This is a genomic window from Mycobacterium sp. UM_11, from assembly GCF_001414075.1.
In the GTDB taxonomy this organism is placed as follows: domain Bacteria; phylum Actinomycetota; class Actinomycetes; order Mycobacteriales; family Mycobacteriaceae; genus Mycobacterium.
In genome coordinates this window covers 1-57,671 of sequence record NZ_LATC01000004.1, presented here as the reverse complement: position 1 = coordinate 57,671, position 57,671 = coordinate 1, and the positions used below count along the sequence as shown (strand labels likewise).

Here is a 57,671-nt window from a genome sequence, read left to right as displayed (position 1 = left end):
CGGTGTCGACGACCGCGTCCGCATTGAAGAGGGCTCGTTCTTCGATTTCGCGCCGAAGGGCGGCGACGCGTATGTGCTCAAGAACGTGATCCACGACTGGCCCGAGGACGACGCGGTTCGCATCCTGAAGAACGTCCGCAGCGCGGCCCGCGACGGCGCGCGACTGTTGCTCTGCGAGTTCGTCATTCCCCAGCACGACCGGGACTTCCACGGCAAGTGGGTGGACATCGAGATGTTGGTCGTCGCCGGCGCGCGCGAACGTACCGCGGACGAATATCGCCGACTGGTCGGCAAGGCCGGTTTCCGGTTGAACCGCGTCGTCGAGACCGTGTCGCCGCTCAGCATCCTCGAGGCGACGGCGGTGTAGCGGCAGCCGCTTCGAGATCGGCGTCGTCACCGCACATTTCGGCGCCGTCTTGGGGTTTGCGATGCCGCGTTCAGCCCCAGCTCCTCGGCGGGTGCGGTCAGGAACCGATGCACCGTCGGCCCGACGAGGCCGACCACCTCGTCGACGCCGAGCGACGACAGGGGCGGCACCCGCATGATGTATCGCAACATCGCGGTGCCGACGAGGCTGGTCGCGGCCAGCATCGCGCGCAGTCGCGCTTCGTCGCCACCGCCCAACGCGCCGGACACCGCGGTGAACAGGTAATCGTGCAGGAAACCGCGAAACGCATCGTTGGCATCGCGGTTGGACGTTGCCGACTGCACCATCGAGGCCATGCTCGCGGACGTTTCGGGCTGCTCCCAGAGACCAAGGTAGGCCCGTACGACGCGGCAGCCCAAATCGGCGTCCGTCTCGGCGATCTCGGCCGTCAGCAGGTCCGACGGCAGCACCAACTTCATCGACTCGCGAAACAACGCCGCCTTGGAGCCGAAGAGGTAGAGGACCATCGATGGATCGACTCGCGCATCGTCGGCAATCGCCCGCAGCGTCGTCTTGTCATAGCCATGCTTGGCGAACTGCCGCTTTGCCGCGCGCAGAACCGCGTCGCGCGACACCGGTCGACCCTGACGTCTACCGCGCCGCTTCGTTGTCCCAGGTGACGACACCTGCGAACGATAGCATTTCAACCCCTATAGAAAAGGCTGTCCCGCTCTGCGTTTCTCCAGCAACCCCGCGACACGCACCGCGGCTGGCGCTGTTGCAGCACCGCGGCAGGCACTATTCTATCGCCATTGAAAAGTTATTCAATGAATGTTGAAATAGTGATCGCCGTTCGCGAAAGGGGCTGCCGACATGGACTTTGCGTCGCTACCCCCGGAGGTCAACTCCGGATTGATGTATGCCGGCCCGGGTTCCGGGCCGATGCTCGCGGCGGCGGCGGGCTGGGAGTCGCTGGCGGTTCAGCTGGAGTCCACCGCCAGCGGCTACGCAACGGAGCTAGCGGGGCTGACCGGGCAGGCGTGGTCGGGGCCCTCTTCGCTACTGATGTCGGCCGCGGCCACCCCGTATGTGGGGTGGTTGGCTGCCGCCGCCGCGCAGGCGGCGCAGACCAGTGGCCAGGCATACGCGGCGGCGGCGGCTTACGAGGCCGCGTTCGCGATGACGGTGCCCCCGCCGGTGATCGCGGCCAACCGGGCGCAGCTGTTGGCGCTGATCGCAACCAATTTCTTCGGACAAAACGCCCCGGCGATCGCCGCGACCGAGGCTCAGTACATGCAGATGTGGATTCAAGATGCGACGGCGATGTATGAATATGCCGCCGCGTGTCAGACCGCCAGCACATTGGCCCCGTTCGACGAGCCGCCGCGGACCACCAACCCGGTAGGCCAGGGTGCTCAGGCCCAGACGGTGGCGCAGGCCGCCGGTCAGAACGCGACCAGCGCCACGCAGCAGTTGGCCTCCACCAATGCCACGATGCACGCCCTGGGCTCCACCACCGTCGACGCCGCCGGGCCGGTCGCTCCGGGCCAGACGGTGACCGCCGCACCGGGTAGCACCATCACCATCGGTACCGGCACGGGGATGTACGTCAACAGCGGCTCGATCACGATTGCGGGTCCCGGGACCAACCTCATCAGTTTCGGAACCGTCATCGTCAACTCCGGCAGCACAATTCACACCCTCATCGACTGTTCGGAGGGCGGTGTTTTGATCCCCGGGGGAGTTGACGTCACTGCCGGCTCGACCCCCCTTGTGCTCACACCAGGATCGTTCCAGGAGGTCCTGGTCACCCTCGTCAACGGCACCGCCACACTCCCCGTCGTCGGCGGCGAACAGGTCGCCATCCAGACCTTCGGCAATACCGCCACCGCCATCGTCGGCCCCGCCGGCGCATCCATCACCAACGTCTTCGGCAGCATCACTGTCGCGGCGGCTACGCCCAGCTCATCCGGCGCATTGGGGGCTTCGGCGCTAGGCGGGCTGACACCCGGCCTGGCGGGCACCGCGGGAATTCAGCCTCAGCTCGATGTGGATGGGCTGTTGAAATGGGCTCAAATCCCCTCGGCGGCAGGCGATTAGTGGCGGGCCGGGCACATGGCGAGCGCTGAGTACCGGGCGGTGTGGCCGTTCCATCCCTCGTGCGCCGTCGGTGCGCCGTCCGCAGGGGTGGGCGAGGCTGTCCCGCTCGGCCCATTGTCGGTGCCCCCGGCCTGGACGACGAGCGTCTCGGCGGTCACATCGGCGGCGCCTTTGATCGTCGAGGCCGCCGTTCCGGAGAAGTTGCCGGGACGTACCTTTCAGCGGGCGCTGATGACGGCGATGACCGGACGGGATGCTTCGCCTTCATGCATCCCGACACTCGGCCGAGAACAGGACGGGGGGCGCTAGGGAAGCGGGATTGTTGCTACGCAACCACCGCGGATCGTCAGCCACCATCCGTCTTGGGCTCAGGTGCGATTATCTGGCCGCTTCGGATCAGGGCGTCGGTCGCCTTTTGCCACCTGTCCAGCTGCGCCGGACTGGTGAAGGGATCGGGGAGGTGCCGGTCCAGATGCGAACGAACGATAAAGATGCCCAACACCAACACCATCGGGTTGAGCGCTACCCAATCGGGATCGAGGCCGGGCCGCACCAATCCTTGTTCTGCGAGCTGATCCCAATGTCCCCGACCGATGTCGACCAGGCCGTCAAAGATCCGCACGCCCATCGGCGTGCAGTCGACCACAGCGCGACACATGTAGTCGATGACGGGCGCGTGGTTGGAGACTAGGTCGGTCACCCGGTGTGCGACCGCCGAGACCGGGTCCGTCGGGGCCCCCGGCAAAGGGCCCGCCAACGACTGGCCCAGCACCGCCATCACGTACTCGTCCACCGCCGTGATGAGGTTGCCCTTCGTCTTGAAGTGATGTTGAACCAATCCAATTGACACGCCGGCAGATTCGGCGATCATCCGTAGCGAGGTCGCTTCCGTGCCGTGCACGGCGAAAGTCTTGAGCGCAACGTCGCGAATGCGGTCCACGCTGGACTGCTCGCCCCGCGCGGGCGGACCGGCAGGCACCACTTCGCGAAACATTGCTCCAACCATAGACACAGGGCCGAAGCCGTGCCACAATATGATCGCATTGTTGCACAATAAATACATATTGTATACCTTATCTGATGCGTTTCATCGGGGCCGATCCGCCCCTGCGGGGAGGGCGGTCCACCAATGGACTTCGTCCTAGAGTGCTAGGCACTTCTCACGACGACATCATCACAAACTAAAACCAAAAAACAGGGATCGGAGACCACCTCTATGGCGACCATCAATGCACCCGAAATGAGCGGCGATATAGCGCCCGATGGACGGGATGCACGCCCCCCGAATCGTGGTGTCAGTAGAGCGGTGGTGGCGTTGCGATACCTCTTGTTTCTGACCATCGCGCCCGGGTTGAAGGTGGTCAACTTGATGGTTCCGCGGAGATTCTCACTGGTCGAGACGACGCCGTTCATCGATCCCACCCAGTTCGAATGGCACCAGCATGTCACTTCCGAGCTGAGCAAGGTGCAGGCCGAACTCGAGGCCCTGCTATCGGTTCCGGAGACGATTCCGAACCATCAAGAAATCGTCGAGACGATAGCGGCAATATCGAACGACGACAAATGGCTCAGCTACTTCTTCTACATTTACGGCCGGCGTTTTGATAAGCAATGCGAAGAATGTCCGTACACCGCACGCTTGCTGCACGACATACCGGGCATGAAAACCGCCTTCTTCTCCATTCTGTCCCCCGGGAAGAAGATTCCTCCGCACCGCGGTCCCTACCAGGGCGTCATGCGCTATCACCTGCCGCTCGTGGTACCTCGGGATGGCGAATGTGCAATCCGCGTCGGCGACGAGACCGCCTCTTTTCAGGAGGGCGTGGCGTTGATGTTCGATGACACCTACGAACACGAGGTGTGGAACAACACCGAGGAAACGCGTGTTGTGCTGTTCCTCGACATCGTGAGACCGATGCAGTTTCCCTTCAATATCTTCAACTCGGTGATGATCACGCTGATGGGTTGGTCGCCGGTCGTGCGTCGAATGAAGAAGAATCAAGCCGCATTCGATCGCGCGCTTGCAGAGACTGCTTGACATCCGCGGGGAATCGCGCCGGCCGCGCCTTGGCGGTTGAGGGACTTACTGCAGCGAACCCACCGGGATGACCGGGCTGACGAGCCGGAAGACGAACCCGCCGCGTTCCATGAACCGGCGTTCGAACGTGCCCGTGATCTGCCTGCCGTCCAACTGGCCCGTCAGCACCAGATGGTCCTTGTCGGGTTGGGTCGCGTGCAGCACGACCTCGGCCGAATCCGATTCGCGCTTGCGCAATTTGAGCCGATCCCCGTCGACCTCGAGCTGCCAGATGGTGGTGTAGCCCGCCGGCGCCTGGCTGACAAACTTGACCACGCCGAATTGCGGCACCTTGTTGCGGTCGGCGATCGCGACATTCGTCCAGGGTTGCGGGTTCGTCTGGTTGAGCGTCGCCTCGCGCCCGTCGACGGTGAAGGACGTTGCGCGCCAAACGCCGTCGAGCGTCGAGGTGGGGGTGTTGTATACGCTGAACAACATGGCGTCCCACATTGCGCTGAACACCAGCAACGCCCCAGCGATGCCGAACTTCGCAACCACGCCGGTTAGTCGCAGCCAGCGCTTATCCGCACCAAGTGGCAACCAGTGCTGAACGGGGCGAGTCTCCCCGCGATTGAACGCCACGCGAGCCAAATTCGGCCAGTACGGCGACGCGATACCGATTGCTATCAAGAACAATTCGCCAACGGCCAGCTTGACCGGCACATCGTAGGTCACGTTGAGCAATAGCACCTGCGCCATGGCCATCGCCGATCCGAGCGCACCGAGCAGCTGCGTACGGTTCCACAGCAGCAGCAGTCCCGACACCAGCTCAACCAACCCGCTAACCACCGAGTACGCCGGGGAGGCGCCCATGAAGCCCCACAACGTCGCGAACAGGCTGGTGTCGCCCGTCAGCTGCAACTGGTGATGGGGAAGCGTCATGAACCCCATCTGGACGGGAATCACCTTGCCCAGGCCGTAGATGATCATCACCGCGGCCAGCCCGAACCGCGCGAACACGATCAACGACGCGGCCAGGCGTCGGTAGTCGGAACGCCCCCGATCCATGACTGTCCACGCCGCGGTGACCAGCACGGCCAGCACCAGCCAACCAAGATGTAAACACCACAACCACAACACGTCCGAGCCGGCCGACTTGGCGATCTCGACACCACGACCTCGGGTCAGGTAGCTGCCGACCTGCGCGATTAGCCAGACCATCGGTTCGAGCGGGTGCCGGCCGACGCTGTCTTTCACGACGCTTCCGCCGACAACGCCGAAAAGCATCCCTAGACCAATGGTGAAAAGCAGCCGGAAACCTATTTTCTGGAGCGGCGTCCACGGCGGAGCGCCTTCAAGGGAATCAGATGTTCCGGCGGCCGGAACCGGCGATTGCGCCGTGGTAGTCACGGCAGCAATCATAGGGCGATCGCCTCCGAATCCGTTGATATATGAGCGATTCGGGCGATGTCGTCATGGGGGCCATGCGGAAGCGCGCGTCGGTCAGCCGCAGCTTTCGTCACGCGTGGGGGCAGAAGATGCCCAGTATCTGTTGGCAGTTGTCCTTATTGATGAGCCCCGGCGGCGGCGGGGGCGGGGGAGGCGGCGGGTTGTCGCCGTCCCAAATGTTCTGGGCGACGTTGCCCTGCCCGAAGTACACGTAGTAGTACGTGTGGCAGATGTTGTTGTCCCAAATGACCGGATTGGTGACGTGGTTGCCGGTCGGGGGCAGTGGCTCTCCGGGGCACCAGCGGTGCGGGCCACCATCGGCGTTGGCGGTTCCGGCGGCGAGCCCGAGACCCGCGACACCCAAACCGCCGGCAACCAAGGCGGTGGTCGCCAACCGCACGATTCGTCGCATCATGATCGTCCAATTCTGTCGGGTGGTGCCCCACTGCGGGCCGCTTTCGACTTGAAGTGGACAACGCGCTTGCCACTACCGATCCCAACTTGGGGCAGTAGCCGTGGCCGGCACGTCGTTTGACGTCGCCGGTCAGGACGCGACAAACGCGAGCAGGTCCGGGTTGAGGACATCCGCGTGCGTGGTCAGCATCCCGTGCGGGTAGCCGGCATAGGTTTTCAAGGCGCCGTTCTGCAGTAGGTTGACCGCCCGAGGGACCGAGCTCGCAAACGGCACGATCTGATCGTCGTCGCCGTGCATCACCAGGACGGGAACGGTGATCGCGCGCAGATCCTCGGAGTAGTCCTGCAGCCAGGAAGACACGGTCTCATAGTGCGCGTGGGCGCTGCCGGACATGCCCTGTCGCCACCAGTTCGCGATGACCGCCTCGGAGGGTTCCACCCCCGGTCGGTTGAATCCGTAGAACGGACCCTCGGGCACCGCGCGGTAGAACTCCGATCGATTTCCCAAGACACCCGCCCGCACCGCGTCGAACCACTCCTGGGGTTGCCCGCCCGGATTGTCCTCGGCCTGCGCCATGTTCGGGGTCGGGGAGGACACCAGTATCGCCTTGGCGACCCGCTCCTGGTGGCGCGCCACGTAGCGAGCCACCTCGGCGCCGCCGGTGGAGTGCCCGATATGGACGGCCTCGCGCAGGTCGAGCTGTTCGGTCAACGCGGCCAGGTCGGCCACCCAGTGGTCGATGTCATTGCCGGTCCCGGTCTGCTCGGATCGGCCATGCCCGCGCCGGTCGTGAGCGATCACCCGATAGCCCTCGTGCAGAAAGAACATCATCTGCGCGTCCCAGTCGTCGGCCGTCAGCGGCCAGCCATGACTGAAAACGATCGGCTGGCCAGAGCCCCAATCCTTGTAGAAGATCTCGACACCGTCCGACGTGGTGATGGTAGGCATGGTCGTCCTCTCGCAGTCACGGGCACACCCCGCGCTCGAGTAGAAGTCAACCGCATATCACCAGTTTTTTCTTGCGGGCTTTCAACAAATTGATGCCGGCGAGCTAGCGGGTGTCTTGCGTTGCGCCAAGGACGATCTGGGCTCCGTCGCCAGTGGTGGGTACGCCTACGAGCACGCGCTGAACGTGGCCGCTACCGAAGGGACGGTATTCGATGACGCCGAGCGCGCCACGACCCGGCTGGTTCGGTTTTAGAGTGGACAAACCTGTTTGATCCAGCCTTCGATGGCGCCGTTGTACTTGTCATATTGGGGGTCGTCGAACTGCGCACCGCGCGTGCCGACAAAATGCTCGACCGCTTCCTTGACCGACCCGGGTAGGTCGTACTTTTCGAAGGCGTCGCCGGCCTTGCGGGCGGCGTCGGCATTGGTCGCCGTCGCCAGGTCGAGGTTTGCCTGCGTGATTTCGACGCAGGCGCTCGGGTCTAGCCGGTCGGCGGCGGCCGCCTGGGACGAGCCGGCTTGCGGCGACGGGGCCGCCGCAGAGGAACTCGGCTTGGAAGCGGGGGGTTGTACGACGGTCGACTTCGTCGTCGAGCATGCCGCCACGGTCACGGCGGCCGTTGTGATCGCCACCGCCATCCATCGATACATACGGTCCTCCCAGGTATTGCTCGCGTCATGGCGAGCGCGCCCGATCGGCGCTGAGCCAAGCTAGCAACGTGGGGTTGGAATCCGATTGGAATTGTCCGACTCGACGACTGGCAAGTCAGATCAACAGTGTGGCCAGCGCAAGCACTACCCCGACCGCACCGCCGGCGATGAGCGCATAGCCGATACGCGATGTATTCGTGTGCAGGTAGGCGACGTGCGGCGCGCTGGGATCGTAATGGACCTCGACTTCGTCGTGCACCGCCGCGAGTTCCTGTTCGGCCTCGCTGCGCTTAAGTCCTTGGGTGGCATAGCCCCACCGGTCCGAGGTGTACGCGACGCCGTCGACCACGTACGTGTACGTCACTTTCGGCTGGTACCCGCCGCCTTTACCCCAGCGGCCCTCGCGGCCGGCTACAGCGGGCACCGCAGTCACTTCGCGGCCCACCACCGTGCCGCGTGTCGTCGCGAAGGAGGACATGCGCCGCGCCATGCGCACAGACCCCCACCCGGCCGCGATGGCCGCGCAGGAAATGATCAATACAAGGATCTCGGCGGCCACCCGAAGACCTTAATCCCCGGCCCTACTGGGCGATCGAGAGTTCGGTGATGCGGCACGCCAGCCGCTCGTCCCACACGCGTTCGCCGGTTGATCTGGCGACAGCTTGTGCGCGAACAAGGAGTTCGTGTGCGCGATCGCTTCTGCCGTGGTGGTCTTCGATGTCGGCAAGGAGGGTGAGGAAGAACGGCGTCATGACGGTGCTGCCGTCGCTGGTGTAAAGGTCGAAGGCCTCAAATGCACTGTCCGGATTGACATTTTCGTCGCTGAGGGTTCTGGCCCAGACGGCCACCATGGCGGCGCACGCCGCCCATTGTTGAGCGCCAGCGGCATTCATCTCTGCGCACACGCGTTCCGCAGTGGCCGCAGTGCCCTCGATGATGCCTAGGACTGCGTCGATCTCGACCATCACCAGTTTGGCCGAGAGCACGTTGAAATGGTCGCGACGGCTTTGCGCCAGTTCGAGGCCGGCCTGGCAATACTCGACGGCCGTGGCCCTGTTGCCGCGCACCGCCTCGGCGAGGGCCAGCCAACAGTAAACGCGGGGATGGAAGAAGTGCAGCGGATCGACAACCTCGTCCGGCGGGGGAAACAGCGTCAGCATCTTGTGGGCCGCGGCCGCTTGCGCATCCAGATTTCCGCCCAGGCCTTGGACCATGACTTCGATGAAATGGCTTGCCACTCCGATGTCGGGATCATGGCTGGCGGCATATTGGCCGTTCAGGCCGTTAGCCAGAGTCCGCGCCTCGTCGATTCGTCCTTGCCCGCAAAGGATTAGGCACTGCATCGCAACGGTGCCGTAAAAGTTGCGACCCTTCGCCCGTTCGCCGATCTCGAAGGCGCGTTGCAGTGCTTCGCTGGCGGTGGCGCTGCTTTGGCCGTCCAGGATCGACCTCATACATGCCAGGTGTAGCCATAATGTTGCCTGATGCTCGAGTGATTCGGGCTTGGGCGGCATCCGCCGGGAGACATCCAGCGCATGCGAGGCGAGGATTGCCACATCGTTGTACGCCGAACGATTGAGGGCCCGCCGGATAACCGAGTCGTGAATGTCAAGTGCCAGATCGGCATCGAGTTCCGGGCCGGCGCGCCAGGCATGGTCGGCGGCCGCGATGACGTCCTCGTACGCACCGGTGTCAACCATCGCAGCCTGACTCGTCGCGGCGGCGGCATGTAGATAGGCACGTTCGGCCGGTGGCACCTGCGTCAGGACCGCATCCCGGAGAAGACCGTGGCTGAACCGGTACGCCCCCGGCCAACCGGGAACCTCGTCGATCAGTCCGGCCTCGTAAGCGGGCTCCAGCTGACTATGAACCGTCACGGTGGACAGGTGGGCGATGTCGGCCAGCATCGTGACGTCGAATTGGGGACCGATTACCGCCGCCGCCTCCATGATGCGGCGACAGGGGCGGTCAAGCGCCGTCAGCCGTCGACTCACCACTCCGGCGACAACCTCGGATACGTTTTCCTCCGCTGATTCCGGGATGCTCTGAAGGTCGTTGGCGGTGGCGATCATCCGGACAAGCTCTTTGATGTAGAACGGATTACCCGCCGCATGTGTCCGGACGAACTGGAGCACGGGCGCCGGGGCGGGCCCGCCCGCGAGCGCCTCGACCAGATCGTCCGCCGCATCACGCTGGAGTCCGCTCAAATGCAGGGTTTTGACGCCACTTGACCTGATCAGTCGCTCGAACGATGGCCGATTCGCCGGCCGGTCTCGGCCGAGGAACGTCCAGTTGCCGATGACTTCAATTGGATACCGGGGGAGATGCTCCGTCAGGAGGACGAGCACGTCGCACGACGCGGAATCCGAGACATGTAGATCGTCTAGGACAATCAATAGCGGTCTCACCGAAGAGAGTCTGCACACCGCCGTGACGACACCCTCGATCAACTCGAAGCCAGTCGCGGGGGCGCGCACCGACGTGGCATCACGGCTCTCGTTCCACTCCGGGACCAGGGCGTCGATGACTCCCGGGACCGTTCTGCGCAGCGTCTCTCGGCCGGGTTCGCCAAGATCGTCTCCGAGCTGTCGCAAGATCTGGATCCATGTCCACATAAGCGGCAGCTGGATGTCGCTGGGATGCGCGGCCCACGCGACGGCCATGTCCACTGCCCCCGGATCGCGGCAAATAGCCCGCGCGAGTGTCGATTTGCCGATACCACTGTCTCCGGTCACCAGAGCCAGTTCACCGCATCCGGCGCGCGCTCGCGCCAGCGATTGGGCCATCGCATTCAGTTCCACGTCGCGTCCGACTAGCTGTTCTCGCTCGGACACCGGGCCGTCTGAAAGGCGGATCCGCCGCGGGCCCTGCCCGTCGAGTCGGAGTTCAGGGGAGCCATCGTTGATCTTTTGGTAGAGAACTCGCAGGCGTTCGCCGGGTTGCGTGCCGATCTCACGGTCCAGTACTGCGCAGGCGCGGTCGTACGCGCGCACCGCTTCCGCCGGACGGTCGGTTCGGTACAGCGCCAGCATCAGATGTCCCCACAGCCGCTCCTGCAGGGGATCTTGTGCGACGGCAGCTTCGATTTCTGGAATGAGGTCGCGCCCGTCGCCGAGTCGCAGCGCGGCGTCGAATCGTGTCGTGATCGCCGTGTTGCGCAACTCGACATAACGCAACGCGTCGCTGTGCGCGAAGTCGCGGTGGGTGAACTCCCCGAATGGATCGCCCCGCCACAAGGTCAACGCGTGGGTGAGCACATCGGATGCCTTCCCTGCATCACCCTGGCCCAGCGCGCTGTAGCCGGTCTTGACCAAACTCTCGAACTCGTGCAAATCGACGGAGTCGCCGTCGACGAGATTCAGCTGATAGCCGGAATTCCGCGCCTCCAGCCGAGATACGTTGCTGGCGGCAGCCGGCGAAGTGGAAGCCAGGCTCCTGCGGAGATTTGCGAGATAAGAGCGAATGGAGGTCAATGCTTTGGCCGGCGGTTCGTCTTCCCACACCGAGTCGATGAGCCGGTCCACGCTGACAACTGTGCCGTGACTGGCGAGGAGTACCGCGAGCACGCATCGCTGCTTCGGCCCCCCAAGCGGCGCGACCGCACCGTCGACGCGGGCTTCGACCGCACCGGAAAGCAAATACGCGACCATCACACCTGACCAGGAACAGCATCTGATTGTGGGGAGACAATACCTGGTCGCCAGCAAACATATCGCACAACTCTTTCGGTGCCGCTTGCCGCGGTGGGACGTACGGCGACGAGATTGGGGCTGGTTTGTGGAGCTCAGTGCCCGTCGTTGCGCCGGACGCGAGGTAAGGCACCAACAAACCCGCCCCGAGCCAATCGTCGCTGCGACGAATAGGCCTGGGGCGGTGAAGTTTTGACCGGACGTGCGCGGCCGCGGTCTGGGCGATCCCTCAGTTGCTGGGCACGCAGATGGTCTTGATCATCTTGTCGGCGATCGTCTGCCGCTTGGCATCCCACAACGGGAACAAGTAGCCGACGTAGCAGATCGCGCCGTCGACAAGGTGCGCGAGCTGACGCACGACTGACATGCCGAAACCGATCGGCTGGCCGGTCTGCTCGCTGACCACCTTGAACTTCAGCACCGACTTCCCGATGCTCGACCCGGTAGTGCCCTGCTTGTAACCGTAGTTCCAGACCAGATAGGCCAATCCAACGAGTATCGACAAACAGAACGCGGCCACCCCGATCGGGGAGTTCCCGGTGGCGCAGAACTGGCCCAAGTTGTACCCCGAGGTGTCGGTGACGCAAGCCGTCTCCTGCGTCGCCGCCTCGATGCCGTACCCGACACCGACGATGATCGCGTAGGGGATGAAATCAACGACGCACGCCAGCACGCGAGTCAACCACGCCGTATATGCCTGTTGGGGCATTGCCCCGCTCTGCGACGGTGCCGGGTAGTGGGCCGGCGGCACTGGCGGTTGTTCGGTCATTTGAACACCTTTCTCTCGAGGGTCAAGCCGCGGCCGGTTCCGCCTGCGCGCAGCCCTTTCGACTGCGTCGCCGCAACGTAGCAGTGACCGTTTGGAATTCGATTGGAAAGGGCGACGGCGGCCGCCAATTCAGCTCCGCACCCATTGCGCCGTCACCGCGAGGCAAGAGCGCGGTCAGCCGAGCACGACTCCGTGCTGTGACCCGATCGTTTCCGCAATCGTGATTTTCGCGCTCGTATCATTGGATTCACGGGAAAATCGGAAGCTTTGACCTGAACAACGCCGATCGGCGTCCGCAAGCTCGGGGGGCTGATATGACAACCGCAATTGCCGCGCACGAGCCAATCCGGGAGAGCGCTTCCCACGCGGCCGACGACGTCACTTCGGCGGTCGCGAGACTCAACGCCGTCGACTGGCGACGGGACACGGTCCGCGCCGAAATGAAGCCGGGCTGGCGACCCACGGAAGAAGAGATCGTCCGCGCGGCGATCACGGTGATCTTCGTAGCTCTCATGGCGGTGATCGGCGTCGCCGCGGGCGCCATCTTGACCATGGGCTAGTAGCGGGTACAGCGGCGTCCGAGCGTTTGGGTAGTGGTCGCCGAGCGCTTGAAGCGGCTTCGCATTTGGTGACGATTCAACAGTTAGGCGGCTAACAGGACCGATGCGAGGAACCAGGGGAGCGAGCGGGCCGGCAGGCAGGTATGCGCTCGCGCTTCTGGCGCTGTCCGCTCTGGCAGCCGGGTGCACGGTGAACGTCGACGGAAAAGTGGTAGCCGCTCCGACGATGGGCCATGCGCCTCAACCGCTTCCAACCAGTGCGCTGTCCGGATTGCTGCTCAGCCCAACCGAAATCGGCTCCATCATGGCCGCCCACATGGAGGTGGCCGAATCGGGCGACACCATGTACACCAATCGGCCCCTCGCCGATGGATGCTTGGTCTGGGCCGAGGCACAGGATTACTCCTACCAAGGCAGCGGCTGGACGGCCGTGCGCGTACAGCAACTGAAGGACCGTCGCGATAACGCGGATCACATTGCCTACCAGGCGGTGGTGGCGTTCCCGGGGGCTCTAGCCGCAAATGACTTCTACTCCGGCCAGGTAGCGGGCTGGGCGAATTGTGACAACCGGCGTGTCGATCTCCATGACCCGGGCGACCCCGCACCCCACTACTGGACGCTCAGTAAGGCCCGCGTGGAGGACAGCGTTTTGACGATAACGCGGGTGCAAGAAGAAAGCGGGGGACTTTGGGCGTGCCAACGGGCGTTGACGGCCTCCAACAACATCGTCATCGATGTGAGCGCCTGCGCCGAGGATGTCGGCGACCGGGGTGCTCAGATTGCCCACCAAATCGCGAAGAAGATCTCTTGAGCGTTGTCGACTCGCGCCTCCGCTCTTAGCTGCCAGCCGGCCGTTGCGGGAGTTTCCCCAAACCGCGTCAGTTGTGGACTATGGTGTTGCTGATTGCTGCCATCGGGAGGTTTCCATGGAAGGGACCCCGTTCGGCCGGTACCGATTAATCAACTTGCTCGGCCGAGGTGGCATGGGCGAGGTCTGGCGAGCCTATGACACCGTCACCGATCGGATAGTCGCGTTGAAAGTTCTCCCGGCGCATTTTGCTGCGGACAAGACGTTTCAACAGCGATTCCGCCGCGAGGCCCATTCAGCGGCACGGTTGAACAACCCTCACGTGGTGCCGATTCACACCTACGGCGAGATCGACGGGCGGCTATTCGTCGACATGCGCCTGATCGAAGGGCGCGACCTGGCAACCGTGCTGGCCTCCTCCGGTTCAATGCCTCCCTCACGCGCGGTGCACATCGTCGAGCAGGTGGCACACGCCGTATATGCCGCGCACAAGATCGGATTGGTGCATCGGGATATCAAGCCCTCCAACATCTTGCTCGATGAAAATGACTTTGCGTATCTGATCGATTTCGGGATCGCACGTGTCCTAGGCGAGACCGGTCTGACCGGCACCGACGCGGTGGTCGGCACGCTGCGCTACATGGCACCCGAGCGCTTCAAAGTCGGTGAGGCCGATGCACGCTCGGACATCTACGCGCTGGCCTGCGTGCTCTACGAGTGCTTGACGGGAGGCGCCCCATTTCCGGGTGACAGCATCGAGCAACAACTGGCAGGGCATCTGTCGGCGCCGCCGCCGCGCCCCTCTGACTCCGGCGCGCCCCCGGCATTCGATGCGGTCATCGCCACCGGCATGGCCAAAGACCCGGCCCAGCGCTACGCCACCTCTGTGGATATGGCACGCGCCGCGCGCGACGCGATCACGGTGCCGCTGCATGCGCGGGGCCCAAATGTACCGTCGGACAACGTCACTGCCCCCACTCGAGTGGCCTCATGGCCGAGTGAGCAAACGCAGCAGGCGCAGAAGCAGGTAGCCGGAAATCGTAAGCGCGTCAAGCGATCTTGGGCGATTGCCGCCGCGGTGATTGGCGGGGTCCTGGTGTTGGGCGGCGCGAGCCTATACCTGATGCGCGCACACACCTCAACGGCTGGATCTACGCAGGCGACGCGACCGGCGACGGCCGCCCCGCCGCCGTCGGCGCCCAGCGGGGGAGGCACGCCCACTTCGGGAGTCACCGCCGTGCCAAGCGGTCCACCTACGATCGCTGCCTCAGTACGGGTAGGCAATGGGGCCTTCGGTGTCGCGGTCGACTCGGCCGGCCACACCGCCTACGTCGCGAACACCGGCTCCAACTCCGTGTCGCTGGTCGATACCGGCAGCCGTACGGTCACAGCCACCATCGCGGTAGGACGCCACCCGGTGGGTGTTGCCGTGGATCCATCGACCCGGACCGTCTACGTCACCAACTACGACGACTCCTCGGTGTCGGTCATCGACACCACCAATGGCACGGTCGTCGCCAGAATCGGTGTCGGCAGCCATCCGGGCGGGGTAGTGGTCGACCCGGATGCCCGGATCGCCTATGTCACCAACGGTGATAGCGCATCGGTATCGGTGATCGACGTGACGACGCATTCCGTGACAGGGACGGTGCCCACCGGAAAAGGCCCAAGCCGCGTAGCCATCGATCGAGACGCGCACCGCTTGTTTGTCACCACTGCCGATCCAACAGTGACCGTCATCGATACCACGAACCGAACTGTCGTCGGTTCCGTCGCGCTTCGCGTCCACCCGGCCGGGATCGCCATCGACACCGCGTCGCACACGGCCTATATCGCCAGCGGCGACGATGCATCGGTGTCGTTCGTCGACACCATCAGCCTCGGCGTCACCGCTAGTGTGCCTGTCGGGCAACGCCCCGCGGGGGTGGCAGTGGACCCGCCGACGAACACCGCTTACGTGGCCAACTACAGCGGTGGGTCGGTGTCGGTGGTCGACACCACCAAACGCATCGTCACCGGAATCCTTGCGGTCGGAAACAATCCACTCGCCATCGCCGTCGACCCAGTCACGCACTTCGCCTACGTCAGCAGCGACCTCAACCATGGCTCGTTGACAGTGATCGAGCGCTGACGCCGGGGCACTTGCCGCTGGATGTCGTGGCGCACCGGTGGATCTTCACTCGGTGCTCTGGCTTGCCGTCTAAGACCGCGTTGTAAGTTCGTTCGGGCGATCGCCTGCGCATCAAGTGATTCGGTTTGAAGTCCCGTCCGGGCGAAAGGTCAGCCGCAACTTGACCCGCCACAGCAAGACGCGAGAGGAAGCCAATGAGAACGATCGCAAACCGCCACACGGCAATCGTCGGCCTGGCCGCCGTCGCGCTGATCGCTGCGGGCTGCAGCAATGGCAATAGCGTCGACACGTCGGCGCCGTCTCAGGTCGGGGTGAGCGCCACGTCCACGTCAAAAGCCCCGGCGCCGCCCACCGAGGTGAAGCTCATAGGTGAGCGCGACGTCGAGGTGACTCTGACCGGCCCGATCGCGGTCAAGTACTCGTCGGCAACGGAGGATCAGAAGAAGGCACTCGGCAAGCCGCTGACGGGTGACCGCAACGCGGGGACGCGGGACAGCGGCGCGGTGTTCCAGCAATTCCAGGGCGGCGCGATCATAGCCAGGAACGGCGCGGCCGACACACCGGCGTACATCATCGTGGGCAAGATCCGGGAGGCCTGGAATGTCCCACGTGGCCCGGACGGCACGCCCGCGGTCACCGGCACTAACGGTTCGGCAGGGCCGCTGGGCTTGCCCACCAGTGACGTGAACGCCATCGGCGACCTGCAGGTGTCGACCTTCGAGCACGGCAAGATCGAGTACAACCCGGCGACCGGCCAGGTCGCGGTGACGGTAAACGACAAGGTCGTCCCATCCGGGCTCTAGCTCGAATTGCGCACGGCGCCCTCGCCGCTACCGCACATCGCCACTTGGATTGGCTCGCATCAAGACTCCACCGGCTGGCCGACTCATCCCACAATCGCCCGCGCGGCGCGCTCTGCGATGAGCATGACCGGCGCGTTGGTGTTGCCGGAGATGATGGTGGGTATGGCCGAGGCGTCGACCACCCGAAGGCCGGCGACGCCGTACACGCGGCAGTCCGTGTCGAGCACCGTGGCGGCCGAATGCGGCCGCCCGCGAGCGTCAAAGGCTCCCATCGCGCAGGTGCCCACCGGGTGGAAAATAGTCGTACCGAGTTCGCCGGCCGCCTTCTGCAGCGCTTCATCGCTCACCACCTGCGGCCCCGGAAGCAACTCCTGCGGGCGGTAGCGGGCGAGGGCCGACGCCGCCATGATCTGCCGGGTCATCCGAAGGCCCCGCACGGCGATTTGACGATCGGCGTCGGTCGACAGGTAGTTGCAGAAAATTTTCGGGTAGGTGAGGGGATCTGCACTGGCCATGCGCACATGGCCTCGCGAGGTGGGTCGCAGATTGCAGACCGAGGGAGTGATCGCGCCGAAGGGGTGCAGGGGTTCGCCGAACTTCGGCAACGACAAGGGCTGCACATGCCACTCCAGGTCGGCACTTCCCAGCGCGGGGTCGCTCTTGGCAAAAGCCCCCAGGGTGGAAGGCGGCATCGTCATGGGCCCCGATCGCAACAGCAGGTACTGAAGTCCCATGCCCGCGCGGGTGATCCAGTTCCGGTACAGGGTGTTGACGGTCGGCGCGCCCCGGACCCGGTAGATCGTTCGAATCTGTAAGTGATCCTGGAGGTTTTCGCCCACTCCTGGCAGATCGACGGCCACCGGCACTTGATGCTGGGCGAGCAGGCCGGCTGGGCCGAGACCCGAGACCTGCATCAGATGCGGCGACCCAATCGCTCCGGCGCTCAGGATCACCTCCTGGCGCGCCCGGATTTCGACGATTTGGCCGCCTTTGAGCAGGCGCACACCGGCGATGCGGCGCCGGGCCGTGGTCCAGGCGCCCCGGCGCTGAGCCTCGTGGACGTGGTCATCCATCAAAAGCCGCAACGCCTGAGTGTGCGTGTAGACGGTGAGATTCGGCCGGTGGGCGATCGGATGCAAGAAGGCATCGGCCATCGACCAGCGCCGGCCGCGCCGTTGGTTGACGTGAAAGTACGCACAGCCGGCGTTGTCGCCCTGGTTGAATTCATCGATCGGGGAGATGCCCACCTGGGCGGCAGCGGCCTGCCAGGCGTCCAGGATCTTCCAGCGCACCCGCGGTAGCTCGACGCGGATCTCACCACCGGCGCCGTGCCAGTCGTCGGCTCCGCCGTAGTAGTTCTCCAACTCTTTGTAGATCGCCAGTGTCTCGCCGGGACTGTCCGTCCCACCCCACAGCCAGCGCTCGTCGCCGGTGGCCTCCGCCCACAGCGCGTAGTCACTGGCCTGTCCGCGCATGTGGATCATGGCGTTGATCGACGAGCAGCCACCGATCACCCGGCCGCGCGCGTAGTGAATGCTGCGGCCGGCCAAACCGGGGTCGGGTTCGGTGGTGAAGCACCAGTCGGTTCGAGGGTTGGCGATCGTGTACAGATAGCCCACCGGCACCTTGATCCAGAACCAGTCATCCTTGCCGCCGGCCTCAATCAGAAGCACACGGCGATCGGGGTTGGCGCTGAGCCGATTCGCGAGCAGGCAGCCTGCGCTGCCTGCCCCCACGATGATGAAGTCGAATTCGGCAACCGGATTCATTGCGAGTCCTAGTGTGCGCGATGACCACCACATCCCGCCGAGGAATGATGGGCCTCGATTGATAAGCGAGAACCGTTGAGCGGCAGGGCAGTACGCGGTAGCTCAACTTGACATAATGTCGCTTATCGGCACACCGGCAACCGGGCCGTTCGGCGCCGCCCACCCGAAAAGCCTGGCAGCGGCCGTCGTCTCGTGCGCAGCCGCTCACAGCTCTCCGCTCCGGTCGGTCTCCGATGGTCTTTCGGTCGCGCGCCGCGGGCCGCGAGAACGCACACGCATCAACCGCCGATACCTCGGCGCCGGGATGCGCGCGGTGCGCCCGAAGGGCCGGCAGTGCCACCTCGGGACTCACCCGCTGTCGATGGACTCGGCGGCATCAATACGTCACGGTGACGATTTGATGCCTGGCACGCCCCTTCGCATGCCACCAATCGTCATGGCACATCAGCCAATACCGAACGGGTCTCAGCGTTGCGCCTTCCGGTTCCGCATGGTTTCTCGGCTGCAGAATTTCCCGCCGTCGGGCTTGCCCACCCGCCCCATAGGGCCACGGCCGGCTGTCCCCCGGGCAGCAATCTCGACCGAAGACGCGCACGCCCCCGCCGCACGAATGAGGCGCCGCCCCAACGCAATTCGTCACTGTGACGTTATGGTGGGGCCGCGCCCGACCGTCAGCCCCCGGGTGGCGACCAGTGCACCACCTTGACCGCGGTCAGCTCGTCGAGCAGTTCGGGTCCGAAGCCGAACCCCGTCCCACTGGCGCGGCGAGGCTCGGAGGCCCCGCCCGGCGCGCCGCCGACGACGGCGTTGATCTTGACGGTGCCCACCGGAAGGCTGCGCCATGCCTCCTGGGCATGCGCCATGCTGCCCGTCAGCACGGTGGCGGCAAGTCCGTAGCGGTCGTGCGCCGCCTCCGTCAACGCGGTGGCGAAGTCGGGCACCACCCGCACGGGCGCGATGGGACCGAACGTTTCCTCGCGCATGACGAGCATGTCGGGTGTGCAATCGGTCAACACGGTGGGCGGATAGAACGAGCCGGGCCCGGGTCGCGGCTCGCCGCCGACGAGCACGTGGGCCCCGCTGCCGGTGGCGTCCTCAACATGCGCGTGCACGTGTTCACGATGACGCTCGTCGACCAGCGGCCCGATCCGATCGGCCCACGAGATCGCCTCGTCGATCAACGCGTTGAGGAACGCGTCGGCAATCGATCGCACTACGTAGACGCGTTCCACCGACACGCAGATCTGTCCGGCGTTGGCGAAGGCGCCGAGCGCCGTCTGGGCGGCCGCCCAGGTCGGGTCGACGTCGGCGTCGACGATCAACGCGTCGTTGCCGCTGCTTTCCAGCAGCGCCTTGGCGCCGCGTTCGGCGCAGGCCCGGGCGATCTCCCGGCCGGTCGCACTGCTGCCGACATGGGCGACGACATCGACCTGCTCCGCGCCCGCCAGCCGTTCCCCGACGGTTCCGTCGCCGTCCACGATCTCGAGCACGCCTGCGGGCACCCGAGCCGCCAGCAGTTCGGCGAACCGGCGCCCCGTTTGCGGGCAGCGCTCACTTGGCTTGTGCACGACCGTGTTTCCGGTGACGAGCGCCGCGCCGAGCAGCCCGGCCGCCACGGCGACGGGATCGTTCCACGAGGTGATGACCGCGACCACGCCGCGCGGCTGGGGAACCATGAGATCGGTGGCCGACCAGCCGCCCTGCAGGGCGTGCCCGCGGTGCAGGGGCCACAGTTGGGCGTACTGCAGGAGCGTGTCGATCCCGGCGTCCACGCCGGCGCGGGCGTCGTCGCGCAGCTTGCCGGTTTCCCGCTCGTTCAGTTCGGCGAGTTCGTCGGCCGCGGCGCGGACGTCGTCGGCGGCAGCCGCGATGGCGGCAGCCCGTTCGGCGGGCGACGTGCGCGCCCACGCCTCGGCGGCGGCAGCGGCGCGCCCGACCGCTTCGTCGCAGTCGGCCGGCTCGGTGATCGGCACCTGCGTGACGGTGTCGCCGGTGCGTGGATCCAGGACGCTGATGATTTTGGTAAGGGTCGAAGCCACGACCCCGGATACCCTGTCCCCCGCCAGGCCAATCAGCCGCGCCCGAGCGGCGCTGGTCAGGCCGGGAAGTTGCGCCGGCGCAGATTGCCGGTCCGGTATGGTCGGCGTGTCCGCGGGGGCCGAAGGATAGAGGGCTTGATGGCAAATTGGTCGGCCGACAACGCCTTCACCGCCCGGCAGGCGGTGAACCCGGGCCTGCGCAAGGTCGCCCGGTTCCTGCCCCGCGGATACGCCCTGCATCGGGGTCTCAAGGTTCAGCGCGCGATCATGAACGTCTTCAGTAGCACCGGACGGCTGCGCGATGTGCCGGTGGCGGCGGTCGACGAGCACGTCACCGTTCGCCTGCACCGCCCGGCCGGTCTTCCCGAGCGGGCACCCGCACTGTTGTGGGTTCACGGCGGCGGCACGATCATGGGCCACGCCGCCCAGGACGACAAATACCTTCGCAAGCTGTCGCGGATGACCGGTGTCGCGATCGCGGCGGTCGAACACCGCCTCGCCCCCGAGCATCCCTATCCGATTCCGGTCGAAGATTGCTACGCGGCGCTGCTGTGGCTCGCGCGTCAACCCTGGGTCGACCCGGACCGAATCGCAGTGGGCGGCGCAAGCGCCGGTGGGCATTTCGCGGCGGCGATCGCGCAACGGGCCCATGACCGCGGAGACGTCCGCCCGATCTTTCAGATGCTGGTGTATCCCATGCTCGACGATCGCACCGGCACCAAACACGGCGGCCCCAAACGCATCATGTGGACCGAGACCGACAACCAGCTGGCGTGGCTTTGGTACCTGAACGGCGCGGATCCCACCGAGGCCGCCCCGGCGCGTCGCGACGATCTGTCCGGCCTACCGCCGGCATGGATCGGGGTCGGCACGCTGGACCTCTTCTATGAGGAATGCCGCCTCTACGCGCGACGCCTGCGCGAGGCGGGGGTTCCCGTGCACGAGGAGATCGCCCCAGGCGCGTTCCACGCGTTCGACCAGATTGTGGACAAGGCCCCGGTTTCGGTGAAGTTTTTCAGCAGCCAGTGCGATCACCTTCGGGACGCCCTGGTCGCGCCCCGCGCCTAGCGACGAAGTATGTTGCGCGCCAGGGGCATTCGAGGTCCCGCGAGACGGAACGTGCCCTTGGCGGCCGCCGCGACGCGGAACACCGCACCCGCCCTCCGACGGGACCGGCCGCCCAAATCCGGCGCCTTTTAACTGCAAAGTGTGCAGAACGTGCAACTATGGGTGGATGTCCAACCCGGTCGGGCTGCGCGAGCGCCGCCGCCGCCAGACGAGCGCCGACATCCGCGACGCCGCGGTGCGGCTGGCGCTGGAACGCGGATTCGACAAGGTGACCATCGACGAGATCTGCGCCGACGCCGGCGTCTCGACGCGCACCTTCTTCAATTACTTTCCGAACAAAGAGTCCGCGATCGCATACGGCCCGTCGGACATACCCCCGGAGCTGGTAGCGGAGTTCGTCGCGGCGGGACCCGCCCCCTACTCGGTGGTGCTGGCGGAGCTCATCACGCTGGCCGCGCACCACCTGCGCGACGTGCCGCCGAAACGCGAACAAGCGGCCGGCATGCTGGAACTCGCCAAGACCTCCCCGGCGGTGTTGGCCGCGTTCCTCGCCGAGCTGGAGCGGTTCCAGAACCACCTGACCGACGTCGTCGCGCGTCGCCAGGGCATGCGCCCCGAGGACGAGATCCCCGCGCTGATCGCCGCGCTGGCCTTGACGGCCGTGCGCTCGGGCATCGAGCGCTGGTCCAGCGGAGAAGCCGGCGCCACCGACGACACGCCGATGCCCTACGTGGAACGGGCCGCCGCGCTGGTCAACGGCATCTTTACGAAGTGACCTGAAACACCACGGCCCTTTATTGCATGACGTGCAAGATATGCACAATATGTACTATGCTCATCAGGCAGTCTCCGGAAGCGCTTCATGAGGTAGGTGTCGCCGGTACCAGGGCCGACTGCCGGTGCGCTTGGGCAGCCGTACCCGCTTCGGGCGTTCGAGCGCGCACGCATCAAGTGATCGGCAAAACCATTGCGGCGCAACGCAAATTGTGGCGCTTCCCTGCCCATGGGCAGTGCGCCGGCCACGCTGACGCTGACGAGATGGCGGCCGCCTGACGGGAAGGGGATCACCTAGGTGCAGGTATCGAAGCTTGTGCGCAACGCGTGGTTGCCGTTGCTGATCGTCGCGGTCCTGGTGGTCGGCGGCTTTGCCGTGGCCCGGGTCAAGTCCTTTTTCGGTGCCCAGGACACGGGCATCATGACCAGCCCACGCCTGGACGATTCCAAGCCCTTCAAGCCCAAGGTCGTCAAGTACGAGGTATTCGGCTCGGCCAGCAGCGCGAATGTCAACTACCTGGACCTGTCCGCGGACCCGAAGCGGGTCGACGGCGCGCCCTTGCCGTGGACGCTGGTGCTCAGCACGACCGCACCATCGGTATTCCCGAACCTGTCGGCGCAGAGCGACGGGGATTCCCTCGGTTGCCGCATCACCATCGACGACGAAGTCAAGGCCGAGAACCAAACCAACGGCGTGCACGCCCTGACCTTCTGCTTGGTGAAATCCGCATGAGCGCACATTTCGATGACGCCCGCACCGACACCATCCCCGCCGTCGCCGGCGAACCGATTCGGGACAAGATTCCGCGGCTGATCCGAACATTTGCGGTGCCCATCATCCTGGGCTGGATCGCGATCATCGCGGTGCTCAACACCGTCGTCCCGCAGCTGGACGAGGTGGGGAAGATGCGCTCGGTGGAGATGACTCCCGACGACGCGCAGTCGGTCGTCGCGACCAAGCGCATGGGCGCAATCTTCAACGAGTACAAGTCCAACAGCTCGGTCATGATCGTGCTCGAGGGCCAAAATCCCCTCGGCGCCGACGCCCACGCCTACTACGACCAAATGGTCAAGAAGCTCGACGCCGACACCAAACACGTTGAGCACGTGCAGGACATGTGGAGCGATCCGCTCACCGGGGCGGGCGCGCAGAGCAACGACGGCAAGGCCGCCTACGTCCAGGTGTACCTGGCGGGTAACCAGGGCGAGGCCCTGGCCAACGAGTCGGTCGAGTCCGTCCAGAACATCGTCAAGAGCCTGCCCCCGCCCCACGGGGTGAAGGCGTACGTCACCGGGCCCGCGGCGCTTTCGGCCGATCAGCACACCGCCGGCGACCGCAGCCTGCAGGTCATCACCGCGGCCACCTTCACGGTGATCATCGGCATGCTCCTGTTGGTCTACCGGTCGGTCGTCACCGTCTTGCTCACGCTGGTGATGGTGGTCTTCGAGCTGTCGGCCGCGCGAGGAATGGTCGCTTTCCTGGGCTATTACAAGATCATTGGGCTTTCGACGTTCGCCACCAACCTGTTGGTCACGTTGGCGATTGCGGCCGCTACCGACTATGCGATCTTTTTGATCGGGCGATATCAGGAAGCCCGTGCCGTGGGCGAGTCACGCGAGGACGCGTACTACACGATGTACAAGGGCACCGCTCACGTGGTGCTCGGGTCGGGTCTGACTATCGCCGGCGCGACCTTCTGCCTGCATTTCACCAACTTGCCCTATTTCCAGACGCTGGGCATCCCGCTGGCCATCGGCATGGTGGTGGTCGTGGCGGCGGCTCTCACGCTTGGGCCCGCGGTCATTTCGGTGGCGACCCGCTTCCGCAGGACGCTCGAACCCCGGCGGACGCAACGCATTCGCGGGTGGCGCAAGATCGGCGCGGTCGTGGTTCGCTGGCCCGGGCCGATCCTGGTCGTGACGATCGGGATCGCCCTGATCGGCTTGCTGACCCTGCCCGGGTACCGCACCAATTACAACGACCGCAACTATCTGCCGGCCGACCTGCCCGCGAACGAGGGCTACGCGGCCGCGGATCGGCACTTCTCCCAGGCGCGGATGAATCCCGAAGTGCTGATGATCGAGAGCGATCACGACCTGCGCAACTCCGCGGACTTCCTGGTCATCGACAAGATCGCCAAGACGGTCTTCCGGGTGCCCGGAATCGGCCGCGTGCAAGCCATCACGCGGCCACAGGGCACGCCGATCGAGCACACGTCGATCCCATTCCAGATCAGCATGCAGGGCGTCACCCAGCAGATGAACCAGAAGTACCAACAAGACCAGATGGCCGACATGCTGCACCAGGCCGACATGATGCAGACGACCATCGACAGCATGGAAAAGATGTCGAGCATCACGGCGCAGATGGCCAACGACATGCATCAGATGGTCAAGAAGATGCACGACATGACCATCGACATCAACGAATTGCGCCAGCACATGGCCGATTTCGAGGATTTCTTCCGGCCGATCCGCAGCTACCTGTACTGGGAACGGCACTGCTACGACATCCCGGTGTGCTGGTCGCTGCGCTCGGTGTTCGACGGCCTGGACGGCATCGACATCATGACCGACGACATCGAGAGCCTGCTGCCGATCATGGACCATCTGGACACGCTGATGCCGCAGATGGTGGCGCTGATGCCGTCGATGATCGAGAACATGAAGGCCATGAAAACCACGATGCTGACCATGTATTCGACCCAGAAGGGTCTACAGGATCAGCAGAACGAGGCGCAGAAGAACTCCAACGCCATGGGTAAGGCCTTCGACGCGTCCAAGAACGACGACTCGTTCTACCTGCCGCCGGAGACCTTCAACAACGCCGAGTTCAAGAAGGGGATGAAGAACTTCATTTCGCCCGACGGGCACGCGGTGCGCTTCATCATCAGCCATGACGGCGATCCGATGTCGCAGGAAGGCATTTCGCACATCGGCGCCATCAAGAAGGCCGCGTACGAGGCGCTCAAGGGCACGCCGCTGGAGGGGTCGAAGATCTATCTGGCGGGCACCGCGTCGATCTACAAGGACCTCAGCGACGGGAACACCTATGACCTGCTGATCGCCGGGATCTCTTCGCTCTGCTTGATTTTCATCATCATGCTGCTGATCACGCGCGGGGTGGTGGCGTCCGCGGTGATCGTGGGCACCGTCTTACTCTCGCTGGGCGCGTCGTTCGGCCTATCGGTGCTGATCTGGCAGCACCTCATCGGCATCGAACTGCACTGGATGGTGCTCGCGATGTCGGTCATCATCCTGTTGGCCGTGGGTGCGGACTACAACCTGCTGTTGGTGGCGCGGTTCAAGGAGGAGATCTACGCCGGGCTTAACACCGGAATCATCCGGTCGATGGGCGGTACCGGCTCGGTCGTCACCTCGGCCGGCCTGGTGTTCGCCTTTACGATGATGACGATGGCGGTCAGTGAGCTCACGGTCATCGGGCAGGTGGGTACCACGATCGGACTGGGTCTGCTGTTCGACACCCTGATCGTTCGGTCACTGATGACCCCATCGATCGCCGCGTTGCTGGGCAAGTGGTTCTGGTGGCCGCAACGCGTGCGTCAGCGCCCGGTTCCCTCGCCGTGGCCCAAGCCGAGCGACGAGAAGGCGTCCGAAGAAACCGAATCCCTCGCTGCCGCTAGGTAACCCACTCGGGCTGCCCGGCGGTGTCGACCGCGGAGAAGTCCTTGTGGCCAAGGCCGGCCGTGGTGCCGCCGTCGACGACGAACTCCGAGCCGGTCGAATAACTCGACTCGTCGCTGGCCAGGTAGACGACGAGGTTGGAGACCTCCTTGGGCTGGGCGATCCGCCCCAGCGCGGTCTGGAAGATGTCCTCGGGCACCCACTCGGTCATCGGCGTCTTGATCAGCCCGGGGTGGATGGAGTTCACCCGGATCCCGCTGGGCCCCAACTCCAATGCCGCCGACTTGGTCAGCCCGCGGACGGCGAACTTGGTGGCGGTGTACCCGTGGCAGGCGATCGTGCCGGCGATCCCCTCGATGGAGGAGATGTTGATGATCGATCCCCGCCCGGCCTCCTTCATGGGTTTCACCACGGCGCGGATGCCGAGAAACACGCCCGTCAGGTTGATGTCCAGGATCCGCTGCCACTCCGAGAGCGCGTAGTCCTCGAAGGTGCCGACGTTGATGATGCCGGCGTTGTTGACGAGCACGTCGATGCCACCGAACTCGCTGAGGGCGGTGGCCACCGCGGCATCCCAGTCCTCGGGTTTCGTCACGTCGAGGTGCAGATAGCGGGCCGCGTCTCCGACCTCCGCCGCCACCGCCTTGCCCTCGTCGTCGAGGATGTCGCCGAACACCACCTTGGCCCCCTCGGCCACCAGCGTCCGCACGTGCGAGGCCCCCATCCCCCGCGCACCCCCGCTGATGAGCGCGACCTTTCCGGCCAACCGATCTGCCACTGCGATTCTCCTGTCGTGTGAGTCCTAAGCACCATACGTACAGGAGTCAACGTATGGCCATTGGCCTATTTTTTGTCCGACCACCGGAAAACTACGAGGCAGGCAATCAGCCCGCCGACGCTCCACGCGGCCAGTACGAAAAATGTCGGCCAGTGCTCCCAGCTGCCGGCCGGTTCGAAGGCGGCCATGTCCGGCGGCAATAGCACCGAGCGGAACCCTTGGGCCATCCACTTCACCGGAAAAACCGAGCCCAGGGTCAGCATCCATGCCGGCAACGCGACGAGCGGAACGTAGGTGCCCGACACGAACTGCAAGGCGACCCCCGGGCCGTTGGTGATCACGGCGGCCGAAACCGCTCCGCTCGCCAAGTTGCTGACGAAGATGCCCAGCAGCGAGCAACTGACGATGCCCAGGACGAACACCCACATCAGGGTGAACCAACCGAAAGCGGTTGTCGGCAGGGCGAGCTTGAAGATGAGCACGCCCACGGCGAGCAGGACGACGGCCTCGGCGAGGCTGGCGAAGGCAACCAGGCAGATTTTTCCGATGAAGTACGACGCCGCGGTTGCCGGCGTCCCCCGCAGTCGCCGCAGCGCGCCGGCTTCGCGGTCGGCGGCGATGCTGATGCCGAGGTTGATGAACGAGGTGGACAGGATCCCGTACGCGAGGATGCTCGCCGCGATGACCGCGCCGGTGCTGGTATTGCTGTGCGGCAGTTTCGTCGAGAAGATCGAGCCGAGCAGGATGCCGATTACGGCGGGCATCGAGAAGGTGAGCACCACCTGTTCCGGCCGCCGGTAGAACATCTTCAGCTCCGGCACGATGCGCGACAACCCGATTCGCACCGGAGACGGCAGCGGCACCGCGGACGGGCTCGAATGGCGTTGCGGTGGGGCAGATCTCCGCGCGTGACCGATGTCCATCACGCCTCGCCGATCAACCGCAGGTAAGCGTCTTCGAGCGTCGGCCGGGAGACCGTCAGCTGAGCCAGTTCTGCCCCGTGCTTCGATCGCCGCCTGATCAAGTCGGTCGGGCGATCCGTCACCTCCACGTGGGCACGGCCCGCCTCCACCCACCGGACCGTCGCGGCCGTACTGACGTACTCGGTCAGTTTTGCCGGTGAGTCGACTGCCACCACCCTGCCGTCGGCCAGGACTGCGACCCGGTCTGCCAGTGCGGCGGCCTCCTCCAGGTAGTGGGTCGTCAATACGATCGTCGTGCCATCGCTCGCCAGCAACCGGATGAGATCCCAGAATCGCCGCCGGGCATCGGGATCGAACCCGGTCGTCGGTTCGTCGAGGAAGAGCAAGTCGGGCATGCCGATGATGCCGAGGGCCACGTCGAGACGACGGCGCTGCCCGCCTGACAGCGTCCTCACCCGGGAGTCGGCAACCGGCGTCAGCCCGACGAGTTCGAGCGTCTCCCCCGGAAGTCGCGCCCTGCCATAGCATTTCGTCAGCATCTGAATGGTTTCCGCCACGGTCAGCATCCCCGCGTCGCTGACTTCTTGCAATACGATGCCGATCTTGGCGCGCCAGCTACGGCCGGCGGTTCCGGGATCTTCGCCAAGCACGCGCACGTATCCGGAATCCCGTTGCCGGTGACCCTCGAGGATTTCGATGGTCGTCGACTTTCCCGCGCCGTTGGGCCCGAGGATGGCGAAGATTTCGCCGTAGCCGACGTCGAGATCCACATCGCGCACGGCCTGCAACTGCCCGTAGGCCTTTGACAAACCTCGGACGCGCACCGCGCGGGATTCGTCCCGCTCCGTCGCTGCCGTTGGGTCGCCTTTGTCGGCCAGCTGCTCGGCTCGTGCCGGCCGTGTCCGCCCAGGAGCGTTCATGCGTGCGTTCCCCCCGCGTCCTCCTCGGCTGTTTCGAGGTCGAGCAGCAGAGCCCGGAGTTCGTCTTCAGACAACTGCTCCACCAGGCGGTCGACCTCGTCGGCGGCCGTGCGTTGCTGCCGCTGTTCGGTGACCACGGTTGGGTCGGCGCTTCCCAGTTCAAGCCGGCCAAGTATCCGAGCGGCCAGTTCGTTGACACTGACTCCCCTGAGCAGGTCCAGCACCGGCAGGTCGACGGCGAACTGGGCGTGGATCCGGGTTCTGAAATCCATTGCCATCATTGAGTCCAAGCCGAGGTCGTCTAGGGCGTCGTCGAGCCCGATATCGGTCGGGGCGAGGTCGAAGACCGCGGAGCCGATCTGTCGCACCAGGCGAGCGACCATGTCGGCCCTGTCGGCTTCCGGGCACGCCGCGAGGGAATCCAACACCGAAGTCTCGACATCGGTTTTGGCGGCCGCCGGTTCGGTGGCGCCCAGTTCGGAAAACATCGGTGGCAACTGCCCGACAAGGCCGACGCGGCGGGCCCGCGTCCAATCGGCGGTGATAGCGATGACGTTGGGCATCTGCTGGTTGATGAGCCGATCGAGGATCTGGGCTCCCGCGCCGGGCGTGATCAGCTCGATCCCCCGATGCGCATAGATCTTCTCGAGCTTGAGGTCTTCGACCATGCCTACTGACCACGGGCCCCAGCCGATCGTGGTGGCCGGCAGTCCCTCGGCCCGCCGATAATGCGCGAAGGCGTCCAGGAATGCGTTGGCGGCGGCGTAGTTCCCTTGGCCGGGTGATGCGATGACCGAACCCGCCGACCCGAACATCACAAAGAAGTCGAGCGGCTGTCCTTTGAAAGCGTTGTGCAACACGCGGGTACCCACGACTTTGGGCGCCATCACCTTGGTGAAATCCGCTTCGGTCATGTTGACCAAGAGTTGGTCGTGGACAGACCCCGCGGCGTGAACGATTCCACGAACCGGTCGGCCCTCGTCTCGGATGTGGTCACTCAACCAAGCCCGCACCTGGTCCGCGTCGGTGATGTCGACGCTGGCCGTCGTCACCCTGGCGCCGAGGCGCTCGATCTGCCGAATCGCGTCGACGGCCGACCGGTGCTTGTCGTCGTGGGATAGCAACGGCCAGCGGCTCCTTGGCGGGAGTGCGCTTCGGCTTAGCAGGGCGATATGCCGCGCTCCCCGTTGGGCAAGGCACGTCGCGACGACGCGTCCGAGGGCTCCCGGTCCGCCGGTGACCACGTAGGTGGCATCGGGTGCGAGTTTGGTCGGGAAGGCTTTCGAGAGGCTGCTGGCCGAGCGAAGACGCGGGACCAACGTGGTGTTTCCGCGGATGGCGATCTGATCCTCGGCATCGTCGTCGAGCACGTGGTCGCAGATGCGCGCGGCAGCCTCGACGCGGTCGTCGGCGGCGTCGATATCGATCAGCCCGCCCCACTGCTTGACCAATTCCTGGTGGCCCACGACGCGGCCGAGCCCCCAGATGACCGCTTGTTCGACCGCGAGCGCCTCGGTCCCCAGCGCCGGTTGCGCGTTCTCGGTGACCAAGTACAGGCGCGGCTGGACGGTCTCGTGCTCCGCGAGGGATTTCACAAGATGCAGAACGGTGAAAACGCCTAAGCGCTCGGTCGTTTCGGTCGGATTCACGTCGTGGTGCACCGGTTGGCCGTCCGGATGTGCGGGCATATCCAACGGCCAGCAGTCGATGATCCCGGCAAGGTTGCCTTCTTTGGCGAGGTGGGTTTCGAGCAACTGATGCAGCTGACGCGGTTGGCTGGGGTTCACCGCATACCCGCCGTCGAATTCGGTGAGCGCTTCCACGGGTCGGTGCTCGACCACGCGGACGCGCTGACCCCTGCGGCGCATCCGCTCCGCGAGCACTGAGCCGACGCCCGCCGCATCGACGAAGACGATCCACGACATGTTTTCTACGGCGATCGCGTTCTCCCGCTCGTCGTGTCCGGGACGGGTATGCGCAATCCACTGAATCTCGTAGAGCCCCTTGTCCACACGCTCGGGCGACATGTGAGAAGACACAGCGAGTGATTGCACCGTGAAGCCATTGAAGGCGGCGAGGGGCTGCCCGTCGGCGCCGGTCACGGTGATATCACTCTCGATCTCGTCGGCGGTGGCCGAAACGACCCGTAGATGGACGTTCATGTCACGCTCGGCTGAGCCGTATATCGCGCTTCGCCGGATCCGAACGGGAAGGTAGGGACTTTCGCGGGTCTCGTGCCCGAGAAGCGGTGCGCCAAGCAGTGTTTGAAAGGCCCCGTCGATGAGGGCGGGATGGAATCGGTATCGGTCGACATCGTCGCGGAGCGCTCCCGGGGTGACGATTCGGGCTGTCGCCCAACCATCTCCGGCAGTCGCCCCGGTCACGGTCCGGAACGCTTCGCCGTACGCCAAGCCCATGGCTCGGGTACGGGCGTAAAACTCGTCGCCCTCGATCGTGGTGCCCTCTCCCGCGCAGTTGAAGCTCGCGCAATGTCCCGGCGGCGTCGGGAGTGTGTTGAGTTCCGCGGTCGCCGTCAGCGTCCACTTCAGCTCCCCGCCCGCCGTCGCAGTGAAGGCGGTGAATTCCAGTGCGCCGGTGTCCTGATCGAGTGTTGTCCTGAGTATGGGGTCACAAGTGTCATCGAGAACCAGGGCTCGTCTCAGCGTCAGGTTCTCAACGCTGTGGTGCGCGGACCCGTAGGCGGCCTCCCCGGCAGCGAGGGCCATTTCGATGAATACCGCTCCAGGTAGGAGAACACTGCCCTGAACCCGGTGATCCGCGAGGAAGGGCAACATCGCGGTGCCCAGCTCCACTTCCCACGTGGGATGCACGGCCCCGCCCACCGGTTGCCCGAGCAGGGGATGCACCGGGTTGTAGTGGAGGTCCTCCGCGGCTTCCTGGGTCTCGTTCCAATACCGTTTGGATTGCCATGGGTAAAGGGGAAGTTTCAGCAGCCGCGCCCCGTTTCGGGGGTATAGAGCTTCCCACCTCACCGGGTGACCCTCGCAGTGCAGTGCGCCAACGCAATTCATCAGCGTGCGGCCGTCGTCCGCGTCGCGCCGCTGGGCCGGCAAGACCACCACGTCGGTCTTTTGCGCCGAGGCGATCTCGACGATTGACGTCGCAAGGACGGGATGTGGCCCGAGTTCGACGAAATGGGTGTATCCATCGTCGAGCATTCGGTTGACCGCGGGCTCGAAAAGTACTGTGGCGCGGGTGTTCTGCCACCAGTAGCCGGCACCGGCGGTGTAGCCGTCCAAGCGTTCGCCGGTCACGGTGGAATACAGCGGCATGCTCGCCGGGCCCGAAGAAAGCCCTTGCAGGGCGCCGCAAAGGTCTTCTCTCACCATGTCCATGTGGTGCGAGTGATACGGCACCTGCACGCTGAGGAACCGGTTGAAGATCCTGAGCTCGTCGAGTTGGCGGGCGATGCGGTCCAGGGCGTCACCGTCGCCGGCGATGGTGACCGCCGAGGGGCTGTTGACGGCGGCGATCGATACACCGGCCCCGATGCCATCGGCCGCTCGGTTCTCCAGCGTCTGAATGAGCGATTCTGCACCGAGGCCCACGGCGAGCATGCGGCCGGATCCTCGGGTGCGCTGTTGCAGGCGACTTCGGTGGTAGATGACGCGGATCGCCTGTTCGAAGGTGAGTACGCCGGCCAGATGGTGGGCGGCCACCTCACCGGCGCTGTGCCCCACCACGCCGTCGGGGATGATGCCGAATTCCTTGAGCTGCTCGGCCAGCGCTATCTGGATGGCGAAGTTCGCGGGTTGGGCCACATCCGTTTCCGCCATGCGAGACCTGGATTCGTCGGCGCGGAGTTCGTCGATCAAAGACCACTCGGCATAACGGGATAGCTCGCGATCGCTTCGCACGATGCTGTCGGCGAAGGCGGGATAGGCGTCAAGCAGCCCCCGGCACATCTTCCACCACTGAGGCCCCATCCCGGTGCAGACGAACGCCAGCTTCGGCGCGTCTGCAGGCGTGCGGCCGACCGGGGTTTGCCCCTCTGCCAGGGCCTGAAGTTGACCCAGCGCGTCGCCGACACCGTCCGCGACGATCGCGCGGCGATGCGTCAGGTGGGTGCGTCGCCGGCTGAGCGTGTAGCCGAGGTCGAGCAGTGAGAGGTCGGGGTGAGCGTTCAGCTGCTCCGCCAGCCGACGAGCCGTTGCCGCTAAAGCCTCCTGCGAACGCGCCGACACCGGCAGCAAGGCCAAGGGCATCTGCCGAGATTTTTCCGGGACGGCTCGAGCGGGAACCGGCGGCTCGGCAAGCACCACGTGCGCGTTGGTGCCGCCGAAGCCGAAGGAGTTGACCCCTGCGACGCGTCGCCGGTTGCCGGGGAAAGGACGACCGGTCGACGGAACTTCGATGCCCGAATTCGCAAGCGCTATCGGGTCATTGAGGTGCAGGTTCGCCGGGATGTACCCGTGTTTTAGCACCAGCGCCGCCTTGATCAACCCGGCGACCCCCGCGCCGGCTTCCAGGTGGCCGATATTGGTCTTGACCGAGCCGATCAGCAGTGGATCGGCCGGTGACCGGTCGGCAGCCAACACGTTGCCGAGTGCCCCGGCCTCGATCGGGTCGCCGACGGGGGTGCCAGTGCCGTGCGCCTCCACATAGCCGACCTCGTCCGGACGGATACCCGCCCTGCGCAGTGCCGTGGCGATGGCCGCCTCCTGCGCCGCGGCGCGGGGCACCGTGATGCCGTCGGTGCGCCCGTCCTGCGACACCGCGGAACCCAGGATCTGAGCGTAGATTTCGTCACCGTCGGCCACCGCGCGCTCGAGCGGCTTGATGACGACCATGGCGCCGCCCTCTCCCCGCGCGTAGCCGTCGGCGGAACGGTCAAAAGCCTTGCAGCGCCCGCCCGGACTGAGGAACCCGCTCTTCGATTCGGCGATGCCGGTGTTGGGGCCGATCATGATGTTGACCCCGCCGGCCAGCGCGAGGTCGCATTCGCCGTTCCAAATACTCAGTGCGGCAAGGTGAACGGCGACCAGTGAGCTCGAGCACGCCGTGTCGATCGTCATGCTGGGCCCACGGAAATCGAAGGCAAATGAGATCCGGTTGGCCAGCATGGTCATCATCATTCCGGTGGCGGAATGGGCTTTGAATCGGTACCGGCTGGCGCGGCCCTGATTTTGCAGAAGTTGGTAATCGAGTGTGAAGCCGCCGACGAAGACGCCTACCTCGGTTCCCGCCAGGCTGTCGGCGGATATTCCACCGTCTTCCAGCGCCTCCCATGTCGTCCGCAACAGGAGGCGTTGCTGGGGATCGATCAGGTGCGCTTCGCGGGGAGAGATCCCGAAGAATTGGGGGTCGAATTGGTCGATCTCGTCGAGGAACCCGCCTCGCCGGGTAACCATCTTGCCGACCTTGGCGGGGTTTGGGTCGTAGTATTTCGCGGCGTTCCATCGCGATTCGGGGACGGTGCCGGTGGCGTCGGTTTCGGTGCATAGCAAGTGCCAGTAGCTGGTCGGGTCGTCGGCACCACCGGGGAACTGACAGCCGATTCCGACGATGGCCAAGGGGTCGCGGTTTCCGGTTGCGGCGCGCATGCTCATCCTTTCGCCCTACGAAGCCTCAACCGCGAGAACCGGGTCGTGTGCGAATCGTTCTTGGGTCAACGTGCTTCTAGTACGGGTGCGGCGCCGAGAATCCACCCTCGGCTGACCGGATTGATTTCCTGCTCGCGGCGGTAGATGGAGCGCAGTTCCCGCAGCAGAGAGTCGCGTTGCCACGCCTGCACCTGCTGCATGACACCGTCTTCGGAGAACCGGTCACACTTTTCCGAAACCACCGTCTCCACGAGTTGGCCCGCCAGCTGGTGTAACAGGCGGGTGTTGGCCTCAAACTGCGCGGTGAAGTCCGGACTTTCTCCGATCATCGCGGTGTGCAGGCTAACCATGAAGTTGAACGGTGAATACAAATCCACGAACCCAGCCGACGGGCGCGCGCTCTCGATTGCGGCCCATTCTCGGAAGAACCTTTGCGTACGGTTGCTGAGCTTGATCAAGCCTTCCAGGTGCGGGACGACCTGTGGATCGTCGGCGACGGTGACGAATCGTCCATTGCTGTAGAGCAAGCCGACGAAGCCCCAGTAGAAGGCGATATCCCAGATCACCTTGGCGGACATCACGGCCGGCGAGCCCATCAGCGTGTACTGATCGCAATACACGGCGAGCCACATGTCGGTGAGGGATCGGAATAACGAGTCGCTGATTCCCGACCGCGCGACGACATCCTCACCGTCGAGTTCCCGGACGATCATGTCGGTGATGAGGCCGTTACCGATCGCCACGAGGTCCAGCCCCGACGAGTACAACGGGTCCAGAAAAATCCCCGAATCTCCGGTGAGACACCAACGGTCGCGGCCGTCGTACACCTTGGTGGCGCCGTGACTGTAGTTTTTCATCACCCTGAAGTCCTTGATCAGGTGTTCGTGTTCCGCCAGGACTGCCGCGCACTGCGGCTCGTACTCGTCGAGCCACGAGCGGGCCTTGGCGAGCGTGTTGAATCGGTCGAACTGGTGAAACGCCGGGTCGGCGACGATGCCGACGCTCGTGGATCCGGACGCGAGCCGGATCAGCCAAACCCAGTAGCCCTCCCCCATCAAGTGATTCGTGGACAGCGCACGATCGCCCTCGGTGATGCGGGTCTGCCAGGCCGGGTCATCGCTCCACCGGCCGATGTCGATTTCGGCGGTGACACGCAACCACACCGCATTGCAGTTGTGTTCGTTGGCGCGCCGCAAACCCAGTTGGCGGGCCAGCGCACGATTTCGTCCGGATGAATCCACCAGCCAACGCGTCGTCGTTCGCGTGATGATGTCACCGCTCTGGATGGAAACGGTGTGCGGGTGTCCCCCAGCGCCGGACTCGACCGACACCGCCCGCCCCCGCCGAATGTCGACACCCGCCGCGCAGCAGCGTCGGTAGAGCTCGTTCTCCAGCCGGCCGCGGTCGATCTGATATGTCACCTGAGGGATGAAGGAGGAACTGCCCAGTTCCAGCCGCTCGGTGATATCGGTGTTTCCGCCGTGGGAGAAAAACATTCGCAAGCCCATCTTGCGAATCTGCGAGGTCTGCAAGTGGTCGGCCAAACCAATGCGTTCGCGCAGATAGTGGGCGGAAACCTCGACCGTCGACTCGCCGACGGTGTGGGTGATCTCAGGCACTGGGTGCGAGGCGGGTGAGATGACGGCGACTCGCGTGCGGGGCCTGGCGGTGCGAATCTCGAGCGCCAGGGTCAGTCCCGCCACACCACCACCGACGATGGCGACGTCGTGATCAGGGTGAACGTTGTCGGCATCCAAGCGGGCCTTGAGCCTTCGCGCGAGGGTCTCGCGCGCCTCGGGGCTCAACTGCGACAGTTGCGCGCGCACGTCCACCCGTCCACCTCTTGCAAACCCAGGGAAATTAAGTTACTTAATAGTTAAGTACGTTACACGAAATGAGGACTCTCGCAAGCCTGGAAGCACACGGTGTCGACTTGGCGGGCCGCCGACAAGTGTGAGGCCAGATGCGCTGCGGCAAAGCCGATCTCAACCGCTCGTCGACCCGCCTGCCGGGATGAAGCCGACCACAGACACTCAGGACCTCACCATGCCTGCAGCAACCGCCGTACATTTTTTCCTTGAGCTGGCGGTCATTCTCGGGACATGCCGGCTCGTCGGGCTGGTCGCGCAACGCTTGGGGCAGCCCCAAGTCGTCGGCGAGATGATTGCCGGCGTACTTTTGGGCCCCTCGCTCCTGGGCCGGGTCGCTCCCGGCGTGCAGCACGATCTCTTTCCACCCGGGCAGGCGAACACGGTGCTCTACACCGCGGCGCAGATCGGCCTGGTTCTTTACATGTTCCTCGTTGGGCTCGGCTTCGACGTCAAGCTGATCAAACATCGCGCCGGCACCGCGGCGGCCGTATCGGCCGCGGGGATCCTCACACCGCTTGCGCTGGGAGCGATTGTCGCCTTGCCGCTGCTGAACAGCGGAATCTTGTTCGGAAAAGGTGTCTCGCTGCCCTTGGCGATGATGTTCTTGGGCGCGTCGATCGCAACCACCGCGTTTCCGATGCTCGCGCGAATCATTTTCGAACAGCGGCTGTCCGGAACGCCGCTAGGTACGCTCGCCCTGATCTGCGGTGCGATCGACGACGCCCTCTCCTGGTGCATCCTGGCCGTTGTGCTCGCCATCCATCGAGGCGATCCCAGCACCGCCGCCACGGCAATAGTCGGTGGCATGTTGTACACGGCATTGCTCCTGACGATCGGGCGCAAGGCCCTGGCCGTCCTCGGCGCGAGATCCGAACGCCGGAACGCGGTCAGCGCGCCAACGTTCAGTGCGGTGCTCGTGTTGCTCATGACGTGCGCATGGTTCACCGACGCCATCGGCATCTATGCGATATTCGGCGCGTTCGTTCTGGGCGCGGCAATGCCATCCGGCTTCTTCGCCCAGCAACTCACTGCCAGGCTCGAGCCGCTGGTGACCACGTTGTTGCTGCCGCTGTTCTTCGTCTACTCGGGGCTGAATACCCAGATCGGCCTGGTCAACAGCCCGAAACTGTGGGCAGTGACGGTGGGAATGCTCCTGCTGTCGATCATCGGAAAGGGAGTTTCGTGCTCATTCGTCGCGTGGCTGAGGAAAGTCCCTCTTCGTGAATCGGTCGCCCTGGGTTCATTGATGAACGCCCGCGGCTTGATCGAACTCATCCTGCTCAATATCGGGCTTCAGGCCGGCATCATCACCCCAACACTGTTCAGCATCTTGGTTTTGGTCGCCGTAGTGACGACCCTGATGGCCACGCCGATATTCGAATTCGTCTATGGGCGGCACCGGGCGAGCGAGGTAGCCACCGGGCGGTTAGGAACCCACGATGTCGAAGACCGCGGCGGCGGAGGTGACGGCCTTATCGGCGTTCCCCTCGTCGTGCAGCAACATGCGCACGCCGACACGGCCGGGCCCGCCGCGGTGCGCGACTCCTTCCACGCGGAAGGGGCCCACCTTGCCGCGCGACATGAACATGACGTGCCAGCTGACCACTTGGAGCTTTCGGGTCCCGGCGACGCCGGCGGCGAGATCGATAGCCGCCGTTTCTAGGACGACGTGCTGGGGGCCGATGTGCAGCGCGGCATCCGGGGATGCGAGTTCGGTGCTGAGCTCGGGCAGCACCCAGTGGCCATCGCTACGCCTGCTGGCCCCGAACGCCTGCCACAACGGCGGCAGATCCGGCGAGTCCTCGATTACCAATTCCGTGCCCGAAACGTCCATGCGGCCCAGGCCTTCCGGCGGGATGCCGATGATCGCTCCCTGGCCCTCGTTGAAGGCGATGACCCGGTCCGGGTTGTCGGCGTCGACGATCTTGCACCGTCCGTAGCCCATGGTGCGGCCCTGATGCACGATGCCGGAGCCGACGATCTCGACCCGCTTGACGTCATAGCCGGGGTCGATGATCTGCACCGACGCGATCACCGGGTTGGGCACCGCGACCATGTCCGTCTGGCATCCCTCCGGGGAGGAAATGGCCAACGGCGCCACCATGATTCCGCCGGCCTCGTTGCGCATGTCGCGGCGAATGGTGACGGTGTCGTCGACCTCGCCGAGGTCCATCGAGGAGTGTTTGCGGCCGATGTAGCGGTAGCTGAGCAGCCCCGTCCAGCGCCGGTACAGTTCGTCCCGGTAGGCATCGGAGTCTCCTGCCAACTCCCGGATGTCACGAAGCTGGTCACTCAATTCCGGCCTCCTTCAGGCTTTTCCGTGCCGCACCTGGTTGAAGGGCACGCCGCGGTCGGCGGCGTACTCGCGCGGAAAGTTCAGCACCCGCTCGCCGATCACGTTGCGCGCCATCTCCGTGGTTCCCCCGCCGATGCTGGCGATCTGACGGCCGAGGTAGCGGGTGCCGACGTCGAGCAGCCCCGCCTCGTCATCGACCGCGGCGGCAGGGCCGGCGACGGCCAACGCGGTGTCGGTTTCGACGTCGTGCACCTCGGCCATGCACAGCCGGATGATCGAACCGGCGGCGGGCGGCAGCGAACCATTGGCCACGGCGTGGAAGACGTGCTCGCTGAGCTGCCCGTGCACCGCCCGGTGGACCAGGGCACGGCCCACCCGCTCGCGGACCCGCTCGCTGTTGGACCGGTTCACCCTGCCCACCAGGTCCAGCAGGTCAACCGAAACATCCTGGGCCTCGGCGATTCCCGGCCCGCTGGTGTATTCCGATCCGTCCCCCATCGTGCGGCGCTCGTGGTAGAGCTGGCGCGACGCGACGTCCCACCCCTTCCCCGGTTCACCCACGACGGCGTCGTCTCCGAGTTCGACGTCGTCGAAGAACTCCTCGCAGAACTCCACGGAGCCGTTGACCTGTTTGATGCGGTTGATCGTGACGCCGGGATGCCGCAGCGGCATCAGAAACATCGTCAGGCCTTCGTGTTTGGGCGCGTTCCAATCGGTCCGGGCCAGGCACAGGCCGTAGTCGGCGGCGAACGCCCACGTGCTCCAGGTCTTGGCGCCGTTGATGATCCAGTGGCCGTCGCGCCGGTCGGCGCGGGTCAGCACGCCCGCGAGATCCGATCCCCCGCTGGGTTCGGACAGCAGCTGCACCAACACTTCGTCACCGCGAAGCGCGGCCGCGATATGGCTGCGTTTCTGCTCCTCGCTGCCCATGTCGAGGATCGTTGCGCAGCAAATGGCGAAGGAGGGCACGTTGAGCATGAGGGGGGTCTCATAGGCCAGCGCCTCGGCGTCGAACGCCTTCTTGTATTCGTAGCTCAGGCCCAGCCCGCCGTACTCGCGCGGGAAGCAGATGCCGGCGAATCCGCCGTCGTACAGCTTCTTTTGCAGGTCGCGGGCGCGTCGCCAGGACGTCATTTCGTCGCGCTGCAGGACCATCGCGTTCCCGGAATCCAGCCGCGGCAGGTTCTCGGCCAGCCAGGCCCTGGCCCGGCTCCGGAACTGTTCGACCGACTCGGAAGTCACCGATGGCCTCTCATTCGAGCGTCGACCGCGTGCTGGGCGACTGTACAGCACCGCCGCCGCCGCTGTACAGATCGGCGCCTATGACCGGTTCAGCTCCACGGCGGCGCGGATCAGCGCCTTCAGGGCCTCCTCGTCGACCTGGTCGCCCTCGTGAAAATCGATCGCGCGCCGGGTGTTGCCTTCCAGGCTGGAGTTGAACAAACCCTTGGGATCCTGCAGCGAGGCGCCCTTGGCGAAGGTCATCTTCACCACGTTCTTGTAGGTCTCGCCGGTGCAGATCATCCCGTCGCGATACCAGACCGGGACGCCGCGCCACTTCCACTCCTCCACCACGTCGGGTTCGGCTTCCTTGACGAGTTCCCTGATGCGGGAAAGCATTTCACCGCGCCAATCCCCGAGCTCCGAGATCCTGGCGTCGATCAGCTCGGCGGGAGTCTTCGTCACGGTTCCGTCCTTTCGCAGAGGTTGTCGCTCGCCGGACGGTATATCACGGACGTTGATCGCGCGGCCCGCGGCGAGACGCGGTGTCCGGCGCCGGTAATCTGCGTTCGACTCATGACACATCCCTTCGACGACGCCATCAGGCTCCAAACGATCGACGCGAGCACCAGGCGCGGGCGGACCCATCCGGAATGGGCCAACATGGTGGGGCCCTTCGGCGGAATCACCGCAGCCATCATGCTGCACGCCGTCCAATCGCACCCAGACCGCATCGGCGAGCCGCTGGCGCTGACCGTCAACTACGCCGCCCCCATCGCCGACGGCGACTTCGACATCTCCTTGCGGGCCGCGCGCACCAACCGGACCAACCAGCACTGGATCGCCGAACTCAGCCAGGACGGTGACGTCAAGACCACGGCGACCGCGCTGTTCGCCATTCGCCGCGACGGCTGGGCCGACACGGAGCTGCGCCCGCCGACCGCTCCGGACCCCGACGAGATCGCTCCCACCGATCCCGGCCTGGTGCGCTGGACGAGCCTCTACGACATGCGGTATGTCGAGGGTTCGATGCCCGGCAAGGACGGGCAACCGAGCCCGACGTCGACCTCCACCCTATGGGTGCGCGACGCCGCGCAACGCCCCGTCGACTACCCGGTGTTGGCCGCGCTATCGGACGCCTTCTACCCGCGGGTCTTCCTGCGGCGCGGCGGCTTCGTCCCATCCGGGACGATCTCGTTGACGACGTACTTTCACGCCGATCAGCACGAACTCGACTCCGTGGGCGACGACTTCGTCCTGTGCACCGCGCACGCCAACCGCTTCAGCCGCGGCTACTTCGACCAGAGCGCGCAGGTGTGGGCCCGGCATGGCGTGCTGTTGGCCACCACGCATCAGGTCGTCTACTACAAAAGCTGACCGGTTTACACTTCGGCAGTGAAACGTCACGCCGCAACGCTTACGGAAAGAATCGAGCCGCTATGACAGAGCGCGCGCAAACGCTGGTCGCCGACACGCTGCCGGCGATCGAATCCATCAAGCAGCTCAAGGCCCGTTACTGCCGCTACCTGGACGCCAAGGACTGGGCGGCGTGGCGAACGATCTTCTCCGACGACTTCGTCAGCGACACCTCCGAAGCGGGCGGCAAGGTGATCGCCGGTGCCGACGACTTCGTCGCGTTCACCCGCCGGGCCCTCGGCCGGCCGACGCAGCCCACCGCCCACCAGGTGCACGCCCCCGAAATCGAGGTCACCTCCGCGACGACCGCACGCGGAATATGGGCCCTGCAAGACGTCGTCCGTTTCGGTCCGGGGGTCACCCTGGTCGGCTACGGCCACTACCACGAGACCTACGAAAACGTCGCCGGCCGGTGGGTTATCAAGAGTTCCAAGCTGACTCGGCTCCGCGAGGACATCGTGACTCCCCTGTTCTCGATCTACGTCTCCCCACGGCTTCGCGCGGCGATCGGCAAGGCCGCCGGGCGACTGATGGGACAGTGACCATGACAATCGCCACCGTTTTGGTCACCGGCGCGTTCGGACTGGTTGGCAAGCGTTGCACGCAGATCCTGCTCGATCGCGGGTGCACCGTGATCGCGATGGATCTGCGCAACGACAACACCGTCGCGGTGGAGAAAGAATTGGCCGCCGGCGGGCATTCCGGGACGCTGATCCCCGCCTATACCGACCTGCTGGACGCCGAAGCGGTGCGCGGGCTCATCGAGACCCATCGGCCCGGGGCGGTCATCCACCTGGCCGCCATCGTCTCCCCACCGTCGTACCGCAACCCGGCGTTGTCCCGCCGGGTCAACGTCGGCGGTACCGAGAATCTCTTGGCGGCCTGCGCCGCGCTCCCCGATCCGCCGCTGTTCCTGATGGCGTCCAGCGCCGCCGTCTACGGCTCGCGCAACCCCTATCGCCAACCGGAACGGATCACCCCGGACACCCCGGTAAATCCGATCGATCAATACGGTGAAGACAAGGTGCTTGCCGAAGCGGCGATCCGCGCCAGCGGCCTGCCGTACGCGCTCTTCCGGCTGGCGGGCGTCATCTCGCCGGACACTCAGGCCGGCATCAATGGTGACTACCTGATCCTGATGCGGTCGATCCCGAGCGATAACCGCATACACATGGTCGATGCGCGTGATGTAGCGCTGGCGTTCGCCAACGGCGTCGATCGCGGGGCGGCCATTTCCGGCAAGGTTTTGCTCATCGGGGGCAACGAGACGTACGTGCTCCTGCAGCACGCGCTCCAGGACGACCTGATGAGGGCCGCCGGCCTGGGCCCGCTCGGCCCCTCCGCCTTGCTGCCCGGCGACCCGGGCGACGACCGCGGCTGGAGCTTCACCGGCTGGTACGACACCACCGAAGCGCAGGCGCTGCTCGACTTCCAGGAGCACGATTGGTCCCAGACCCTGGACTGGATCGCCGGGACGCAGGGCCGCAGGCGGATCGTGTTGCGGCTGCTGAGTCCCGTGCTGCGGCCCGTCGTGCGCGCGGCGCTGGCGGTGCAGCGCCGGCTGGAGGGACGCGGCCCCTACGCCGACCCGTGGGGGCTGATCGAGAAGAAGTACGGCGCGGCGGCGCTGGCGGGCGCCGATCGCTAATCATCCTGTCTCGCAACATGGCTCGTGCCACCACGCGCGCCCTGCACCTACTTCTCGCGCGCGCCCGTCAACGGTCGATCCATTGCATCTGCGCCTCGGCATGGTGGCCACCCTTGGGTGGGGTGATCCGGTCAAGCCGGGACAGTTGGTCCGGTGTCAGCTCGACGGCGTCGGCGCCGACGTTCTCCTCCAGGCGCGACACCCGCTTGGTTCCCGGAATCGGCACGATGTCGGGACCTTTTGCCAACAGCCAAGCCAGCGCGACCTGAGAGGGAGTGGCGCCGACGTCAGCGCTGATGCTCCGCAATTCGTCCGCGCTCTGTAGGTTGTGCTGGAAGTTCTCCTTGAAGAACCGTGGATTGGTCTTGCGGTAGTCGCTGTCGGGCAGCCCCTCGGTGGAGCGGATGGCGCCGGTGAGAAAGCCGCGACCCAACGGCGAGTAGGGCACGAACCCGATCCCCAATTCGCGCAGCAGTGGCAGGATCTGGTCTTCCTGGTCGCGCGTCCATAGCGAGTATTCCGACTGCACCGCGGTGATGGGGTGCACCGCGTGTGCGCGGCGAATCGTGTTCACGCCGACCTCCGACAGGCCGATGTGCCGGATCTTCCCGGCGGTGACCAGTTCGGCCAACGCGCCGACGGTGTCTTCGATCGGGGTCTCGCGGTCGAGGCGGTGCTGATAGTAGAGGTCGATGCGATCGGTGCCCAATCGTTGCAGCGAGCCCTCCACCGCTATCCGGATGTTGGCGGGGCTGCTGTCCAAGCCGTTGCGGCCGGTGTGGGAAATCAGGCCGAACTTGGTGGCCAACACCACCCGGTCCCGCCGGCCCTGCAGGGCGCGTGCGACCAATTCCTCGTTGACGTAGGGGCCGTAGACCTCGGCGGTGTCGATCAGCGTGACGCCCAGGTCGATCGCGCGATGAACGGTACGGATCGACTCGGCGTCGTCGGTGCCGGCGCCGGCGTAGGCGACGGACATGCCCATCGCGCCCAAGCCGAGGCGACCGACCTCCAGGTTCGCGAGGCGCGCTTGTTTCATGGAGTCATTGTGCGCTTCGCGACTGCACGCCACGGGGCGGGTACCGTTGCGCGAGTGCACCGCATCGATGTTGCCGCGATCCGATGGACGACGTAGAAACCGCGCGACCGGCCCGCAATCTGGCGGTGGACTTCTACCGCGCCTCGGGCGTGGTTCTCATCGTGCTCGGCCACTGGCTGGCCGGTTCGGTGACCTATCACGACGGGCAATTCGGCCGCGAGAACCCGCTGCTCGACATGCCCTGGACGCAATGGCTGACCTGGATATTCCAGGCGGTTCCGGTGTTCTTCTTCGTGGCCGGCTACGCCGGTGCGGTGTCGTGGGCACACCGCCGCGGCGCCGACAGCTTCTCCCGGCAGGCCTGGATTCGGCATCGACTGGCGCGGGTGCTCGGACCAACCACGGTCTACGTCGCGCTGGTTTCGGCGCTCGTGGTGGTTCTTCAGGTCCGCAACGTGTCGGGCACGGTGCTGGAATACGCAGGTTGGGCGGTGGCCATGCACCTGTGGTTCCTCGCCGTATATGTGCTGGTGGTGTCGCTGACCCCGATTGCCGTTGCGGCACACGGACGTTGGGGGCTCAGGGTGCCGGCGGCGCTGGCCGCGGGTGTGGTACTCGTCGACGCCGTTTCGCTCGCCGGTCACGTCCCCTACGTCGGCTGGCTGAATTACCTGATCTGCTGGGGCCTGCTCTACCAGCTCGGGATCGCTTGGCACGGTGGGCTGTTGGCCGGGCGCAGGCCGGTGTTGCTCGCGGCCGGTTCGGCCGTTGCTCTGGCGCTGCTGATCCGGGTGGGGCCGTATCCGGTCAGCATGATCGGGGTTCCCGGCGAGCCGATCGAGAACACGACGCCCCCCACGGTGGCGATGATGGCGTTCGCCTGCGCCCAGGCTGGGCTGGCGATGGCATTGGCGGCGACACTCGAAGGGGTCCTGCGCCACGGCCCGGTGCAGCGGGTGTTGTCCACCGCCAACGCCAACGTCATGGCTCTCTACCTTTGGCACATGGTGCCGGTCGTCATCGTCGCGATCATCGCTTACCCGGCCGGGCTGATTCCGCAGCCATCCGAGGGTTCCGTGGCGTGGTGGCTGGTCCGGCTGGAATGGATCACCATCCTCAGCGTGGTCACAGCGGTCGAACTGCTGCTGCTGTGGTGGCAGCGGCGGTTCTTCGCGGTTCCGCTGCCCACGTTCGGCCTGCCGCTCGGCGATCGCTGGGCCGAGGCGACCATGCTGACCGGCGCAGTCCTGGCCGCGGTCGGCCTGCACTTCTTGGCGCAGGGCGGCTTCGCCCCGGACGGGCGATTCTCGTGGCCGGCCGCGACCCTCTTTGCCGCCGGCGTGCTCTTGGTCGCGGTGCGTCCCAGGACTCTGTCGCCGTTGACCGGCTACCGCTCGCAGGGGCGCCCCAGCGCCTGAGGCACGCTGCCGTGGGTTAGCGACTTACGGCCCCCCGAGAGAGGCCCTAGTGCCCTGGTCGGGGCCGTATTCCGGGAGAAACGTTTCGGCCAGGCGCGGACCGTCTAAGGATCCGAGCCCGGGTCCGACGGAGAGGGAGCAGCCATATGTTAAACAGCCTCACGGTCCAGGACAACCAGATCCCTCAGCGGCGCGCTCAAGATGCCGAGCTGTTGAAGGAGTCCGGGGTTCACAAGCTCGTCATCGCAGACCGCGACGGCAACTGCTTGGCGTTCGTATTGGCTTGGGACAGCTTCGACTACGACGCCGAGACGGACACTTATGTGTGCGTCGCCGACAGCGACGGTCAAGAGCTCATGACCGTGTACGCCGCCGGCGAGATCAAGGCGGCGCCCGGGGCGAACACATATGTCATCACGGCGCCGGACCGGTTCGCCGGCCGCAGGGCGCTTTAGGCTCCCAGCGGATCGCACAGTTCCCGGGTCGCCGCGTGACGGCCGAACGGCGGCACGGCTAACGGGATCTTGACACGGCGAAGCTTATGATGGACCGTTCGTACGGTTAGTCTAGCGAAGGGTGGATGATGCCCCGATCGCCTGGTAGACGCAGCGAGATTTTCGACGCGTTTGTCCGCTACGTCGCCGAACGTGGCTACGACAGAACGAATATGGGCGACATCGCTGACGAGCTCGGCATGTCGAAGGGCACCATTGTCCATCACTTCGGAACCAAAGCGCAGATGTTGCGCGAGCTCGAAGAGAGCCACCTGGCCGGGCAACTCGACGTGCTGCAGATGGCATGGGCCCGCCTGGCCGCGCCCCACGAACGCATCGCGGCAATCATTTACGCCTCCGCTCTCCTGCAAGTGACCGCGCGCGATGCCACGGTAGCGAGCCAGCGCGAGGTGGTTCAGCTGTCGGATGACCCGGCGATGCAGCAAGTGCGTAAGTTGCGTGATCAGTTGCAAACACTGGCGATTGACGAGATCCGAACGGGCATAGAGTGCGGTGTTTTCCGAAGCGTCGACGTCGAACTGGCCGCGCTGCAGCTGTGGGGATCGCTGCAGTGGATGTGGGTGTGGTTTGATCCCGCCGGCGCACGTTCGCCCGAACAGGTGGGGGCCGCCTTCGTCGATGTGTTCCTCGGTGGACTGCTACTCGACCGGCTGGGGCTCAGCACCTGGGCCAGCCCTTCCGCTGACGTCGTCTCCGTCGTGCGTGAATGCCTAGCCGCGGTCGCGGAACGGTCGGATTGACCGCCACGCGACGAAATCCGTTGCGCATGGCGGCAACTGCTCAACCGGACCCGCGCTGAAGCGCTGAGCCGCCCGGGCCGATGGCCGTTAACCGCGACGAGGCGCGCGCGATCCGTCGCTGTACGCCCGGTCAGTTTATCCGGCGAGACTTCACTTGTCCTCGTTTTCGCGGAACCACCCCAATCATCTACCGCCGTCGCGTTAGAACCCTTAAAGACGCCTGTTACGAGCCTAATTCGCGGAAGCCCGGCTGGAAGTTTGCCCATGGGTCGCGAACACGAAACTCCGACGATTCCTGGCGTTATTGACTGACCGTACGGTCTAATGCGATAGTTGCTGCGTGGCGCAAATGAGGGCGGCGTGGAGCCGGAGGGCGCGGCGCCAGAGTGCCGATTCGGGGACCATCTGGTCGAGCGGCTTCGCGAACAAGGTGATAACCCGGGAGTGGGATTGCGGGCATCGCAACATGGGGCGAAGAAGCCGAGTGCGATCGTCGTCTCCAGACGCTTCCAGAGGGTTTCTAGCGCATCGCGTTTCGCGGCGCGCTCACCCGATCTGCGGATCCTCAAACGGGCGCGGCTCGGGCGGCTCCGCGACGACGTGTAACGCGCACGGGACGCAGCGCCGAGATCTCGCGCCTGGTCGCGTGGTCGGTTCCAGGGCGGCGCGATGACTAGCGCACACCTGTCTAGCAGCAAAGTCGTTAGCCGGATACGGCCGGGCACCGAGGTGGCCGGCGGGTTCTTCCGCATGTGCGTGCTGACCGGAAAGGCGCTGAGGCAGCCGTTCGAGTGGCGTGAGTTCATCTGGAATGGCTGGTTTCTCATGCGGGTCTCGCTGCTGCCCACCATCGCGGTGTCGATCCCGGAAACCGTGCTGCTGATCTTCACGCTCAACCTCCTGCTGGCGGAGATCGGCGCCGCCGACGTATCCGGTGCCGGTGCCGCGATCGGCGCGGTCACCCAGCTCGGCCCGATCGTGACGGTGTTGGTGGTCGCCGGCGCGGGCGGCACCGCAATCTGCGCCGACCTCGGCGCGCGCACGATCCGCGAGGAGATCGACGCCCTGGAGGTGCTCGGCATCGACCCGATCCACCGGCTGGTGGTCCCCCGCGTCGTCGCCTCGACACTCGTGGCGGTGCTGCTCAACGGCCTCGTGGTCGCCGTCGGCCTGGGCGGCGGCTACCTGTTCAGCGTGTACCTGCAGAACGTCTCGAGCGGCGCGTACCTCTCCACGCTGACCGCGCTCACCGGCTTGCCCGAGGTGGTGATCGCGTTCATCAAGGCCGCGACGTTCGGCCTGATCGCCGGCCTGGTCGGCTGCTATCGCGGGCTGATCGTCCGCGGCGGGTCCAAGGGATTGGGCACTGCCGTCAACGAGACGGTGGTGCTCTGCTTCATCGCGCTCTTCGCGGTCAACGCGGCGCTGACCACCATCGGTGTCCGATTCGGAACGGGGCGATGAAATGACCGCGACCACCGGTGTTCCCGCACGGCATCTCCATTTTCCGCGGGCCGCCGTAACCCGCTACGCGGAAGCCCCGGACCGGGTGCTGGTCGAGATCGGGCAAATGGTCTGGTTCGCCCTGAGCGCGGTCGGGCAGATTCCCTTCGCCCTGCATCGTTACCGCAAAGAACTGCTACGAATGGTCGCCCAGATGGGCATGGGCACCGGCGCGATGGCCGTCGTCGGCGGCACCGCCGCCATCGTCGGCTTCATCACCCTGTCCGCGGGCTCCCTGGTCGCCATCCAGGGGTACGCGACGCTGGGCAACATCGGCGTCGAGGCGTTCACCGGATTCCTGGCCGCGCTGGTCAATGTGCGGTTTGTGGCGCCGGTCGCCGCGGGTCAGGCGCTGGCGGCCACCGTCGGGGCCGGCGCCACCGCCGAACTGGGCGCCATGCGCATCAGCGAGGAGATCGATGCGCTCGAGGTGATGAGCATCCGCTCGATCCCCTTTCTGGCGTCCACCCGGGTGCTGGCGGGTCTGATCGTCATCATCCCGCTCTACGGGTTGGCGATGACCATGGCGTTCCTGTCCCAGCAGGTCACCACCGTGCTGCTGTACGGGCAGTCGATCGGCACCTACAACCACTACTTCCACACCTTCCTGCGCCTCAACGACGTGGGCTGGTCGTTCGCGGAGGTGATCCTGGTCGCGGTCGTCGTGATGACCACCCACTGCTACTACGGCTACACCGCCACCGGCGGGCCGGTCGGCGTTGGCGAAGCGGTGGGCCGGTCGATGCGGCTGTCGCTGATCACGATCGTGGTGGTGGTCGTGCTGACCGCGATGGCGGTGTACGGCAAAACCCCGAACTTCAACCTCACGGTGTAGCCGCCAATGACAGCCCCGGCACCGAGACCCAAGGAAAACCCGAAGCGCATCCCGCCGTACCGGACGGCGGCGTTGGCGTTCTTGGTGGTCGCCGCGGTGGTGCTGGGGTTCGTGTGGTTGCAGTTTCGGGGCCAGCTGTCCCCGGTGACGCGCTTGACGATGTTGGCCCCAAGGGCCGGTCTGGTGATGGATCCCGGGTCGAAGGTCACCTACAACGGCGTGGAAATCGGCCGGGTGGCCACGATTTCGGAGACCGAGCGTGATGGCGTACCGGCGGCCAAGTTTGTCATGAACGTGAATCCGAAATGGATCGAGCTGATTCCGGCCAACGTGGACGCCAACATCAAGGCGACCACGTTGTTCGGCAACAAGTATGTGTCGCTGACTTCCCCGAAAAACCCTACCCTTCAACGCATTACATCGGACCACGTGATTGATGCGCGGTCGGTGACAACGGAGTTCAACACGCTGTTCGAGACGCTCACCACGATCACCGAGAAGCTGGACCCGGTCAAGGTCAACCTCACGCTGGCCGCGGCCGCGCAGGCGCTTACCGGCTTGGGAGACAAGTTCGGGCAGTCGATCGTCAACGCCAACGCCATCCTCGACGACATCAATCCGCAAATGCCCCAGATCCGGCATGACATTCGGCAGTTCGCCGCCCTGGGCGACGTCTACGCCAACGCCGCGCCGGATCTGTTCGACTCCCTGGACCACGCGGTGGTCACCGCGCGCACGCTGCACCGGCAGGAGGCCGACCTGGATGCCGCGTTGTTGGCCGCCGCCGGGTTGGGCAACACCGGCGCAGACATCTTCGCCCGCGGCGGCCCCTACCTGCAGCGGGGGGCCGCCGATCTGGTGCCCACCGCCCAGCTGCTCGATACCTACAGCCCCGAATTCTTCTGCACCATCAGGAATTACTACGACGAGGAACCCGCCGCCTATGCGACGACGGGCGGCGGCAACGGTTACGCGCTGCGCACCATGACCGAGCTGACGTCGGGGCTGGGTGGCATGCTCACGCTGCCCGGCTTAGCCGGCACGGCGGCCACCATGGGCCTCCTGACGCTGGCCGGGCTGGTCGGCGGTGCGCCGAATCCCTTTGTGTACCCGGACAATCTGCCGAAGGTGAACGCCCGCGGCGGGCCGGGGGGCGCGCCGGGTTGCTGGCAAGCGATCACCCATGACCTGTGGCCGGCGCCGAGCCTGGTGGTCGACACCGGCGCCAGCCTCGCGCCCTACAACCACCTGGATACCGGCTCACCGTACGCAATCGAGTACGTGTGGGGCCGCCAAGTCGGGGACAACACGATCAACCCATGAAAATCACCGGATCCGCCATCAAACTCGGCATCGTCTCGCTGGTGCTGCTGCTGATCACCGTGTCGATCGTCGTGGTGTTCGCTCAGATGCGGTTCAACAGCACCAACAGCTATACCGCGGAGTTCAAGAACGCCACGGGCTTGAAGGACGGCCAGTTCGTCCGCGCCGCCGGGGTGGAGATCGGCAAGGTCAAGGCGGTGCGGCTGATCGATGGCGGCCAGCGGGTAATGGTGGACTTCGACGTCGACCGCTCGATACCGCTGTACCAGACGACTACCGCGCAGGTCCGCTATCTCAACCTGTTCGCCGACCGTTACCTGGAGCTCAAACGCGGCGAGGGCGAGGGCGCCGACCGCACCTTGCCGCCCGGCGGATTCATCCCGCTGTCGCGAACCTCGCCCGCGCTGGATCTCGACGCCCTGATCGGTGGTTTCAAGCCGCTGTTCCGCGCGCTCGATCCGGACAAGGTCAACACCATCGCGTCGTCCATCATCACCGTGTTTCAGGGTCAGGGCGGCACCATCAACGACATCCTGGACCAGACCGCGCGGCTGACCGCCCACATCGCCGAACGCGACCAGGCGATCGGCGAGGTGGTCAAGAACCTCAACGTCGTGCTCGACACCACCGTCAGGCATCGCCAAGAGTTCGACCAGACCGTCGACAACTTCGAACGGTTGATCACCGGCCTGCAGAACCACGCCGACCCGCTCGCCGCCGGCACCGCGAACATCAGCAACGCCGCGGGAACGGTCGCGGACCTGCTCGCCGACAACCGCGCTCTGCTGCACAAGGCGATCAACTACCTGCAGGCCCTTCAACAACCGCTCGTCGACCAACGCGATCAGCTCGGCGATCTGATCCACAAGACACCCAACGCGCTCAATTTGATCGGACGCAGCATCGGGCTCTACGGCGACTGGGTGAACTTCTACCTCTGCGACCTTTCGATCCGGTGGAACGGGCTGCAGCCCGGGGGCCCGGTGCGCACGGTCCGGATCTGGCAGCAGCCCACGGGTAGGTGCACGCCGCAATGAGAACACTGACGGAATTCAACCGCGGCCGGGCCGGCGTCATGGGCATCACCGTGCTGGCGCTGGTGGTCGCCGTGGGCCAGAGCTTCACCAGTATCCCGATGATGTTCGCCAGCCCGAGCTACTACGGGCAGTTCACCGATACCGGCCAGCTCAACAAGGGCGACAAGGTGCGCATCTCCGGCGTGAACGTCGGCAAGGTGGAGGGACTCGAGATCGATGGCGACCACGTTCGATTGAAGTTCTCCATCGGGGGCAACACCATTGGCACCGAGAGCCGGCTCGCCATCAAGACCGACACGATCCTCGGTAAGAAGGTGCTCGAGATCGAGCCGCGGGGAGGCCAGGCGTTGCGCCCCGGTGGGGTATTGCCGCTGGGCCAAAGCACCACCCCCTATCAGCTCTACGACGCGGCCTTCGACGTCACCAAGGCCGCCACCGGCTGGGACGTCGACACCGTCAAGCGGTCGCTGAATGTCCTGTCGCAGACCGTCGATCAGACCTACCCCCACCTCAGTGCCGCACTCGACGGGTTGACCAGGTTCTCCGACACCATCGGTAAGCGCGACGAACAGATCAAGCACCTCCTCGCGCAGGCCCATCAGGTGGCCAGCGTGCTCGGTGACCGCAGCGAACAAATCAACCGGCTGTTGGTCAACGCGAAGACGCTGCTGGCGGCGTTCAACGAACGCGGCCAGGCCATCAGCGCACTGCTGCAGAACATTTCGGCCTTCTCGGCCGAGGTGCAGGGCTTCATCAACGACAACCCGAACCTCAACCCCGTGCTGGAGCAGCTGCGCGCGATCAGCGATGTGCTGGTGGAGCGCAAAGACGACCTGGCTCAAACCCTCACCTACGTCAGCCAATTCGCCGCGTCGCTAGGGGAATCCGTCGCGTCGGGGCCCTACTTCAAGATCGTCCTGTCCAACCTGTTGCCGTACTGGATCTTGCAGCCGTTCGTCGACGCCGCATTCAAGAAGCGCGGTATCGACCCCGAAGACTTCTGGCGCAGCGCCGGCCTCCCCGAGTTCCGCTGGCCCGACCCCAACGGCACCCGGTTCCCCAACGGGGCACCGCCGCCCGCGCCCCCGGTGCTGGAAGGCACCCCGGATCATCCGGGACCGGCCGTCCCGCCCGGAACGGCGTGTTCGTACACCCCGCCGGCCGACTCGCTGCCCCGGCCGTGGAACCCGCTGCCGTGCGCGGGGGTGAACGCCGGGCCGTTCGGCGGCAGTTTCCCCGCGCCGATCGACGTCGCGACGTCGCCGCCGAACCCGAGCGGGCTGCCACCGACCCCGGGAATCCCGATCGCCGGGCGGCCGGGCGAACCGGTGCCGGACGTCCTCGGCACGCCGGTGCCGCTGCCCGCCCAGGCACCGCCGGGGGCGCGCACCGAGAACCTGCAACCCGCCGGCCCCACCCCCCCACCGTCGACGTTCGCGCCGGGGCTGCCGCCGGGGCCGCCCGCGCCGCCGGGCCCCGGTCAGCAGTTGCCCGCCCCGTTCATCAACCCGGGCGGCACGGGAGGCAGCGGCATCACGGGAGGTAACCAGAATTGAGCGGCGCCTTGCATATCCACAAACCGCGGACCCGAACGATCGTCGGAACGTTGGTGGCGCTGCTGGCCGTGGTCGCCGTATTCATCGGCGTTCGGCTCTATCACAAGCTGACCACCAACACCGTGATCGCTTACCTCCCAACGGCGAACGCGCTCTATTCCGGGGACAAGGTCCAGATCATGGGCGTCCGCGTCGGTTCGGTCGACAAGATCGAACCGGCCGGCGACAAGATGAAGGTGACGTTCCACTACGACAACAAGTACAAGGTGCCCGCCAACGCCTCCGCCGTCGTGGTGAACCCAACGCTGGTGGCGTCGCGGAGCATTCAGTTGGAGCCTCCGTATAAGGGCGGCCCGGTGATGGCCGACAACGCGGTAATCCCGATCGAGCGCACGCAGGTGCCGACGGAGTGGGACGAACTGCGCGACAGCGTCGCGAACATCATCTCCAAACTCGGGCCGACGCCCGAGCAACCCAAGGGCCCGTTCGGCGAGGCCATCGAGTCGTTCGCGGATGGGCTTGCGGGCAAGGGCAAACAGATCAACACCACGCTGGACAGCCTGTCGCGGTCGTTGACCGCGCTGAACGAGGGCCGTGGTGACTTCTTCGCGGTGGTGCGCAGCCTGGCGCAGTTCGTCAACGCCCTGCACAAAGACGACCAGCAGTTCGTCGCGCTGAACACGAACCTGGCGCGGTTCACCGACAAGTTGACCGGGTCCGATCGCGACCTGTCCACGGCCATCCAGCAATTCGACGGCCTGCTCTCCACCCTGCGCCCATTCCTGACCAAGAACCGAGAGGTGCTCGCGCACGACGTCGACAACCTCGCCAGCCTGACCACCACGCTGGTCCAACCCGACCCGCTGAACGGTTTGGAAACCGCGCTGCACGTCCTGCCGACGCTGGAGACGAACCTCAGCCAGATCTATCACCCCTCGCACGGCGCCGTGATGTCCATCCCCGCGATCCCGAACTTCGCGAACCCAATGCAGTTCATGTGCAGCATGATTCAGGCCGGCAGCCGGTTGGGTTATCAAGAATCCGCCGAACTGTGCGCGCAATACCTGGCGCCGATCCTCGATTCGATCAAGTTCAACTACCTTCCGTTCGGGCTGAACCTGTTCAGCACCGCCGAGGTGCTGCCCAAGGAAGTCGCCTACTCCGAGCCGCGGCTGCACCCGCCGAACGGTTACAAGGACACCACCGTCCCCGGGATCTGGGTGCCCGATACGCCGCTCTCGCACCGCAACACGCAGCCGGGGTGGGTCGTCGCGCCGGGCATGCAGGGCACGCAGGTGGGGCCGATCACGGGTGGCCTGTTGACGCCCGAGTCGCTGGGCGAACTGATGGGCGGCCCGGACAGCCCGCCCCCGCCGGCCGGGCTGCAGACCCCGCCCGGACCGCCGAACGCCTATGACGAGAACCCGGTGGTGCCACCGATCGGCCTGCAGGCCCCGCAGGTGCCGATCCCGCCACCGCCGCCGGGACCCGGCGTGGTCCCGGGCCCGGTGGCGCCGACACCGGCGGCCGCATCGACAGGACCGGGATCGTGAACGCGTTGCGCGCCTTGGCCGTCCGCGGCCGGCACCGGGCCTGGCAGGGTCTGGCGGTGCTGACGGTTGCCGTATCGCTGACGTCGTGCGCGAAGTGGCACGGAATCGCCAACGTGCCGATGCCCGGGGGGCCGGGCTCGGGACCGGGCTCCTACACCGTCTATGTGCAGATGCCCGACACCCTGGCCCTCAACGACAACAGCCGGGTGCGGGTGGCCGACGTCTTCGTCGGCACGGTGCGGGCGATCCAGTTGAAGAACTGGGTGGCGACGCTGACGCTCCGCCTGGGCAAGGAAGTCAAGCTACCCAAGAACGCGACCGCCAAGATCGGGCAGACCAGCCTGCTGGGTTCGCAGCACGTGGAGCTGGCGGCGCCACCCAACCCGTCGCCCGAGCTACTCAAAGACGGCGACCTCATCCCGCTGAAAAACGCGTCCACCTACCCCACGACGGAACAGACGCTGGCCAGCCTGGCGATCGTGCTGCGCGGCGGAGGTATTCCCAACCTCGAGGTGCTGCAGAACGAGGTCTACAACATCGTCAACGGACGGGCCGAGCAGATCCGCGCCTTCCTCGGCAAGCTGGACACCTTCACCGCCCGACTCGACGAGCAACGCGAGGACATCACCCGCGCCATCGATTCCACCAACCGGCTGCTGGCGTACGTGGGCCCCCGCTCCGACGTCTTGGATCGTGTCCTCACCGAATTCCCGCCCCTGCTCAAGCATTTCGCCGACAAGCAGAACCTCCTGATCAACGCGGTTGACGCGACCGGGCGGCTCAGCCAGCTGGCCGACCAGTACCTGTCCGGCGCGCGGGGTGACATCCACCAGGATTTGCAGTCGCTGCAGTGCCCGCTGCGGGAACTGGGCCGCGGGGCGCCGTATCTGATTCGCGCGCTCAAGCTGATCCTCGTCCGCCCGTTCGACATTGACGCCGTGCCCAAGGCGTTCCGCGGCGACTACTTCAACCTGTCGCTGACCCTCGACCTGACCATGAGCGCCGTCGACAACGCGGTCCTCACCGGGACCGGGTTCTCCGGGGCGCTGCGCGCGCTCGAGCAGTCGTGGGGCCGCGACCCCGAGACGATGATCCCCGACGTCCGCTACACCCCGAACCCCAACGACGTGCCGGGCGGGCCGCTGGTCGAAAGGGCGGACCGGCAATGCTGACCCGCTTCATCAAACGCCAGCTGGTCATGTTCGCCATCCTGACCGCGGTCACGGCGGTTGCCCTGGGCTGGTACTACTTGCAGATTCCCAGCGCGATGGGGATCGGCCAGTACACGCTCAAGGCGGACCTGCCCGCGTCGGGGGGTCTGTACAAGACCTCGAACGTGACCTACCGCGGTGAAACCATCGGCACGGTCACCGACGTCGAGCCGACCAAGACCGGCGCGCGGGTGACCATGAGCATCGGCGACCGCTACCGGATCCCCGTTGACGCGTCGGCGAACGTGCATTCGGTTTCCGCGGTCGGTGAGCAGTACCTCGACCTGGTGTCGGCGGGCAATCCGAGCCAATACTTTTCGCCCGGACAAACCATCACCAAGGGCACCGTGCCCACCGAGATCGGGCCTGCGCTGGACGCGGCCAACCGCGGGCTGGCCGTGCTACCCAAGGACAAGATCGCCTCGCTGCTCGACGAAACCGCCCAAGCCGTAGGCGGATTGGGCCCCGCGCTGCAACGGCTCGTCGATGCGACGCAGGCAATCGCCGGTGACTTCAAGACCAACCTCTCCGATATCAACGACATCGTCCAAAACTCCGGGCCGCTCATCGACAGTCAGGTCGACTCGAGCGACTCGATCGAGCGCTGGTCGCACAACCTGAACATCCTGGCCGCCGAGAGCGCGGAAAACGACCAGCACGTGCAAAGCATTCTGACCCAGGCGGCGCCGACCGCCGATCAGGTCAACGAGGTGTTCGGCGATGTGCGGGAGTCGCTGCCGCAGACGCTGGCAAACCTCGAGATCGTGCTCGACATGCTGAAGCGCTATCACAAGGGCGTCGAGCAGCTGCTGGTGGCGTATCCGCAGGGCGCATCGGAAGGCCAGACGGTCACGTCGGCTTTCCCGGGATACGCCTCTCTGGGCACCTCGCTCACCATCAATCAGCCCCCGCCGTGCCTGACCGGTTTCCTTCCCGCGGCCGAGTGGCGGTCTCCCGCGGATACCAGTTTGGCGCCGATGCCGTCCGGAACCTATTGCAAGATACCGCAAGACACCCCCGCCAACGCCGTACGTGGCGCGCGCAACCTGCCGTGCGTCGACGTGCCCGGTAAGCGGGCCGCCACGCCGCGGGAATGCCGCGACTCCAAGCCCTACGTTCCGCTGGGCACCAATCCGTGGTACGGCGACCCCAACCAGATCGTGACCTGCCCCGCGCCCGCGGCGCGCTGCGACCAACCGGTGAAACCGGGGCTGGTGATACCCGCGCCGTCGGTGAACAACGGCCTCAACCCGGCCCCCGCCGACCGGGTTCCGGGGACGCCGCCACCGGTCAGCGACCCACTACAGCGGCCGGGCTCGGGGACCGTCGAATGCAATGGGCAGCAACCGAATCCGTGCGTCTACACCCCGGGCGGTCCTCCCCCCGCCGTTTACCTTCCCCAGAGCGGCGAGCTGGTGGGCCCCGACGGCGTGAAGTACGGGGTCGAAAACTCGAGAAAGACCGGCGATGACGGCTGGCAGGACATGCTGGCGCCACCGGCCATCAGGTGAGCGAAGGGATCGGAACGAAATGCGGGAATCGATTGGCCTAGGCCAACTTCGGAGTAACACGTGCGGTTACCTCGAGCGTGTCGCCGCGGGCGAGACCTTCGACGTCGTCCGGCGCGGCAAACTCGTGGCGCGGATCGTATCCGTCGGCGACTTCAGGGTTGCCCCGATTCCAGCCCGATCCGTCGGGGCCGGGGCACCGGGGGGCTGGGTCGGGTTGGACGAACTGCGAACACGCGCCGGGCGGTGCTTCGACCGGGTGGCGGCCGGGGAGGCGATCAGCGTCGTGCGCGGCGGCAAGTTGCTGGCGCGGATCGTGTCGGCCGGCGATGCGGAGCCCACCGCTGTCCCGGCGGACGCCAGCGGGGGGATCGAGCTCGGCGAGCTGCGGAAGCGAGCGGGCCGCTATTTCGACGAGGTCGCGGCGGGCCAGACGATCGAGGTCATGCGCGGCGGCAGGCCGGTCGCGCGCATCGTGTCGGTCGCCTAGGGCCAACGCCGGAAGCTTTGCGGTGGCCGCGTTGTTGCAGCACACATGACGGCGATGGGCTTCCACGAGGGCGAGATCGCAACCCAACGCCGAGCGGGCGTGGAAGCCGAGGCCAGGCGGCTCGAGGGCATGCTCGACTCGTCGCCGCTGTCCCGGGGAGCCACCGCATTTCTCGCGTCACAGCGGTTCGCCGCGCTGACCGGGCACGACCGCGCCGGCGTCCTGTGGGTTTCGCCGTTGACCGGATCCCCGGGGTTCCTTCGCGGCGAAGCAGGCGCCTTGCACGTGTCGACCTCGCCCCGCG

General features: G+C 65.6%; 46 protein-coding genes and 3 pseudogenes (1 of these 49 running past the window's edge). 29 read left to right on the top strand and 20 right to left on the bottom strand.

Annotation, left to right across the window (positions count from 1 at the left end; genetic code table 11):
• Positions 1-367, top strand: the end of a protein-coding gene (locus tag WU80_RS02220; protein WP_055399255.1) for a methyltransferase. It extends 719 nt beyond the left edge of the window; only the last 367 of its 1,086 coding nucleotides appear in the window; its start codon lies off the left edge, out of view; the stop codon is at positions 365-367.
• 26 nt (positions 368-393) lie between these two features.
• Here the strand turns inward: WU80_RS02220 and WU80_RS02215 are convergent, their stop codons facing one another.
• On the bottom strand, positions 394-1,053 hold the full coding sequence (locus WU80_RS02215) for a TetR family transcriptional regulator (RefSeq protein ID WP_055399257.1): 660 nt from the start codon (positions 1,051-1,053) through the stop codon (positions 394-396).
• Positions 1,054-1,240: 187 nt separating this feature from the next.
• Here WU80_RS02215 and WU80_RS26575 point away from each other — a divergent pair, with 187 nt between their 5' ends.
• The gene (locus WU80_RS26575; RefSeq protein WP_055399259.1) at positions 1,241-2,467 is read left to right on the top strand and encodes a PPE family protein; all 1,227 of its coding nucleotides are present in this window, start codon (positions 1,241-1,243) and stop codon (positions 2,465-2,467) included.
• Positions 2,468-2,482: 15 nt separating this feature from the next.
• Positions 2,483-2,776 carry a hypothetical protein gene (locus WU80_RS26600; protein WP_082459693.1) on the top strand — a complete coding sequence of 98 codons (294 nt, stop codon included), beginning with the start codon at positions 2,483-2,485 and terminating at the stop codon, positions 2,774-2,776.
• Positions 2,777-2,813: 37 nt separating this feature from the next.
• On the opposite strand, the gene WU80_RS02205 is transcribed toward WU80_RS26600, so the two are convergent.
• Positions 2,814-3,461 (bottom strand): TetR/AcrR family transcriptional regulator, encoded by a 648-nt coding sequence (locus tag WU80_RS02205; protein WP_055399261.1) that lies wholly within the window; start codon positions 3,459-3,461, stop codon positions 2,814-2,816.
• Positions 3,462-3,683: 222 nt separating this feature from the next.
• Here WU80_RS02205 and WU80_RS02200 point away from each other — a divergent pair, with 222 nt between their 5' ends.
• Entirely contained in the window at positions 3,684-4,505 is an 822-nt protein-coding gene (locus WU80_RS02200) for an aspartyl/asparaginyl beta-hydroxylase domain-containing protein (RefSeq protein WP_082459694.1), read from the top strand.
• Between the two features lie 45 nt (positions 4,506-4,550).
• Here WU80_RS02200 and WU80_RS02195 read toward each other — a convergent pair whose 3' ends face one another.
• From WU80_RS02195 to WU80_RS02165, 7 genes and pseudogenes are all read right to left on the bottom strand, one after another.
• Positions 4,551-5,906 carry a hypothetical protein gene (locus tag WU80_RS02195; RefSeq protein WP_055399265.1) on the bottom strand — a complete coding sequence of 452 codons (1,356 nt, stop codon included), beginning with the start codon at positions 5,904-5,906 and terminating at the stop codon, positions 4,551-4,553.
• A gap of 97 nt (positions 5,907-6,003) precedes the next feature.
• A complete protein-coding gene (locus WU80_RS02190) occupies positions 6,004-6,348 on the bottom strand; it encodes a hypothetical protein (RefSeq protein ID WP_055399267.1) in 345 nt (114 codons plus the stop codon).
• A gap of 129 nt (positions 6,349-6,477) precedes the next feature.
• Entirely contained in the window at positions 6,478-7,296 is an 819-nt protein-coding gene (locus WU80_RS02185; protein ID WP_055399269.1) for an alpha/beta fold hydrolase, read from the bottom strand.
• A 249-nt stretch (positions 7,297-7,545) separates the two neighbouring features.
• Entirely contained in the window at positions 7,546-7,935 is a 390-nt protein-coding gene (locus WU80_RS02180; RefSeq protein ID WP_055399271.1) for a hypothetical protein, read from the bottom strand.
• Between the two features lie 127 nt (positions 7,936-8,062).
• Positions 8,063-8,506: a DUF3592 domain-containing protein gene (locus WU80_RS02175; protein WP_055399273.1), complete on the bottom strand. Its 444-nt coding sequence runs from the start codon at positions 8,504-8,506 to the stop codon at positions 8,063-8,065.
• A 22-nt stretch (positions 8,507-8,528) separates the two neighbouring features.
• Complete coding sequence (locus tag WU80_RS02170; RefSeq protein ID WP_055399348.1) at positions 8,529-11,597, bottom strand: AfsR/SARP family transcriptional regulator; 3,069 nt, start codon at positions 11,595-11,597, stop codon at positions 8,529-8,531.
• A gap of 268 nt (positions 11,598-11,865) precedes the next feature.
• Positions 11,866-12,393: pseudogene (locus WU80_RS02165) on the bottom strand (RDD family protein); the annotation flags it as partial.
• Positions 12,394-12,719: 326 nt separating this feature from the next.
• Here WU80_RS02165 and WU80_RS02160 point away from each other — a divergent pair.
• The 4 genes from WU80_RS02160 to WU80_RS02145 all read left to right on the top strand — a co-directional run bounded on the left by WU80_RS02160 (position 12,720) and on the right by WU80_RS02145 (position 16,707).
• Positions 12,720-12,965 carry a hypothetical protein gene (locus WU80_RS02160; RefSeq protein ID WP_055399277.1) on the top strand — a complete coding sequence of 82 codons (246 nt, stop codon included), beginning with the start codon at positions 12,720-12,722 and terminating at the stop codon, positions 12,963-12,965.
• Positions 12,966-13,155: 190 nt separating this feature from the next.
• Positions 13,156-13,776, top strand: coding sequence for a sensor domain-containing protein (locus tag WU80_RS02155; RefSeq protein ID WP_231633717.1), 621 nt, complete (start codon positions 13,156-13,158; stop codon positions 13,774-13,776).
• Between the two features lie 115 nt (positions 13,777-13,891).
• On the top strand, positions 13,892-15,904 hold the full coding sequence (locus WU80_RS02150) for a serine/threonine-protein kinase (RefSeq protein WP_082459696.1): 2,013 nt from the start codon (positions 13,892-13,894) through the stop codon (positions 15,902-15,904).
• A gap of 194 nt (positions 15,905-16,098) precedes the next feature.
• Positions 16,099-16,707 (top strand): LGFP repeat-containing protein, encoded by a 609-nt coding sequence (locus WU80_RS02145; protein ID WP_055399283.1) that lies wholly within the window; start codon positions 16,099-16,101, stop codon positions 16,705-16,707.
• 83 nt (positions 16,708-16,790) lie between these two features.
• Here WU80_RS02145 and WU80_RS02140 read toward each other — a convergent pair whose 3' ends face one another.
• Positions 16,791-18,476, bottom strand: coding sequence for a GMC family oxidoreductase (locus WU80_RS02140; protein ID WP_055399286.1), 1,686 nt, complete (start codon positions 18,474-18,476; stop codon positions 16,791-16,793).
• Between the two features lie 671 nt (positions 18,477-19,147).
• Positions 19,148-20,515, bottom strand: a complete 1,368-nt coding sequence (locus WU80_RS02135; protein WP_369808480.1) for an aldehyde dehydrogenase — start codon at positions 20,513-20,515, stop codon at positions 19,148-19,150.
• A gap of 138 nt (positions 20,516-20,653) precedes the next feature.
• Here WU80_RS02135 and WU80_RS02130 point away from each other — a divergent pair, with 138 nt between their 5' ends.
• From WU80_RS02130 to WU80_RS02115, 4 genes are all read left to right on the top strand, one after another.
• Complete coding sequence (locus tag WU80_RS02130; protein WP_055399288.1) at positions 20,654-21,583, top strand: alpha/beta hydrolase; 930 nt, start codon at positions 20,654-20,656, stop codon at positions 21,581-21,583.
• Positions 21,584-21,749: 166 nt separating this feature from the next.
• The gene (locus WU80_RS02125; RefSeq protein WP_055399290.1) at positions 21,750-22,358 is read left to right on the top strand and encodes a TetR/AcrR family transcriptional regulator; all 609 of its coding nucleotides are present in this window, start codon (positions 21,750-21,752) and stop codon (positions 22,356-22,358) included.
• A gap of 297 nt (positions 22,359-22,655) precedes the next feature.
• Positions 22,656-23,090: an MmpS family transport accessory protein gene (locus WU80_RS02120; protein WP_197281027.1), complete on the top strand. Its 435-nt coding sequence runs from the start codon at positions 22,656-22,658 to the stop codon at positions 23,088-23,090.
• Positions 23,087-26,005, top strand: a complete 2,919-nt coding sequence (locus WU80_RS02115) for an RND family transporter (RefSeq protein WP_055399293.1) — start codon at positions 23,087-23,089, stop codon at positions 26,003-26,005. The genes WU80_RS02120 and WU80_RS02115 overlap by 4 nt, the downstream gene beginning before the upstream one ends.
• Here WU80_RS02115 and WU80_RS02110 read toward each other — a convergent pair.
• The 5 genes from WU80_RS02110 to WU80_RS02090 all read right to left on the bottom strand — a co-directional run bounded on the left by WU80_RS02110 (position 25,998) and on the right by WU80_RS02090 (position 36,013).
• Positions 25,998-26,780, bottom strand: a complete 783-nt coding sequence (locus WU80_RS02110; protein WP_055399295.1) for an SDR family oxidoreductase — start codon at positions 26,778-26,780, stop codon at positions 25,998-26,000. The two genes, WU80_RS02115 and WU80_RS02110, sit on opposite strands and share 8 nt — an antisense overlap.
• A 65-nt stretch (positions 26,781-26,845) precedes the next feature.
• A complete protein-coding gene (locus WU80_RS02105; RefSeq protein ID WP_055399297.1) occupies positions 26,846-27,703 on the bottom strand; it encodes an ABC transporter permease in 858 nt (285 codons plus the stop codon).
• The gene (locus WU80_RS02100; protein WP_082459697.1) at positions 27,703-28,623 is read right to left on the bottom strand and encodes an ABC transporter ATP-binding protein; all 921 of its coding nucleotides are present in this window, start codon (positions 28,621-28,623) and stop codon (positions 27,703-27,705) included. Before WU80_RS02100 ends, WU80_RS02105 begins: the two co-directional genes overlap by 1 nt.
• Complete coding sequence (locus WU80_RS02095) at positions 28,620-34,187, bottom strand: type I polyketide synthase (protein ID WP_156349401.1); 5,568 nt, start codon at positions 34,185-34,187, stop codon at positions 28,620-28,622. The genes WU80_RS02100 and WU80_RS02095 overlap by 4 nt, the downstream gene beginning before the upstream one ends.
• A 65-nt stretch (positions 34,188-34,252) precedes the next feature.
• A complete protein-coding gene (locus WU80_RS02090; RefSeq protein WP_055399354.1) occupies positions 34,253-36,013 on the bottom strand; it encodes a lycopene cyclase family protein in 1,761 nt (586 codons plus the stop codon).
• A gap of 187 nt (positions 36,014-36,200) precedes the next feature.
• Here WU80_RS02090 and WU80_RS02085 point away from each other — a divergent pair.
• Positions 36,201-37,424, top strand: a pseudogene (locus WU80_RS02085) (cation:proton antiporter); the annotation flags it as partial.
• A gap of 60 nt (positions 37,425-37,484) precedes the next feature.
• Here WU80_RS02085 and WU80_RS02080 read toward each other — a convergent pair.
• The 3 genes from WU80_RS02080 to WU80_RS02070 all read right to left on the bottom strand — a co-directional run bounded on the left by WU80_RS02080 (position 37,485) and on the right by WU80_RS02070 (position 40,040).
• The gene (locus tag WU80_RS02080) at positions 37,485-38,354 is read right to left on the bottom strand and encodes a hypothetical protein (RefSeq protein WP_082459698.1); all 870 of its coding nucleotides are present in this window, start codon (positions 38,352-38,354) and stop codon (positions 37,485-37,487) included.
• A 12-nt stretch (positions 38,355-38,366) separates the two neighbouring features.
• A complete protein-coding gene (locus tag WU80_RS02075; protein WP_055399303.1) occupies positions 38,367-39,596 on the bottom strand; it encodes an acyl-CoA dehydrogenase family protein in 1,230 nt (409 codons plus the stop codon).
• A gap of 78 nt (positions 39,597-39,674) precedes the next feature.
• The gene (locus WU80_RS02070; protein WP_231633715.1) at positions 39,675-40,040 is read right to left on the bottom strand and encodes a DUF1801 domain-containing protein; all 366 of its coding nucleotides are present in this window, start codon (positions 40,038-40,040) and stop codon (positions 39,675-39,677) included.
• A gap of 111 nt (positions 40,041-40,151) precedes the next feature.
• On the opposite strand from WU80_RS02070, the gene WU80_RS02065 reads away from it, so the two are divergent.
• The 3 genes from WU80_RS02065 (at position 40,152) to WU80_RS02055 (ending at position 42,639) form a co-directional block, all read left to right on the top strand.
• Positions 40,152-40,952, top strand: coding sequence for an acyl-CoA thioesterase II (locus tag WU80_RS02065; RefSeq protein ID WP_055399305.1), 801 nt, complete (start codon positions 40,152-40,154; stop codon positions 40,950-40,952).
• 62 nt (positions 40,953-41,014) lie between these two features.
• Positions 41,015-41,533 (top strand): nuclear transport factor 2 family protein, encoded by a 519-nt coding sequence (locus tag WU80_RS02060; RefSeq protein WP_055399307.1) that lies wholly within the window; start codon positions 41,015-41,017, stop codon positions 41,531-41,533.
• 2 nt (positions 41,534-41,535) lie between these two features.
• Positions 41,536-42,639, top strand: a complete 1,104-nt coding sequence (locus tag WU80_RS02055; protein WP_055399309.1) for an NAD(P)-dependent oxidoreductase — start codon at positions 41,536-41,538, stop codon at positions 42,637-42,639.
• 67 nt (positions 42,640-42,706) lie between these two features.
• Here the strand turns inward: WU80_RS02055 and WU80_RS02050 are convergent, their stop codons facing one another.
• A complete protein-coding gene (locus WU80_RS02050; RefSeq protein WP_055399311.1) occupies positions 42,707-43,678 on the bottom strand; it encodes an aldo/keto reductase in 972 nt (323 codons plus the stop codon).
• An 83-nt stretch (positions 43,679-43,761) separates the two neighbouring features.
• On the opposite strand from WU80_RS02050, the gene WU80_RS02045 reads away from it, so the two are divergent.
• The 13 genes and pseudogenes from WU80_RS02045 to WU80_RS01985 form a co-directional block, all read left to right on the top strand.
• Positions 43,762-45,096 carry an acyltransferase gene (locus tag WU80_RS02045; protein ID WP_055399313.1) on the top strand — a complete coding sequence of 445 codons (1,335 nt, stop codon included), beginning with the start codon at positions 43,762-43,764 and terminating at the stop codon, positions 45,094-45,096.
• Positions 45,097-45,242: 146 nt separating this feature from the next.
• Positions 45,243-45,551 (top strand): hypothetical protein, encoded by a 309-nt coding sequence (locus WU80_RS02040; RefSeq protein ID WP_055399315.1) that lies wholly within the window; start codon positions 45,243-45,245, stop codon positions 45,549-45,551.
• A gap of 125 nt (positions 45,552-45,676) precedes the next feature.
• Entirely contained in the window at positions 45,677-46,351 is a 675-nt protein-coding gene (locus WU80_RS02035; RefSeq protein WP_231633714.1) for a TetR/AcrR family transcriptional regulator, read from the top strand.
• Positions 46,352-47,101: 750 nt separating this feature from the next.
• On the top strand, positions 47,102-47,815 hold the full coding sequence (locus WU80_RS02030) for an MlaE family ABC transporter permease (RefSeq protein WP_369804363.1): 714 nt from the start codon (positions 47,102-47,104) through the stop codon (positions 47,813-47,815).
• A gap of 1 nt (position 47,816) precedes the next feature.
• Positions 47,817-48,689, top strand: a complete 873-nt coding sequence (locus WU80_RS02025; RefSeq protein ID WP_055399319.1) for an ABC transporter permease — start codon at positions 47,817-47,819, stop codon at positions 48,687-48,689.
• A 6-nt stretch (positions 48,690-48,695) separates the two neighbouring features.
• The gene (locus WU80_RS02020) at positions 48,696-50,012 is read left to right on the top strand and encodes an MCE family protein (RefSeq protein ID WP_055399321.1); all 1,317 of its coding nucleotides are present in this window, start codon (positions 48,696-48,698) and stop codon (positions 50,010-50,012) included.
• The gene (locus WU80_RS02015) at positions 50,009-51,049 is read left to right on the top strand and encodes a virulence factor Mce family protein (protein WP_055399323.1); all 1,041 of its coding nucleotides are present in this window, start codon (positions 50,009-50,011) and stop codon (positions 51,047-51,049) included. Before WU80_RS02020 ends, WU80_RS02015 begins: the two co-directional genes overlap by 4 nt.
• Entirely contained in the window at positions 51,046-52,605 is a 1,560-nt protein-coding gene (locus WU80_RS02010) for a virulence factor Mce family protein (RefSeq protein ID WP_055399325.1), read from the top strand. The genes WU80_RS02015 and WU80_RS02010 overlap by 4 nt, the downstream gene beginning before the upstream one ends.
• Positions 52,606-52,613: 8 nt before the next feature.
• Positions 52,614-54,158, top strand: a complete 1,545-nt coding sequence (locus WU80_RS02005; RefSeq protein ID WP_231633713.1) for a virulence factor Mce family protein — start codon at positions 52,614-52,616, stop codon at positions 54,156-54,158.
• A complete protein-coding gene (locus WU80_RS02000) occupies positions 54,155-55,330 on the top strand; it encodes a virulence factor Mce family protein (protein ID WP_055399329.1) in 1,176 nt (391 codons plus the stop codon). Before WU80_RS02005 ends, WU80_RS02000 begins: the two co-directional genes overlap by 4 nt.
• Positions 55,324-56,880 carry an MlaD family protein gene (locus WU80_RS01995; protein WP_055405719.1) on the top strand — a complete coding sequence of 519 codons (1,557 nt, stop codon included), beginning with the start codon at positions 55,324-55,326 and terminating at the stop codon, positions 56,878-56,880. Before WU80_RS02000 ends, WU80_RS01995 begins: the two co-directional genes overlap by 7 nt.
• A 19-nt stretch (positions 56,881-56,899) precedes the next feature.
• Complete coding sequence (locus tag WU80_RS01990) at positions 56,900-57,367, top strand: type II toxin-antitoxin system Phd/YefM family antitoxin (protein WP_055405696.1); 468 nt, start codon at positions 56,900-56,902, stop codon at positions 57,365-57,367.
• A 45-nt stretch (positions 57,368-57,412) separates the two neighbouring features.
• A pseudogene (locus WU80_RS01985) lies at positions 57,413-57,671 on the top strand (pyridoxamine 5'-phosphate oxidase); the annotation flags it as partial.

Excerpts from the sequence above, each read along its gene's own strand:
- WU80_RS26575 (WP_055399259.1), top strand. The coding sequence starts at position 1,241 with ATGGACTTTGCGTCGCTACCCCCGGAGGTCAACTCCGGATTGATGTAT.
- WU80_RS26600 (WP_082459693.1), top strand. The coding sequence starts at position 2,483 with ATGGCGAGCGCTGAGTACCGGGCGGTGTGGCCGTTCCATCCCTCGTGC.
- WU80_RS02205 (WP_055399261.1), bottom strand. The coding sequence starts at position 3,461 with ATGTTTCGCGAAGTGGTGCCTGCCGGTCCGCCCGCGCGGGGCGAGCAG.
- WU80_RS02200 (WP_082459694.1), top strand. The coding sequence starts at position 3,684 with ATGGCGACCATCAATGCACCCGAAATGAGCGGCGATATAGCGCCCGAT.
- WU80_RS02195 (WP_055399265.1), bottom strand. The coding sequence starts at position 5,906 with ATGATTGCTGCCGTGACTACCACGGCGCAATCGCCGGTTCCGGCCGCC.
- WU80_RS02190 (WP_055399267.1), bottom strand. The coding sequence starts at position 6,348 with ATGATGCGACGAATCGTGCGGTTGGCGACCACCGCCTTGGTTGCCGGC.
- WU80_RS02185 (WP_055399269.1), bottom strand. The coding sequence starts at position 7,296 with ATGCCTACCATCACCACGTCGGACGGTGTCGAGATCTTCTACAAGGAT.
- WU80_RS02180 (WP_055399271.1), bottom strand. The coding sequence starts at position 7,935 with ATGGCGGTGGCGATCACAACGGCCGCCGTGACCGTGGCGGCATGCTCG.
- WU80_RS02170 (WP_055399348.1), bottom strand. The coding sequence starts at position 11,597 with ATGGTCGCGTATTTGCTTTCCGGTGCGGTCGAAGCCCGCGTCGACGGT.
- WU80_RS02160 (WP_055399277.1), top strand. The coding sequence starts at position 12,720 with ATGACAACCGCAATTGCCGCGCACGAGCCAATCCGGGAGAGCGCTTCC.
- WU80_RS02150 (WP_082459696.1), top strand. The coding sequence starts at position 13,892 with ATGGAAGGGACCCCGTTCGGCCGGTACCGATTAATCAACTTGCTCGGC.
- WU80_RS02145 (WP_055399283.1), top strand. The coding sequence starts at position 16,099 with ATGAGAACGATCGCAAACCGCCACACGGCAATCGTCGGCCTGGCCGCC.
- WU80_RS02140 (WP_055399286.1), bottom strand. The coding sequence starts at position 18,476 with ATGAATCCGGTTGCCGAATTCGACTTCATCATCGTGGGGGCAGGCAGC.
- WU80_RS02130 (WP_055399288.1), top strand. The coding sequence starts at position 20,654 with ATGGCAAATTGGTCGGCCGACAACGCCTTCACCGCCCGGCAGGCGGTG.
- WU80_RS02125 (WP_055399290.1), top strand. The coding sequence starts at position 21,750 with ATGTCCAACCCGGTCGGGCTGCGCGAGCGCCGCCGCCGCCAGACGAGC.
- WU80_RS02115 (WP_055399293.1), top strand. The coding sequence starts at position 23,087 with ATGAGCGCACATTTCGATGACGCCCGCACCGACACCATCCCCGCCGTC.
- WU80_RS02105 (WP_055399297.1), bottom strand. The coding sequence starts at position 27,703 with ATGGACATCGGTCACGCGCGGAGATCTGCCCCACCGCAACGCCATTCG.
- WU80_RS02100 (WP_082459697.1), bottom strand. The coding sequence starts at position 28,623 with ATGAACGCTCCTGGGCGGACACGGCCGGCACGAGCCGAGCAGCTGGCC.
- WU80_RS02095 (WP_156349401.1), bottom strand. The coding sequence starts at position 34,187 with ATGCGCGCCGCAACCGGAAACCGCGACCCCTTGGCCATCGTCGGAATC.
- WU80_RS02065 (WP_055399305.1), top strand. The coding sequence starts at position 40,152 with ATGACACATCCCTTCGACGACGCCATCAGGCTCCAAACGATCGACGCG.
- WU80_RS02060 (WP_055399307.1), top strand. The coding sequence starts at position 41,015 with ATGACAGAGCGCGCGCAAACGCTGGTCGCCGACACGCTGCCGGCGATC.
- WU80_RS02055 (WP_055399309.1), top strand. The coding sequence starts at position 41,536 with ATGACAATCGCCACCGTTTTGGTCACCGGCGCGTTCGGACTGGTTGGC.
- WU80_RS02050 (WP_055399311.1), bottom strand. The coding sequence starts at position 43,678 with ATGAAACAAGCGCGCCTCGCGAACCTGGAGGTCGGTCGCCTCGGCTTG.
- WU80_RS02045 (WP_055399313.1), top strand. The coding sequence starts at position 43,762 with ATGGACGACGTAGAAACCGCGCGACCGGCCCGCAATCTGGCGGTGGAC.
- WU80_RS02040 (WP_055399315.1), top strand. The coding sequence starts at position 45,243 with ATGTTAAACAGCCTCACGGTCCAGGACAACCAGATCCCTCAGCGGCGC.
- WU80_RS02035 (WP_231633714.1), top strand. The coding sequence starts at position 45,677 with ATGATGCCCCGATCGCCTGGTAGACGCAGCGAGATTTTCGACGCGTTT.
- WU80_RS02030 (WP_369804363.1), top strand. The coding sequence starts at position 47,102 with ATGTGCGTGCTGACCGGAAAGGCGCTGAGGCAGCCGTTCGAGTGGCGT.
- WU80_RS02025 (WP_055399319.1), top strand. The coding sequence starts at position 47,817 with ATGACCGCGACCACCGGTGTTCCCGCACGGCATCTCCATTTTCCGCGG.
- WU80_RS02020 (WP_055399321.1), top strand. The coding sequence starts at position 48,696 with ATGACAGCCCCGGCACCGAGACCCAAGGAAAACCCGAAGCGCATCCCG.
- WU80_RS02015 (WP_055399323.1), top strand. The coding sequence starts at position 50,009 with ATGAAAATCACCGGATCCGCCATCAAACTCGGCATCGTCTCGCTGGTG.
- WU80_RS02010 (WP_055399325.1), top strand. The coding sequence starts at position 51,046 with ATGAGAACACTGACGGAATTCAACCGCGGCCGGGCCGGCGTCATGGGC.
- WU80_RS01995 (WP_055405719.1), top strand. The coding sequence starts at position 55,324 with ATGCTGACCCGCTTCATCAAACGCCAGCTGGTCATGTTCGCCATCCTG.
- WU80_RS01990 (WP_055405696.1), top strand. The coding sequence starts at position 56,900 with ATGCGGGAATCGATTGGCCTAGGCCAACTTCGGAGTAACACGTGCGGT.